49 protein-coding genes and 1 tRNA gene (1 of these 50 only partly in view) are annotated in these 56,971 nt (G+C 72.8%); 31 read left to right on the top strand and 19 right to left on the bottom strand.

Annotation, left to right across the window (positions count from 1 at the left end; genetic code table 11):
- From BLU82_RS09180 to trpC, 4 genes are all read left to right on the top strand, one after another.
- A protein-coding gene (locus BLU82_RS09180; RefSeq protein WP_157740744.1) for a TIGR02234 family membrane protein crosses the window boundary here: on the top strand, positions 1-458 show its 3' portion. It extends 133 nt beyond the left edge of the window; only the last 458 of its 591 coding nucleotides appear in the window; the start codon falls outside the window, past its left edge; its stop codon occupies positions 456-458.
- 249 nt (positions 459-707) lie between these two features.
- Positions 708-959 (top strand): HGxxPAAW family protein, encoded by a 252-nt coding sequence (locus BLU82_RS09185; RefSeq protein WP_092618812.1) that lies wholly within the window; start codon positions 708-710, stop codon positions 957-959.
- A 2-nt stretch (positions 960-961) separates the two neighbouring features.
- Positions 962-1,312 (top strand): winged helix-turn-helix domain-containing protein, encoded by a 351-nt coding sequence (locus BLU82_RS09190; protein ID WP_092618815.1) that lies wholly within the window; start codon positions 962-964, stop codon positions 1,310-1,312.
- Between the two features lie 117 nt (positions 1,313-1,429).
- On the top strand, positions 1,430-2,245 hold the full coding sequence (trpC, locus tag BLU82_RS09195) for an indole-3-glycerol phosphate synthase TrpC (RefSeq protein ID WP_069114200.1): 816 nt from the start codon (positions 1,430-1,432) through the stop codon (positions 2,243-2,245).
- A 460-nt stretch (positions 2,246-2,705) separates the two neighbouring features.
- On the opposite strand, the gene BLU82_RS09200 is transcribed toward trpC, so the two are convergent.
- Together BLU82_RS09200 and BLU82_RS09205 are read right to left on the bottom strand one after the other, a co-directional pair.
- Positions 2,706-4,490 carry a GMC family oxidoreductase N-terminal domain-containing protein gene (locus tag BLU82_RS09200; protein WP_092618818.1) on the bottom strand — a complete coding sequence of 595 codons (1,785 nt, stop codon included), beginning with the start codon at positions 4,488-4,490 and terminating at the stop codon, positions 2,706-2,708.
- Positions 4,490-5,356 carry a hypothetical protein gene (locus BLU82_RS09205; RefSeq protein ID WP_092618821.1) on the bottom strand — a complete coding sequence of 289 codons (867 nt, stop codon included), beginning with the start codon at positions 5,354-5,356 and terminating at the stop codon, positions 4,490-4,492. The genes BLU82_RS09200 and BLU82_RS09205 overlap by 1 nt, the downstream gene beginning before the upstream one ends.
- 192 nt (positions 5,357-5,548) lie before the next feature.
- Here BLU82_RS09205 and trpB point away from each other — a divergent pair, with 192 nt between their 5' ends.
- The 8 genes from trpB to pyk all read left to right on the top strand — a co-directional run bounded on the left by trpB (position 5,549) and on the right by pyk (position 19,041).
- Positions 5,549-6,790: a tryptophan synthase subunit beta gene (gene trpB, locus BLU82_RS09210; protein ID WP_092618824.1), complete on the top strand. Its 1,242-nt coding sequence runs from the start codon at positions 5,549-5,551 to the stop codon at positions 6,788-6,790.
- Positions 6,787-7,581, top strand: a complete 795-nt coding sequence (trpA, locus tag BLU82_RS09215) for a tryptophan synthase subunit alpha (protein WP_092618828.1) — start codon at positions 6,787-6,789, stop codon at positions 7,579-7,581. Before trpB ends, trpA begins: the two co-directional genes overlap by 4 nt.
- Positions 7,581-8,321 carry a thioredoxin domain-containing protein gene (locus tag BLU82_RS09220; protein WP_092618831.1) on the top strand — a complete coding sequence of 247 codons (741 nt, stop codon included), beginning with the start codon at positions 7,581-7,583 and terminating at the stop codon, positions 8,319-8,321. The genes trpA and BLU82_RS09220 overlap by 1 nt, the downstream gene beginning before the upstream one ends.
- 88 nt (positions 8,322-8,409) lie before the next feature.
- The gene (locus BLU82_RS09225; RefSeq protein WP_092618834.1) at positions 8,410-9,213 is read left to right on the top strand and encodes a thioredoxin domain-containing protein; all 804 of its coding nucleotides are present in this window, start codon (positions 8,410-8,412) and stop codon (positions 9,211-9,213) included.
- A 54-nt stretch (positions 9,214-9,267) separates the two neighbouring features.
- Positions 9,268-10,779 carry a prolipoprotein diacylglyceryl transferase gene (gene lgt / locus BLU82_RS35565; RefSeq protein WP_231947743.1) on the top strand — a complete coding sequence of 504 codons (1,512 nt, stop codon included), beginning with the start codon at positions 9,268-9,270 and terminating at the stop codon, positions 10,777-10,779.
- 803 nt (positions 10,780-11,582) lie between these two features.
- Positions 11,583-16,115, top strand: a complete 4,533-nt coding sequence (gene gltB, locus BLU82_RS09235) for a glutamate synthase large subunit (protein ID WP_092618837.1) — start codon at positions 11,583-11,585, stop codon at positions 16,113-16,115.
- Entirely contained in the window at positions 16,108-17,574 is a 1,467-nt protein-coding gene (locus tag BLU82_RS09240; protein ID WP_092618840.1) for a glutamate synthase subunit beta, read from the top strand. Before gltB ends, BLU82_RS09240 begins: the two co-directional genes overlap by 8 nt.
- Before the next feature lie 27 nt (positions 17,575-17,601).
- Positions 17,602-19,041 (top strand): pyruvate kinase, encoded by a 1,440-nt coding sequence (gene pyk, locus BLU82_RS09245; RefSeq protein ID WP_092625637.1) that lies wholly within the window; start codon positions 17,602-17,604, stop codon positions 19,039-19,041.
- A gap of 24 nt (positions 19,042-19,065) precedes the next feature.
- Here pyk and BLU82_RS09250 read toward each other — a convergent pair whose 3' ends face one another.
- Positions 19,066-19,281: a hypothetical protein gene (locus BLU82_RS09250; RefSeq protein WP_069114189.1), complete on the bottom strand. Its 216-nt coding sequence runs from the start codon at positions 19,279-19,281 to the stop codon at positions 19,066-19,068.
- A 151-nt stretch (positions 19,282-19,432) separates the two neighbouring features.
- Here BLU82_RS09250 and BLU82_RS09255 point away from each other — a divergent pair, with 151 nt between their 5' ends.
- A complete protein-coding gene (locus BLU82_RS09255) occupies positions 19,433-20,065 on the top strand; it encodes a LysE family translocator (protein ID WP_092618843.1) in 633 nt (210 codons plus the stop codon).
- 13 nt (positions 20,066-20,078) lie between these two features.
- Here the strand turns inward: BLU82_RS09255 and BLU82_RS09260 are convergent, their stop codons facing one another.
- Entirely contained in the window at positions 20,079-20,957 is an 879-nt protein-coding gene (locus BLU82_RS09260; RefSeq protein ID WP_157740746.1) for a hypothetical protein, read from the bottom strand.
- 103 nt (positions 20,958-21,060) lie between these two features.
- On the opposite strand from BLU82_RS09260, the gene BLU82_RS09265 reads away from it, so the two are divergent.
- Positions 21,061-21,924 (top strand): exodeoxyribonuclease III, encoded by an 864-nt coding sequence (locus BLU82_RS09265; RefSeq protein ID WP_092618849.1) that lies wholly within the window; start codon positions 21,061-21,063, stop codon positions 21,922-21,924.
- A gap of 162 nt (positions 21,925-22,086) precedes the next feature.
- Positions 22,087-22,953: a sigma-70 family RNA polymerase sigma factor gene (locus tag BLU82_RS09270; RefSeq protein WP_157740748.1), complete on the top strand. Its 867-nt coding sequence runs from the start codon at positions 22,087-22,089 to the stop codon at positions 22,951-22,953.
- A gap of 130 nt (positions 22,954-23,083) precedes the next feature.
- Here the strand turns inward: BLU82_RS09270 and BLU82_RS09275 are convergent, their stop codons facing one another.
- Positions 23,084-24,523, bottom strand: a complete 1,440-nt coding sequence (locus BLU82_RS09275) for an MFS transporter (protein WP_092618855.1) — start codon at positions 24,521-24,523, stop codon at positions 23,084-23,086.
- An 85-nt stretch (positions 24,524-24,608) separates the two neighbouring features.
- On the opposite strand from BLU82_RS09275, the gene BLU82_RS09280 reads away from it, so the two are divergent.
- Positions 24,609-25,199 (top strand): TetR/AcrR family transcriptional regulator, encoded by a 591-nt coding sequence (locus BLU82_RS09280; RefSeq protein WP_092618858.1) that lies wholly within the window; start codon positions 24,609-24,611, stop codon positions 25,197-25,199.
- 510 nt (positions 25,200-25,709) lie between these two features.
- Here the strand turns inward: BLU82_RS09280 and thrS are convergent.
- Positions 25,710-26,921 (bottom strand): threonine--tRNA ligase, encoded by a 1,212-nt coding sequence (gene thrS / locus BLU82_RS09285; RefSeq protein WP_092618861.1) that lies wholly within the window; start codon positions 26,919-26,921, stop codon positions 25,710-25,712.
- A 239-nt stretch (positions 26,922-27,160) separates the two neighbouring features.
- Between thrS and BLU82_RS09290 the strand changes: the two genes are divergently transcribed.
- Complete coding sequence (locus tag BLU82_RS09290) at positions 27,161-27,754, top strand: NADPH-dependent FMN reductase (RefSeq protein ID WP_092618864.1); 594 nt, start codon at positions 27,161-27,163, stop codon at positions 27,752-27,754.
- On the opposite strand, the gene BLU82_RS09295 is transcribed toward BLU82_RS09290, so the two are convergent.
- Entirely contained in the window at positions 27,696-28,619 is a 924-nt protein-coding gene (locus tag BLU82_RS09295) for an AraC family transcriptional regulator (RefSeq protein WP_092618867.1), read from the bottom strand. The two genes, BLU82_RS09290 and BLU82_RS09295, sit on opposite strands and share 59 nt — an antisense overlap.
- Positions 28,620-28,733: 114 nt before the next feature.
- On the opposite strand from BLU82_RS09295, the gene BLU82_RS09300 reads away from it, so the two are divergent.
- The 3 genes from BLU82_RS09300 to BLU82_RS09310 all read left to right on the top strand — a co-directional run bounded on the left by BLU82_RS09300 (position 28,734) and on the right by BLU82_RS09310 (position 31,131).
- On the top strand, positions 28,734-29,294 hold the full coding sequence (locus BLU82_RS09300) for an NADPH-dependent FMN reductase (protein WP_092618870.1): 561 nt from the start codon (positions 28,734-28,736) through the stop codon (positions 29,292-29,294).
- Between the two features lie 86 nt (positions 29,295-29,380).
- Positions 29,381-29,740: a hypothetical protein gene (locus tag BLU82_RS09305; RefSeq protein ID WP_092618873.1), complete on the top strand. Its 360-nt coding sequence runs from the start codon at positions 29,381-29,383 to the stop codon at positions 29,738-29,740.
- A 5-nt stretch (positions 29,741-29,745) separates the two neighbouring features.
- Complete coding sequence (locus BLU82_RS09310) at positions 29,746-31,131, top strand: asparagine synthetase B (RefSeq protein WP_172885562.1); 1,386 nt, start codon at positions 29,746-29,748, stop codon at positions 31,129-31,131.
- On the opposite strand, the gene BLU82_RS09315 is transcribed toward BLU82_RS09310, so the two are convergent.
- A complete protein-coding gene (locus tag BLU82_RS09315; RefSeq protein WP_157740750.1) occupies positions 31,104-32,510 on the bottom strand; it encodes a PKD domain-containing protein in 1,407 nt (468 codons plus the stop codon). The two genes, BLU82_RS09310 and BLU82_RS09315, sit on opposite strands and share 28 nt — an antisense overlap.
- A gap of 229 nt (positions 32,511-32,739) precedes the next feature.
- On the opposite strand from BLU82_RS09315, the gene ykgO reads away from it, so the two are divergent.
- The 5 genes from ykgO to BLU82_RS35060 all read left to right on the top strand — a co-directional run bounded on the left by ykgO (position 32,740) and on the right by BLU82_RS35060 (position 35,576).
- A complete protein-coding gene (ykgO, locus tag BLU82_RS09320; protein WP_092618882.1) occupies positions 32,740-32,862 on the top strand; it encodes a type B 50S ribosomal protein L36 in 123 nt (40 codons plus the stop codon).
- Between the two features lie 31 nt (positions 32,863-32,893).
- A complete protein-coding gene (gene rpmG, locus BLU82_RS09325) occupies positions 32,894-33,058 on the top strand; it encodes a 50S ribosomal protein L33 (protein WP_092618885.1) in 165 nt (54 codons plus the stop codon).
- A 26-nt stretch (positions 33,059-33,084) separates the two neighbouring features.
- Entirely contained in the window at positions 33,085-33,681 is a 597-nt protein-coding gene (locus tag BLU82_RS09330) for a DUF1707 domain-containing protein (RefSeq protein ID WP_092618888.1), read from the top strand.
- A gap of 55 nt (positions 33,682-33,736) precedes the next feature.
- Entirely contained in the window at positions 33,737-34,144 is a 408-nt protein-coding gene (locus BLU82_RS09335; protein WP_197682833.1) for a DUF6153 family protein, read from the top strand.
- Between the two features lie 61 nt (positions 34,145-34,205).
- A complete protein-coding gene (locus tag BLU82_RS35060) occupies positions 34,206-35,576 on the top strand; it encodes a F510_1955 family glycosylhydrolase (RefSeq protein ID WP_197682834.1) in 1,371 nt (456 codons plus the stop codon).
- A 235-nt stretch (positions 35,577-35,811) separates the two neighbouring features.
- On the opposite strand, the gene BLU82_RS09345 is transcribed toward BLU82_RS35060, so the two are convergent.
- From BLU82_RS09345 to BLU82_RS34065, 3 genes are all read right to left on the bottom strand, one after another.
- A complete protein-coding gene (locus BLU82_RS09345; protein WP_092618891.1) occupies positions 35,812-37,020 on the bottom strand; it encodes an MFS transporter in 1,209 nt (402 codons plus the stop codon).
- A gap of 76 nt (positions 37,021-37,096) precedes the next feature.
- The gene (locus BLU82_RS09350) at positions 37,097-38,521 is read right to left on the bottom strand and encodes an MFS transporter (RefSeq protein WP_092618894.1); all 1,425 of its coding nucleotides are present in this window, start codon (positions 38,519-38,521) and stop codon (positions 37,097-37,099) included.
- A gap of 101 nt (positions 38,522-38,622) precedes the next feature.
- The gene (locus tag BLU82_RS34065; RefSeq protein WP_157740752.1) at positions 38,623-39,063 is read right to left on the bottom strand and encodes a hypothetical protein; all 441 of its coding nucleotides are present in this window, start codon (positions 39,061-39,063) and stop codon (positions 38,623-38,625) included.
- A 132-nt stretch (positions 39,064-39,195) separates the two neighbouring features.
- Between BLU82_RS34065 and BLU82_RS09360 the strand changes: the two genes are divergently transcribed.
- Entirely contained in the window at positions 39,196-42,003 is a 2,808-nt protein-coding gene (locus BLU82_RS09360; protein ID WP_092618900.1) for a BTAD domain-containing putative transcriptional regulator, read from the top strand.
- Positions 42,004-42,007: 4 nt separating this feature from the next.
- Here BLU82_RS09360 and BLU82_RS09365 read toward each other — a convergent pair whose 3' ends face one another.
- Both BLU82_RS09365 and BLU82_RS09370 read right to left on the bottom strand, forming a co-directional pair.
- Positions 42,008-42,538 carry a hypothetical protein gene (locus BLU82_RS09365; RefSeq protein WP_157740754.1) on the bottom strand — a complete coding sequence of 177 codons (531 nt, stop codon included), beginning with the start codon at positions 42,536-42,538 and terminating at the stop codon, positions 42,008-42,010.
- Positions 42,539-42,606: 68 nt separating this feature from the next.
- Positions 42,607-42,680 (bottom strand) — tRNA-Leu (locus BLU82_RS09370).
- A gap of 66 nt (positions 42,681-42,746) precedes the next feature.
- On the opposite strand from BLU82_RS09370, the gene BLU82_RS09375 reads away from it, so the two are divergent.
- From BLU82_RS09375 to BLU82_RS09390, 4 genes are all read left to right on the top strand, one after another.
- Positions 42,747-43,358, top strand: a complete 612-nt coding sequence (locus tag BLU82_RS09375; RefSeq protein ID WP_069114171.1) for an ANTAR domain-containing response regulator — start codon at positions 42,747-42,749, stop codon at positions 43,356-43,358.
- A 1-nt stretch (position 43,359) separates the two neighbouring features.
- The gene (locus BLU82_RS09380) at positions 43,360-44,502 is read left to right on the top strand and encodes an ABC transporter substrate-binding protein (protein ID WP_092618906.1); all 1,143 of its coding nucleotides are present in this window, start codon (positions 43,360-43,362) and stop codon (positions 44,500-44,502) included.
- Positions 44,503-44,648: 146 nt separating this feature from the next.
- On the top strand, positions 44,649-45,932 hold the full coding sequence (locus BLU82_RS09385) for an ABC transporter substrate-binding protein (protein WP_092618909.1): 1,284 nt from the start codon (positions 44,649-44,651) through the stop codon (positions 45,930-45,932).
- A gap of 288 nt (positions 45,933-46,220) precedes the next feature.
- Positions 46,221-47,951, top strand: coding sequence for an amidohydrolase (locus BLU82_RS09390; protein WP_092618912.1), 1,731 nt, complete (start codon positions 46,221-46,223; stop codon positions 47,949-47,951).
- 433 nt (positions 47,952-48,384) lie between these two features.
- Here the strand turns inward: BLU82_RS09390 and BLU82_RS09395 are convergent, their stop codons facing one another.
- From BLU82_RS09395 to BLU82_RS09420, 6 genes are all read right to left on the bottom strand, one after another.
- The gene (locus tag BLU82_RS09395; RefSeq protein ID WP_092618915.1) at positions 48,385-49,164 is read right to left on the bottom strand and encodes an ABC transporter ATP-binding protein; all 780 of its coding nucleotides are present in this window, start codon (positions 49,162-49,164) and stop codon (positions 48,385-48,387) included.
- Positions 49,161-50,162 carry an ABC transporter ATP-binding protein gene (locus BLU82_RS09400; RefSeq protein WP_092618918.1) on the bottom strand — a complete coding sequence of 334 codons (1,002 nt, stop codon included), beginning with the start codon at positions 50,160-50,162 and terminating at the stop codon, positions 49,161-49,163. The genes BLU82_RS09395 and BLU82_RS09400 overlap by 4 nt, the downstream gene beginning before the upstream one ends.
- Positions 50,152-51,141 (bottom strand): branched-chain amino acid ABC transporter permease, encoded by a 990-nt coding sequence (locus BLU82_RS09405; RefSeq protein ID WP_092618921.1) that lies wholly within the window; start codon positions 51,139-51,141, stop codon positions 50,152-50,154. The genes BLU82_RS09400 and BLU82_RS09405 overlap by 11 nt, the downstream gene beginning before the upstream one ends.
- Before the next feature lie 19 nt (positions 51,142-51,160).
- Positions 51,161-52,519, bottom strand: a complete 1,359-nt coding sequence (locus tag BLU82_RS09410; RefSeq protein WP_197682835.1) for a branched-chain amino acid ABC transporter permease — start codon at positions 52,517-52,519, stop codon at positions 51,161-51,163.
- A 179-nt stretch (positions 52,520-52,698) separates the two neighbouring features.
- Positions 52,699-53,448, bottom strand: coding sequence for a DUF554 domain-containing protein (locus tag BLU82_RS09415; RefSeq protein WP_092618924.1), 750 nt, complete (start codon positions 53,446-53,448; stop codon positions 52,699-52,701).
- Between the two features lie 6 nt (positions 53,449-53,454).
- Positions 53,455-53,889, bottom strand: coding sequence for a PaaI family thioesterase (locus tag BLU82_RS09420; protein WP_092618927.1), 435 nt, complete (start codon positions 53,887-53,889; stop codon positions 53,455-53,457).
- Positions 53,890-53,971: 82 nt separating this feature from the next.
- Here BLU82_RS09420 and polA point away from each other — a divergent pair, with 82 nt between their 5' ends.
- Complete coding sequence (gene polA, locus BLU82_RS09425; RefSeq protein WP_092618930.1) at positions 53,972-56,662, top strand: DNA polymerase I; 2,691 nt, start codon at positions 53,972-53,974, stop codon at positions 56,660-56,662.
- The last annotated feature ends 309 nt before the right edge of the window (positions 56,663-56,971 follow it).

Here is a 56,971-nt window from a genome sequence, read left to right on the forward strand (position 1 = left end):
ACACCGTGTCCGGGTCTGACCTGCTGCCGCTCGCCCCGGCCGCCGCGCTGGTGGCGCTGGCGGCCGTGGTGGCGGTCCCGGCGCTGCGGCGGGCCGGGCGGCGCGTGGTCGGTGGCGTGCTGGCCGTGCTGGGCGTCGTGCAGGCCGTCATGGCGGTCCTGGTGCTGCCCGACCTCGCCGGGCGGGTGTCCGACTGGCTGGCCACCGGGCCGGAGTCCGCCGGGCCGGTCGACTCCGTGTCGACGTCGCCTGCGTGGGCCGTCGCGGTTGTCGTCGCCGGGCTGCTGGTGGCGCTGGCGGGGCTGCTGGTGGCCGTGCGCGGGCCGTCCTGGCCGTCGATGGGCTCGCGGTACGAGCGGACCGGCGGACGCGCCCCGCGGCGCGCCGCGGCGAAGCCCGCCGAGGGCAACCGCGCCACCTGGGACGCCCTCGACCGCGGCGACGACCCCACCGGCTGAGCCCGGTAGGGGGTGTCTGACGGATATCGGTGGATGCGGGCGGCGTCCAGGGACCGGTCCAGCAAGGCGGAGGAGAAGGTCGATGCGGTGCCATCGAGCGCCGACGACAACGCAGCTGGCCGGTTCCTGGGCGTCGATCCGCGCCGCCGAAGATCCGTCAGACACTCCCTAGGGAGGTCGCCCGACGCGCGGTCGCGGTCATCGGGCACAATGGCGGTGAGGCCACGACGAACAGGAGACGTGACACTGATGGCGCACAACGAGCACGGCCACACCCCGGCCGCCTGGACCACGGTCATCCTGATCCTCGCCGGTTTCGTGGTCGGCGCCATCGCCGTCATCCTGCTCAACTGGCCACTGTTCTGGATCGGCGGCGTCGGCCTGATCGTGGTCGCCGGCATCGTCGGCAAGGTCATGCAGATGATGGGCCTCGGGCAGCGAGACACCCAGAGCGGCCCCAGCCAGCCCGCCGTGGCGACGGGCGAGGACAGCATCGGGTAGCCATGCCCAGTGCCGGCAGGACGACGTCGGAACGGGCCCGGTCGGGTCCGCCGGTCGTCTCGGTCGGCCCCGTCTCGCTGGACGTCGATCAACGGCTGCTGGCGACCCCCGGCGGGCGCGAGGTCGCGCTGACGCCGTTGCAGGCCGCGCTGCTGGCCCATCTCATGGACCGGCCCGGCCTCGTGTGCACGCGCGAGGAGCTCATGTGCCAGGCGCTGGGCTACCCCGTCCCCGTCGGCACGCGCACCGTCGACGTGCACGTCGCGACGCTGCGCGGCAAGCTCGACGGCGCCCTGACCATCCGCTCCGTCCGTGGCGTCGGCTACGCCCTCGACCCCGTTCCGGAGGGGTGAGCACATGCCGGTCGGGCGCCCGTCACCGGGGGTATGTCGAGAGCACCCATCACTCGCCGTTACTCTGGACCCGCCGGGTCGACCGATCCGGTGGGGCGGCACCGGCGAGGGGCGGAGATGAGCGTTCTCGAAGAGATCATCGACGGGGTGCGCGCCGACCTGGCCGAACGTGAGGGCCGGTGTCCTCTCGATCAGCTGAAGGAGATGGCGGCCAAGCAGCCGCCGGCTCGTGATCCGCTGCCGTTGCTCCGTTCGCCGGGCGTGTCGGTCATCGCTGAGGTGAAACGGTCGAGCCCGTCGCGGGGTTCCCTGGCCGAGATCGCCGACCCCGCCGCCCTCGCCGTCGACTACGAGTCCGGCGGCGCAGCGGCCATCAGCGTGCTCACCGAGCGGCGCCGGTTCGGCGGCACCCTCGACGACCTCAAGACGGTCCGGGCCGCCGTCGACGCGCCGGTGCTGCGCAAGGACTTCATCGTCACCAGCTACCAGCTGTGGGAGGCGCGCGCCTACGGCGCCGACCTCGCGCTGCTCATCGTGGCGGCGCTCGAGCAGATCGCGCTGGTGAGCCTCATCGAGCGGGCCGAGTCCATCGGGCTGACGCCGCTGGTCGAGGCGCACACCGCCGACGAGGTGGCGCGGGCGGCCGACGCGGGCGCGAAGCTGATCGGCATCAACGCCCGCGACCTCAAGACCCTCGACGTCGACACCACCACGTTCGAGCGGCTGGCGCCTGTGGTGCCCGACGGCATCGTGAAGATCGCCGAATCCGGCGTGAAGTCCCCCCGCGACGTCATCGACCTCGCCCGCGCCGGCGCCGACGCTGTTCTCGTCGGCGAGACCCTGGTCACCGGCAAGGACCCCCGCGCCGCCGTCGCCGACCTCGTCGCCGCCGGCGCCCACCCCGCGCTCAACCGGGGCAGCCGCCAGGGCTGAGGCCGGGCCGGCTGGAGGGCCGGCGTCGGCTCGGCGAGCGAGGGGCGAGGGCGAGGCGGAGAGCTGCCCCCAGCGCCAGTAGCGGTCGTCCGCGCGGGGTGCGTTCCCCTCCCGGCCGGGAGGGCACCCACCCTACGGGCGGGCGCCGTGAACCAGGCGTGAACGAGGGCTGCCCAGGGTCACCCAAGCGCAGGTGTACGCGGCCAGCCCGCCCGCTCAGGCGCATGAACGCGGCCACCGTGGTCGCTGCGGCGGGCGAACGCGAGGTGGCGAGCCGCTGCCCCAGTGCCGGTCACTGTCGTCAGCGCGGGGGTGCGGTGCCCTCCCGGCCGGGAGGGCACCCACCCTACGGGCGGGCGCCGTGAACCGGGCGTGAACGCGGGCTGCCCCGGCCGCCCAAGGCCGGCGAGCGGGTCAGCTCCGGCCGCTCAGGCCAGTGAGCGGGTCCCGCCTCGGCCGCTCACGCCAGCGACCGCTCGCGCAACCCGTCCGTCACCCGCGCGTCCGTCGACTCGACGGGGGACTCCGAGTGCACCCAGGGGTCGCCGCCGAAGTAGGTCTGGAAGATCTTCTCGGCGGTGCGGGTGGCCAGGGCCTGCGACGTCAGCGTGGGGTTCGGCCCGCCCAGCGAGTTGGCCAGCGCCGAGTTGTCGGCCACGAACAGCCGCTTCACCCAGCGCGCCTCGGCGTGGGCGTCCAGCACGGAGTCGTCCGGCGACGCGCCCATCCGCATCGACGACTGCACGTGCAGCAGCAGCGGCGGCCAGTCGACCCGGACGACCTTGCGGGCGCCGGCCGCGCGCAGGGTCTCCGCCGCCCGCCGCGCCACGAACTCGCGGTTGCGCAGCGTCCGCGCCGACCGCTTCCGCTGGTGGAACGCCACCTTCGGCACCGGGCCGTGCTCGTCGGCCGGCAGGGCGGAGAGCGTGACGCGGTTCTGCGCCTCGACGTCGTCGTCGGTGATGACGAGGATGTTGAGCAGCCGGTCGACGCCGTTCATGAGGGCGTCCTTGAGCTCCGGGCCGATCATCCGGCCGGCCGCGCCGTCCCACGGACCGGCGGGGCCGCGCCCGTTCGAGTAGTGGCCGCGGATCCCGCTGTCGGAGAAGACGGCGGCGAACTGCTGCAGGCCGGGCGTCAGGCCGACGTTCTCCATGCCGCCGCGGCCGGGGAACTCGGCCCGCGCCGCCGACGCCGCGCCGCGGGTGGAGCCGGTGTCCTCGTCGAACAGCCCGATCACCCAGTCGAAGAAGTGGTCGGTGTAGCCGCGGCCGACCCAGTCGTTCGGGTTCGGCAGCCGGCTGTTCAGCCACAGCCGCGGGCTCTCCGTGCAGCCGGCGGCCAGGACGACGACGCGGGCGTCCTCGCGGTGGGTTTCGCCGGTCGCGCCGACGCGCCAGGTCACCCCGGACGCCTCCTCGACGCCGCCCCGCGACGACGTGTGGATGCGGGTCACGACGGCGTCCGCGATCAGCTCCGCGGCCCGCCCGCCCGCCGCCCACGACGGCGCCGTCAGCGCCATCGGCACGTAGCTGTTGTCGGTGGACCGCTTGGCCGCCAGGTTCCGCGGCGCGCCGGCCGGTTTGCTGCAGCCCTGCATGCAGTAGCCGCAGAACGTGCACCCCGTGGCCGACGGATACCGCAGCCGCGGGTCGTCCCGCCCCGTGACGCGGCCCGCGAACCCGCCGGGCTGCAGGATCGCGTTCTCCTGCGGCCGGAACGAGTCCTCCGTCGTCGTCTTCGTGGTCTGCACCGGCAGCCCGATGCCCTCGCAGCCGCGGAAGAACACCTGCTCCTTCGTGCCCATCGCTGCGGTCTGCACGGGCAGCGTCGCCTCGACCCACTCGAAGTACGGCACCAGCTCCTCGTACGCGAACGGGAACAGGTGCGCGGTGTCGTACGCGTCCCGGTCCGCGCCGTCGTAGCCCGCGAACACGCCGGGGTAGGCGCGCGGGCAGTTGCCGAAGTAGTGCTGCGTCGTGCCGCCGACGCCGGACAGCTGCCAGATGAACGAGTTCTGCGGCGTCTCGCGGTACCACGCCGGCGCCTCGCGGTCGGCCGGGCCGAACCGCAGGAACCCGGTGAGCGGGTTGTTCGCGTCGTTCTCGTAGTGCGTCCAGTCGCGGTCAGGGTCGGCGTGCCGCGGCCCGGCCTCCAGGATCAGCACGTCCAGGCCGCGCGCGGCCAGCTCCTTCGCGACGACGGGCCCGCCGCCGCCCGCGCCGATGACGATGACGTCGCGCATCAGGCCTCCACCTCGGTCCGGTCCTGGTAGTAGCCGATGAAGTCGGCCCAGCCGTCGACGACGCCGTCGGGCTGGTAGCCGGACAGCTCCCAGCCGACCGGCCGCTCCGTCAGTCGCCGGGACGAGCCGTCGTACACGCCCCACTCGTTGTAGGAGCCGAACGCCGAGAACTCCAGCAGCGCCCCGGCCAGGAACCGCAGCAGCCCGCTGATCGACGAGCGCAGCGGTTCCGGCAGCCCGGCGTCCAGCAGCGCGACGAGGTCGGCGTCCGGACCCTCCAGCAGCTCGAACGCGGCGGCCTTCTCGGCCAGCGTGAGCCGCGCGAACGGCGAGAGGAACGGCCCGTTCACCGCCAGCGGGTTCACCTGGGTCGCGACGACGTTCAGCAGCAACGCCACGACCAGCGACAACGGCAGCGTCTCGTCGTTCTCCAGCAGCTCCAGCAGCACCCGGTCCAGCGTCCAGACGGACGGGAACAGCGGCAGCGTCGGCAGCGGCAGCCCGATGTCGTCGACGGCTGTCGCCAGCGCGGCGGCCAGCGGCGTGGCCAGCTGGTCCGGGAACGGCACGAAGCCGTCCAGCGCGGCGATCATGAAGTCGTCGCCGCGGGCCTCCAGCGCGCCCGCCTCGTCACGCGGCGTGCCCTGGGCGCGCGAGTACGCGTCCGGCCCGGGGCAGACCATGACGACCAGCCCGCGCAGCGTGTCGCGGGACAGCTCGGCGAGCACCGGCCGGAGCAGGCCCACGAGCGGGGACAGCGCGGACGGCGCCGCGGTGGCGGGTGGCGCCGCCAGAGCGGGGATCGCCGCGGCCGCGCCGAGCACCCCCATCCGGGCGAGGAACGCGCGACGGCCGAGCTCCGACATGGGGCGGCTCTCCTTACTCGTGGGTAACAGCGGTGGAACGTAACGACGGCGCTGACGCAGCGTCAAGCGATTCGGCAAAACCCGAGGCGATTGGGGCCGTGGCCACCGGCTGCGATACCGTCGCGGGTGACGGCGCGTGTCGCGCTCTCGTCACCTGTCAGCCATCTCTGCCACGCATCGAGGAGCACTCGGGTGGACACCAGGCCCGACCCTGGGCACGTCCTTTCCGCCGACCGGCCCGGCCGGTTCGGCCCGTACGGCGGCCGCTACGTCCCGGAGGCGCTGATCGCGGCGCTCGACGAGCTCGACCGCGAGTACACCGCCGCCAAGCAGGACCCCGCCTTCGCCGCTGAGCTCAACCACCTGCTGACCACTTACACCGGCCGGCCCACGCCGGTCACCGAGGCGGCCCGGTTCGGCGCCGAGGCGGCCGGCGGCGCGCGCGTCCTGCTCAAGCGCGAGGACCTCAACCACACCGGCTCGCACAAGATCAACAACGTGCTGGGCCAGGCGCTGCTCACCAAGCGCATCGGCAAGCCGCGGGTCATCGCCGAGACCGGCGCCGGCCAGCACGGCGTCGCCACCGCCACCGCGGCCGCGCTGATGGGCCTCGAGTGCGTCATCTACATGGGCGAGGAGGACACCCGCCGGCAGGCGCTCAACGTCGCCCGCATGCGGCTGCTCGGCGCCACCGTCGTCCCGGTCACCACCGGCTCGCGCACGCTCAAGGACGCCATCAACGAGGCGCTGCGCGACTGGGTCACCAACGTCGCCACCACCAACTACGTGTTCGGCACGGTGGCCGGGCCGCACCCGTTCCCGACGCTCGTGCGCGACCTCCAGCGCATCATCGGCGTCGAGGCGCGCCAGCAGGTGCTCGACCTCACCGGCACGCTGCCCGACGCGGTCGCGGCCTGCGTCGGCGGCGGGTCCAACGCCATCGGCATCTTCCACGCGTTCGTCGACGACCCCGAGGTCGCCCTGTACGGCTTCGAGGCCGGCGGCGACGGCGTCGCGACCGGCCGGCACGCGGCCACCATCACGGCCGGGTCGCCGGGCGTGCTGCACGGCGCGCGCTCGTACCTGCTGCAGGACGAGATGGGGCAGACGATCGAGTCCCACTCCATCTCGGCCGGCCTCGACTACCCGGGCGTCGGACCCGAGCACGCCTGGCTGAAGGACTCCGGCCGGGCGGCCTACGAGCCGGTCGACGACGCCGACGCCATGGAGGCGTTCCGGCTGCTCTGCCGCACCGAGGGCATCATCCCGGCCATCGAGAGCTCGCACGCGCTGGCCGGCGCGCGGCGCCTGGGCGAGCGGCTCGGCCCCGACGCCACCATCCTGGTGAACCTGTCCGGGCGCGGCGACAAGGACGTCGACACCGCCGCGAAGTGGTTCGGTCTCATGGACGAGTCCGGGGAGGTCCAGCCGTGAGCACGACGGTCGCGTTCGAGAAGGCGCGCGCCGAGGGCCGCGCCGCGCTGATCGGCTACCTGCCGGCCGGCTACCCCAGCGTCGACGGCTCAGTCACGGCGCTCAAGGCCATGGTCGAGGCCGGCGTCGACGCCGTCGAGATCGGGCTGCCCTACAGCGACCCCGTCATCGACGGCCCGACCGTCCAGGCCGCGGTCGAGGGCGCGTTGAAGGCCGGCACCACCACGGCCGACGTGCTGCGCGTCGTCGAGGCGGTGGCCGCCGCCGGCGCGCCCGCCGTCGTCATGTCGTACTGGAACCCGCTGCAGCGCTACGGCGCGGCGGCGTTCGCCCGCGACCTCGCGGCGGCCGGCGGGTCCGGCGTCATCACGCCCGACCTCACGCCCGACGCCGACGACACCTGGATTCCGGCGGCCCGCGAGCACGGCCTCGACACCGTCTTCCTCGTGGCGCCGTCGTCCACCGACGACCGCATCGCCATGACGACGGCGGCCTGCCGCGGCTTCGTCTACGCCACCTCCGTCATGGGCGTCACCGGCACCCGCGACCAGGTCGGCGACGCCGCGGCCGGGCTGGTCGCGCGGACGAAGGCCACGACGGACCTCCCGGTCGCGGTCGGGCTGGGCGTCTCCAACGGCGCGCAGGCGGCCGAGATCGCCGCGTACGCCGACGGCGTCGTCGTCGGGTCCGCGTTCGTCCGCCGGCTGCTCGAGGCGCCCGATCCCGCCGCCGGGCTCGCGTCCGTCGCCGAACTGGCCGCCGACCTCGCCGGGGGAGTGCGCACGCGCTGATGGCCAGCAAGAAGGAACAGGCGCGGCAGCGGGCCGCGCAGCTGCGCGCCGAGGCCGAGGCCAAGGCGCTGGCCGACCGCCGGCGCGAGCGGTTCCTGCGTGCCGCCATCTCCGTCGGCGTCCTGGCGGTCATCGCCGTCGTCGCGATCGTGCTGGTCAATCGCGCGAACGAGGGGCCCGAGGGCACCGGCGCCATCCCGTCGGGCGCCGTCGACGGCGGCACCGGCGTGGCCGTGGGCGAGGCGAACGCGCCGGTCACCATCGACTACTGGTTCGACTTCCAGTGCCCGTTCTGCGGCGAGTTCGAGCGCGAGAGCGGGCCGGTGCTGGAGGAGCTGACGGCCGACGGCACCGCCCGCGTCGTCTACCACCCGGCCGCGTTCCTCGGTGACGAGTCCGATCGCGCCTCGAACGCCTTCGGCTGCGCCGTCGACGCCGGCCGCCCGGTGGAGTACCTCACCGAGCTGTTCGCGAACCAGCCGCAGGAGGGCTCCGGCGGCTACACGACGGACGACCTGCTGGCCGCCGGTCAGACCGTCGGCCTCGACGACGCGGTGTTCGAATCGTGCGTCCGCGACGGCACCTACGCCGACTGGGGCCGGCACGTCCTCGACGCCTTCCGCGACGAGGGCCTCGAGGCGACCCCGGCGGTGCTGCTGAACGGCGAACTGCTCGACAACCCGGCGGCGATGAGCGCCGACGAGTTCCGGGCCGCCGTCGAGGCCGTGACGACATCGTGATCGTCGCGTCCGGAACTCACGTCAGGGTCAATGAAGTTGTACCCTCGTCAATCCCCGTGAACTCACTCGTGTCGAAGGAAGCCCATCGATGAGCAGCAAGAAGGCCGAGGCCCGCGAGCGCATCAAGGCGATGCGCGAGGAGCAGCAGCGCCAGGAGAAGCGGCGCGAGCGCATGATGCGCTATGGCGTGGCGGTGGCCATCGTGGCGGCGGTCGCGATCATCGCGGTGGCCGTCGCGGCCAGCCGTGGCGGCGACGACGGCCCGGTCGCGGTGCCCGACGCCGTCGGCTCCGGCAACGGCCAGGCCATCGAGGGCGACGGCGGCGGCATCCTCGTCGGCGACGCCAGCGCGCCGGTCACCATCGACTACTGGATGGACTTCCTCTGCCCGCACTGCGCGGAGTTCGAGACGGCCAACGGTCAGGCCATTCAGACGCTGGTCGACTCCGGCCAGGCGAACATCGTCTACCACCCGCTCGACTACACCGGGGCCGTCTACTCCCGCCGCGCCAACAACGCCTTCGCCTGCGCCGCGCAGGAGGACAAGGCGCTCGAGTTCAAGAGCGCCGCGTTCGCCGCGGCCGGCACCCAGTGGTCCACCAGCACGCTGGTCGACCTCGGTGAGCAGGTCGGCATCGGCGGCGACTACGAGGGCTGCGTCCGCGACGACGAGTTCGAGGACTGGGCGGCCGCGGTGCCCGAGTCGGCCCGCGACCACCAGGTCGAGGGCACGCCGACGGTGTTCGTCAACGGCGAGCTGCTCGACTCCACCCAGTGGACGCCCGAGGGCATCAACGCCGCCGTCGAGACCGTCGCCGCCGGCGGCAGCCTCGCCTCGCCCCCGGCCACCCCGCCCGCGGGCGAGACGCCGGCCCCGTCGGCCACTCAGTGATCTGGAGCACACCGCGATGACGACCCGGTTCGGCCGGTCCGGTACGGTTCGCCTGTGATCGCGACGCCGGCCGTGGTGCCCACTTTCATCCCCAGCCCGAGCAGCAATTCGATCGACGTCTTCGGGTTCGAGCTGAGGGCCTACGCACTGTGCATCATGGCCGGCATCGTCGTGGCGATCTGGCTCACCAACCGGCGCTGGCTGGCCCGCGGCGGCGAGGCCGGCGTCGTCGCCGACATCGCGGTGTGGGCGGTGCCGTTCGGCATCATCGGCGGGCGCATCTACCACGTCATCACCGACAACCAGCTCTACTTCCGCGAGGGCAAGGACCCCTGGCAGGCGCTGGAGATCTGGAAGGGCGGCCTGGGCATCTGGGGCGCCATCGCCATGGGCGCCCTCGGCGTCTGGATCGCCTGCCGTCGCCGCGGCGTCCCGTTCGCCGCCATGGCCGACGCCGCAGCGCCCGGCATCCTGTTCGCCCAGGCGCTGGGGCGCGTGGGCAACTGGTTCAACCAGGAGCTGTTCGGCAAGCCGACGGACCTGCCGTGGGGGCTGGAGATCGCTCCCGCGCACCGCCCCGACGGCTACGCCGACATCGAGACCTTCCACCCCACGTTCCTCTACGAGGCGCTGTGGGCGGTCGCGGTGGCGTTCCTGCTGCTGTGGCTCGACAAGCGGTACACCATCGGCCACGGCCGGCTGTTCGCGCTGTACGTGGCCGGTTACACGCTGGGCCGTGGGTTCTGGGAGTACCTGCGCATCGACCCCGCCAACCACATCTTCGGCGTCCGGGTGAACCTGTGGGTGTCCGGGCTGATCTTCGTGGCGGCGATGGCCTACTTCTTCTGGTCGCTCAAGCGCCACCCCGGCCGCGAGGACCCCGAGGAACTGCGCGGCTACTACGACCAGCCCGACCCCTTCGACGACAAGGGCAAGGCCGAGGACGAGACGCCGATCACGCTCCCGGACGACGAGCCGGAGAACGACAAGCCGGCCGACGAGAAGAAGGCCGACGAGAAGAAACCCGCGGCCGAGAAGTCGAAGTCGGCGGACGAGTCGAAGCCGGCCGAGGAGCCGAAGCCGGCGGACGAGGCGAAGCCGGCGGGTGAGGCGAAGCCGGCCGAGGAGTCGAAGTCGTCCGAGCCCGAGGAGAAGGCGGCCGCCGGCGAGAAGCCGGGGTCGGCGGCGAAGAAGACGAGCGCCGCCACCGTCACGGCCCTCGCCACGACGACGGCCAGCACGACCGCGGCGAAGAAGGCCACGGCCAAGAAGGCGACGCCGGCCAAGAAGACGCCGGCCAAGAAGACCACGGCGGCCGCGAAGAAGACGTCAGCGGCGAAGAAGGCAGCGCCCGAGAACGCCGCCGACGTCGCTACGCCGGACGCCCCCGCCGCGGCGAAGAAGGCTCCGGACGCCAGGAAGACCACGACCAAGAAGTCCGCCGCGAAGAAGGCCACGACGGCGACGACGGAGGCTACGACGGGGGCGCCGCAGCAGGCATCGGCGCAGGTACCGTCGGAGGCGTCGGCCGCCGACTCGGCAGGTTCGCCCGCCGACGGGAACTGACGCGGCCGCTGGTTCTCGGTTCGCCGGGGTCGCCGTTCGCCGGGTGCTCGGTTGGCCGGGCTCTCGTTGGCTTGGGCTGCCGCGTGGGCCTGCCCCTGCTGCTCTCGATTGTCGGGGGCGCGGGTGGCCGCCTCAAGCGGACCGTTTGGCGCTTCGCGCGACGCGTGACCGCTTGACCCGGCCGCCCGCGCCCCCGTTCAAGCAGCGACAGGGGGCCGGCCGGACAATGGGCCCGGCTTCCCTGCTCGCTGTGCTCTTGGTCCGCTGGCCGCTCACTGGCCGCAGGCGGCGTTACGGCTACCGACTCCACTGGGATGACAGGTTCGCTGGCCGCTGCCGGGTCGGCTTGTGGGTCGGCTACCGGCTCCGCCGTTGGTCCAGGTCCGCTGGCCGCGTACTGCCGCTCACTGGGCGCTTCGGGATGTGGCCACCGGTTCTGCTCGACTCGTCGTTGGCTGGCCTCCTCTGCTCGTCGGTGGCGTGTCGCGGTGCGGGACGTTACGAAACGGCCACGAACCGCCCTCGCCACGCCGGGGGCGGTGCCGTTCGCACTACATGGACGTCAATGTACTTGTGCGGTCCGACAGTCCGCTGGCCTCACGATCTGCGGCGACGACCGGGCATCGGTGGAGAATCCGATGATCAACAGCGGGTTCTCGCCTAGGTGTGCGGCCCCGGTCGCCGATATCATGGAGAGACGCGACAACACACGAGCGCCGAAGTGTTGTAATGTCCACGAAACTTCACGCACGGGCCAGAGCCGTCCCTGCACCCGCCGCCAGTCTCACGACGACGGGAGTGCCATGCGCCTCACGCCTCACCCCCAGGGCTTCGACCGCCAGGGTCTCTACGACCCGCGGTTCGAGCACGACGCCTGCGGCGTCGCCTTCGTGGCGACGCTCGACGGCGTGGCCAGCCGCGCGATCGTCGACCGCGGGCTGACCGCCCTGAGCAACCTCGACCACCGGGGAGCCTCGGGCGCCGAGCCCGACTCCGGCGACGGTGCCGGCATCCTCATCCAGATCCCCGACGCGTTCTGCCGGGCGGTCGCGGGCGTCGAGCTGCCCGCCGCCGGCCACTACGCCACGGGGCTGGCCTTCATCCCCGACGACGACGCGCAGGACGCCGAGATCGTCGCGGCCACCGACCGCATCGCCGCCGACGAGGGCCTGACGGTGCTCGCCTGGCGCGAGGTGCCCACCACGCCGGGGCTGCTGGGCAAGACGGCCCGCTCGACGCTGCCGCGCGTCCGCCAGCTGTTCGTCGCCTCCGACGACGGCGCGGCGAGCGGCATCGAGCTCGACCGCAAGGCGTTCGCCCTGCGCAAGCGGCTCGAGCGCACCACCGGCGCCTACTTCCCGAGCCTGTCGTCGCGCACCATGGTCTACAAGGGCATGCTGACGACCGGCCAGCTGGAGCCGTTCTTCCCCGACCTCTCCGACGAGCGCCTGGCCTCGGCCATCGCCGTCGTGCACTCGCGGTTCTCGACGAACACGTTCCCGAGCTGGCCGCTGGCGCACCCGTATCGCTTCGTCGCGCACAACGGCGAGATCAACACCGTCCAGGGCAACCGCAACTGGATGCGCGCCCGCGAGTCGCAGCTGGCCAGCGACGTCATCGGCGGCGACCTCGCCCGGCTGTTCCCGGTCATCGCGCCCGACGGCAGCGACTCCGCCAGCTTCGACGAGGTGCTCGAGCTGCTGCACCTGGGCGGGCGCAGCCTGCCGCACGCGGTGCGCATGATGATCCCCGAGGCGTGGGAGAACCACCAGGGCATCTCGAAGGCGCGGCGCGACTTCTTCGAGTTCCACAGCACCATCATGGAGCCGTGGGACGGCCCGGCCGCGGTCGTCTTCACCGACGGCGACCTCGTCGGCGCCGTGCTCGACCGCAACGGCCTGCGCCCGGGCCGGTACTGGATCACCGACGACGGCCTGGTCGTGCTCGCGTCCGAGGCCGGCGTCCTCGACCTCGACCCGTCGACGGTCGTGCGCAAGGGCCGGCTCGAGCCGGGCCGCATGTTCCTCGTCGACGTCGCCGGCCACAAGGTCATGGACGACGACGAGGTCATGGACAAGCTGGCCGCGCAAGAGCCGTACGGCGAGTGGCTGCACGCCGGCCTGGTCCGCCTCGGCGACCTCCCCGAGCGCGAGCACGTCGTGCACACCCACGCCAGCGTCACGCGGCGCCAGCAGACCTTCGGCTACACCGAGGAAGAGCTGCGGCTGCTGCTCGCGCCCATGGCGAAGGCCGGCGCCGAGCCGATCGGATCGATGGGCACCGATACCCCCATCGCGGCGCTGTCGAACCGGCCGCGGCTGCTGTTCGACTACTTCTCGCAGCTGTTCGCGCAGGTCACGAACCCGCCGCTGGACGCCATCCGGGAAGAGCTGGTCACGTCGCTCAACGGCACCGTCGGTCCCGAGGGCAACCTGCTCGACCCCGGCCCGGCGTCGTGCCGCCAGCTGGTGCTGCCGTTCCCGGTCATCGACAACGATCAACTCGCGAAGATCATCCACGTCAACCGCGACGGCGACCTCCCGGGCTACGCCACCCACATCATCCGCGGCCTGTACGACGTCGCCGGCGGGGGAGCGGAGCTGGGCCGGCGGCTGGCCGAGATCTGCGCCGAGGCGTCGAAGGCCATCGAGTCCGGCGCGCGCATCATCGTGCTGTCCGACCGCAACTCCGACACCACGCTGGCGCCCATCCCGTCGCTGCTGCTCACCGCCGCGGTGCACCACCACCTCATCCGCGAGAAGAGCCGCACCAAGGTCGGCCTGGTCATCGAGGCCGGCGACGTCCGCGAGGTGCACCACGTCGCGCTGCTGATCGGCTACGGCGCCGGCGCGGTCAACCCGTACCTCGCCATGGAGAGCGTCGAGGACCTCGTCCGCCAGGGCACCCTGCTGCCCGGCGTCAGCCCGCAGAAGGCGGTCGCCAACCTCATCAAGGCGCTCGGCAAGGGCGTGCTCAAGGTCATGAGCAAGATGGGCGTCTCGACGGTCGCCTCCTACACCGGCGCGCAGATCTTCGAGGCGGTCGGCCTGGCCCAGGAGGTCGTCGACAAGTACTTCACCGGCACCACCTCCCGGCTCGGCGGCATCGGCCTCGACGTCGTCGCCGAAGAGGTGCGGCGCCGCCACGCCCAGGCCTACCCGCGCGGCGGCAGCGCCACCCGGCACCGCAAGCTCGAGGTCGGCGGCGAGTACCAGTGGCGGCGCGAGGGCGAGCCGCACCTGTTCGACCCCGAGACGGTGTTCCGGCTGCAGCACTCCACCCGGGCCGGGCGCTACGACGTCTTCAAGCAGTACACCGAGCAGGTGAACGAGCAGTCCAAGCGGCTGATGACGCTGCGCGGGCTGTTCCGGCTCAAGACCGGGCAGCTCCCGCCGGTGCCGATCGACGAGGTCGAGAGCATCGAGAGCATCGTCAAGCGGTTCTCCACCGGTGCCATGTCGTACGGCTCCATCAGCCGCGAGGCGCACGAGACCCTCGCCATCGCGATGAACCGCCTCGGCGGCAAGTCCAACACCGGCGAGGGCGGCGAAGACGCCGACCGGCTGTACGACCCCGAGCGGCGCAGCGCCATCAAGCAGGTGGCCAGCGGCCGGTTCGGCGTGACGTCGGACTACCTGAGCAACGCCGACGACATCCAGATCAAGATGGCGCAGGGCGCGAAGCCCGGCGAGGGCGGCCAGCTGCCCGGGCACAAGGTGTACCCGTGGGTGGCGCGCACCCGCCACTCCACGCCGGGCGTCGGACTCATCTCGCCGCCGCCGCACCACGACATCTACTCCATCGAGGACCTCAAGCAGCTCATCCACGACCTCAAGAACGCCAACCCGGCCGCCCGCATCCACGTCAAGCTGGTCGCCGAGGTCGGCGTCGGCACGGTCGCCGCGGGCGTCTCCAAGGCGCACGCCGACGTCGTGCTGATCTCCGGCCACGACGGCGGCACCGGCGCCGCGCCGCTGACCAGCCTCAAGCACGCCGGCGGCCCGTGGGAGCTCGGCCTGGCCGAGACGCAGCAGACGCTGCTGCTCAACGGCCTGCGCGACCGCATCGTCGTGCAGACCGACGGCCAGCTCAAGACCGGCCGCGACGTCGTCGTCGCGGCCCTGCTGGGCGCCGAGGAGTACGGCTTCGCCACCGCGCCGCTGGTGGTGTCGGGCTGCATCATGATGCGGGTCTGCCACCTCGACACCTGCCCGGTGGGCGTCGCCACGCAGAACCCGGAGCTGCGCAAGAAGTTCACCGGCCGGCCCGAGTTCGTCGTCACGTTCTTCGAGTACATCGCGCAGGAGGTGCGCGAGTACCTCGCCGAGCTGGGGCTGCGCAGCCTCGACGACGCCATCGGCCGGGCCGACCTCCTCGACACCGAGGCCGCCGTCGGCCACTGGAAGGCCGCCGGGCTCGACCTCTCGCCCGTCCTGCACGTGCCCGAGCTGCCCGACGGCGCCGCCCGGCGCCAGGTGGTCGGCCAGGACCACGGGCTCGAGAAGGCGCTCGACAACCAGCTCATCGCGCTGGCCACCGACGCGCTCGAGCACGGCGAGCCGGTGCGCGTCCAGCTCGAGGTGCGCAACGTCAACCGCACCGTCGGCACCATGCTCGGCCACGAGGTCACCAAGCGCACCTCCGGCGCCGGCCTGCCCCCCGACACCATCGACGTCACGTTCACCGGCTCGGCCGGGCAGTCGTTCGGCGCGTTCCTGCCGTCCGGCGTCACGCTGCGGCTCGAGGGCGACGTCAACGACTACCTCGCCAAGGGGCTGTCGGGCGGCCGCGTCATCGTCCGCCCCGACCGCGCCGCGCCGTTCGCAGCCGAAGAGAACATCATCGCCGGCAACGTCGCCGCCTACGGCGCCACCGGCGGCGAGCTGTACGTCCGCGGGCTCGTGGGCGAGCGGTTCTGCGTGCGCAACTCCGGCGTCACCGCCGTCGTCGAGGGTGTCGGCGACCACGCGCTCGAGTACATGACCGGCGGCACCGCCGTCATCCTCGGCCGCACCGGCCGCAACATCGCCGCCGGCATGTCCGGCGGCACGGCGTTCGTGCTCGACCTCGACACCAGCCGGGTCAACCCCGACATGGTCGAGATCGAGACGCCCGACGCCGGCGAGCTGGCCCGGCTGCACGGCATCATCTCGACGTACCACCACGAGACCGGCTCGGCCGTCGCCGAGGCGCTGCTGGCCGACTGGCCGGCGTCGATGGCCCGGTTCTCCCTCATCATGCCCACGGACTACAAGCGAGTGCTCGCCGCCAAGGCCGCCGCCGAGCGCGATGGACGCGATGTCGACGTCGCGATCATGGAGGCGGCGCATGGCTGACCCACGAGGCTTCCTGAAGACGCAGCGCCAGGGCGCCACACCGCGCCCGGTCGAGGAGCGGCTGCGCGACTGGAACGAGGTCTATCCCGCACCGGGCATCGGCCGCACGCTGCTGCCGATCATCGTCGAGCAGGCCGGGCGTTGCATGGACTGCGGCATCCCGTTCTGCCACCACGGCTGCCCGCTGGGCAACCTCATCCCCGAGTGGAACGACCTCGTCTGGCGCGACGACTGGAAGGTGGCGGCCGAGCGGCTGCACGCCACGAACAACTTCCCCGAGTTCACCGGGCGGCTGTGCCCGGCGCCGTGCGAGGCGGCCTGCGTGGTCGCCATCGCCGACGACGCCGTCACCATCAAGAACGTCGAGGTGTCGATCATCGACAAGGCGTTCGACGAGGGCTGGGTGGTGCCGCTGCCGCCGGAGCGGCTGACCGACCGCACCGTGGCCGTCATCGGCTCCGGGCCGGCCGGGCTCGCCGTCGCCCAGCAGCTGACCCGCGCCGGGCACACCGTCGCCGTCTACGAGCGGGCCGACCGCGCCGGCGGGCTGCTGCGCTACGGCATCCCCGAGTTCAAGATGGAGAAGCGCCATCTCGATCGCCGGCTCGACCAGATGCGCGCCGAGGGCACCATCTTCCGTACCGGCGTCGAGGTCGGCGCCGCCATCACCGGCAAGGAGCTGCGGGCCCGCTACGACGCCGTCGTGCTGGCCGTGGGCGCCACCGACTGGCGCGACCTCCCCATCCCGGGCCGCGAGCTGGCCGGCGTCCACCAGGCCATGGAGTACCTGCCGCAGGCCAACCGCAGCTCGCTCGGCGAGACCGTCCCCGGCCAGATCAGCGCCGAGGGCAAGCACGTCGTCATCATCGGCGGCGGCGACACCGGCGCCGACTGCCTGGGCACCGCCCACCGGCAGGGCGCGGCGTCGGTCACGCAGCTCGAGATCATGCCCGAGCCGCCCGGCACCCGGCACCCGGCCACGCCGTGGCCCACCTGGCCGCTCATGCTGCGCACGTCCAGCGCCCACGAGGAGGGCGGCGAGCGCGTCTACGCCGTCTCCACCCTGGAGTTCACCGGCCAGGACGGCCGCGTCACGGCGCTGCGGGTGGTCGAGGTCGAGCGCACGGCGTCGGGCTTCGAGCCGGTGCCCGGCACCGAGCGCGACCTCCCGGCCGACCTCGTCCTGCTGGCCATGGGGTTCGTCGGGCCGGAGAAGTCGGCGCTGGTCGAGCAGCTCGGCGTCGACCTCGACGCCCGCGGCAACATCGTCCGCGACGACTCCTTCGAGACGACCATCCCGGGCGTCTTCGTGGCCGGCGACGCCGGGCGCGGCCAGTCGCTGATCGTGTGGGCCATCGCGGAGGGCCGTTCGGTCGCCGCGGCGGTCGACCGGAAGCTGACCGGGGTCGACCGCCTGCCGTCCCCGGTCTCGCCCACCGACCGTCCGCTCGCAGTGTGAGCCCGAGAATGAGTAGTGTTGGCGGACGTGCGTAGAGCGAAGATTGTTTGCACTCTTGGTCCAGCGACCGACTCGCCTGAGCGGCTGCGGGAACTGATCGACGTCGGCATGGACGTCGCGCGGTTCAACCTCAGCCACGGGAGCCACGCGGAGCACGAGGAACGGTACCTGCGAGTGCGCAAGGCGGCCACCGAGGCCGAGCGCAACGTGGGCGTCCTCGTCGACCTCCAGGGCCCGAAGATCCGGCTCGGCGAGTTCGCCGGCGGCTCGGCCGAACTGGAGGTCGGCCAGACGTTCGTCATCACGGTCGAGGACGTCGACGGCACCGCCGAGCGGGCGTCCACGACGTACAAGGGGCTGCCCGGCGACGTCAGGGCCGGCGACACCGTGCTGATCGACGACGGCCGGCTCTCGCTCGAGGTCACCGAGGTCACCGACACCGACGTCGTCACCACCGTGGTCATCGGCGGCAAGGTCTCCAACCACAAGGGTCTCAACCTCCCCGGCACCGCCGTCAGCGTGCCGGCGCTGTCCGAGAAGGACATCGACGACCTGCGGTGGGGTCTGCGCATCGGCGCCGACATGATCGCGCTGTCGTTCGTCCGGTCCGCGGCCGACGTCGACGACGTCCACCGCATCATGGCCGAAGAGGGCGTCCGGCTGCCGGTCATCGCGAAGGTCGAGAAGCCGCAGGCGGTCGAGAACCTCGCCGAGATCGTCGACGCGTTCGACGGCGTCATGGTCGCCCGCGGCGACCTCGGCGTCGAGCTGCCGCTGTGGGACGTCCCGCTGGTGCAGAAGACCGCCGTCGAGCTGTGCCGGCGACGGGCCAAGCCGGTCATCGTCGCCACCCAGATGCTCGACTCCATGATCACCAACCCGCGGCCCACCCGCGCCGAGACCTCCGACGTCGCCAACGCCGTGCTCGACGGCGCCGACGCCGTCATGCTGTCCGGCGAGACCAGCGTCGGCGCCTATCCCATCGAGACCGTCACCACCATGGCGAGGATCGTCGAGACCGTCGAGGAACACGGCCTCGAGCGCATCCCGCCGCTGGGCACCAAGCCGCGCACCAAGGGCGGCGCCATCACGAAGGCCGCGGTCGAGACCGGCGCGCTGCTGGGCGCGAAGTACCTGGTCGCGTTCACGCAGAGCGGCGACTCCGCCCGCCGCATGGCCCGGCTGCGCCCCGGCATCCCGCTGCTGGCGTTCAGCCCGCTGAGCGCCACCCGGCACCAGTTGGCGCTGTCGTGGGGCATCGAGGCGTTCACCGCCGAGCACGTCGACCACACCGACGAGATGGTCAAGCAGGTCGACCGCATGCTGCTCGAGCAGGAGCGGTGCCGTCGCGGCGACCTCGTCATCATCGTCGCGGGGTCCCCGCCCGGCATCCCCGGCTCCACCAACGCCATGCGGGTGCACCGCATCGGCGACGCCGTGGGCAAGGTCGCCCCGGCCTACCACTGAGTGGTCGCTGCCGCCGGCCGGCGCTCAGGCGTTGGCCGGCTGCAGCACCTCGTCGAGCTGTCCGTCCTTGGCCGACTCGACGATGAGCCGGAACTGCGCGAGGCTCATCTGCACCCGCTGGCCGAAATCGTCGGTGATGACGACGCGGCGTTCGGGCGGGGCGTTCTGGTCGAGGAACAGCTCGGGGCAGCCGCAGTCGCAGTTGCCGCAGAACGTCGCGATGTGCTGGAGACGGTCCATGGGCGGCCTCGTTTCTCGCGTTCGGAAAGTGCAGCTGCTCCTTTTGGACGATAACCGAACGGGCCGTTCGACGCACCTCTTGTTCGCCATTGTGGGCACGAGTAAAATCACGCGGGATTCCGTCCGGGTTCGGCCCGGGTTAGGGTGATCCGTGACCATCGGACAGTCCCTGGCGTCGTTCGCCGTCGTCGCCGCACTGCTCACCGTCATTCCCGGACTCGACACCGCGCTGGTGCTGCGGGCCGCCGTCAGCCGCGGCCGCGGGCACGCCGTCGCGGCCGCGCTGGGCATCGGCGCCGGCTGCCTGGCGTGGGGGGTCGCGGCGGCCGTTGGCGCGTCGGCGCTGCTGGTGGCATCGGAGACGGCGTACCGGGTGCTGACGCTGGCCGGCGCGGTCTACCTCGTCGGGCTGGGTGCGCACCTGCTGTGGACGAGCCTGCGCCGGCGTGGCGACGCGTTGCCCGCGGCGGCGCCGGCGCCGGGGTCGCTGTGGGCGTCGTGGCTGACCGGACTCGGGACGAACATCCTGAATCCGAAGATCGGCGTCTTCTATGTGGCGACCATTCCGCAGTTCATTCCCGACGGCACGTCGCCGCTGCTGATGGGAATTGCGCTGGCGATCGTGCACAACCTCATCGGAATGCTCTGGTTCGCGTGCGTCATCGGCGGCGCCGGATTCATGGTGCGGGCACTGGGCCGGTCCCGGTTCGCCCGCGTCGCCGACCGCGTGACGGGCGTCGTGCTGGTCGGTTTCGGGCTGCGGCTGGCGCTGCAGCACCGCTGAGTCGTCGCCCGGCCTACTCGGACGGCGTGTAGCGCTGCTCCGGCTCGAAGACGGGCTCGGCGTCGTGGTCGAGCTCGAGGTGGACGGCGCCCTGCAGGTCGGTCAGGACGACGACGCCGCTGCCGTCCGCCGGCACGCGGTCGGGTGACGTACGCATGCGGGCCTGCACCTCGTGGCGGCCGGTCGGCGAGTCGTAGCTGACGGTGACGTCGAGCTCAGGGTCGTTGTGCAGCCAGAAGCGCACGCCGCCGAGCTGGAGCCGGCCCGCATACCGGTGGCCGTCCCGCCGAAGCCGCTCGATGCGCTGCTGACGTTCACGGGCATGGCGCAGGGCGGACGGGAGCCGCGCCACCACCGTCAGACCCCAGAGGGCGGCCAGCACCGCGACGGCCGCCGAGACGAGGGTGGCCTCGGTGCCGGGCACGCCGTCGAGCGCCTGGCGCACACCCTCGGCCCGGTCGGGCCCGGCCGCGACGGCGGCACCGGCGCCCGCACCCACGGTGACGCCGGCCAGCACCGGGACCAGGCGGAACAACGAGGCGGCCCGGCGCTGCCCGAAGCGCTCACGTGCGTGTTCGGCGAGGCCGACCGTGACGAGGAGGGCCAGGTAGCCGAGGACGAGCAGGCCGCCGACCAGCCAGCCCGCACCGACGTCCGCGCCACAGCCGGCGGACGTCGTGCAGCCCAGTGCCGCCGAGCCGAGCAGCGCCACCGCGGCCCAGGCCGTGAATGTCAGCAGGGCCGGGACCAGCAGGCGCGGGGTGAGGCGCCCTGGCGCCCGGCCCGGGGCGAGCCCGGTGATCCGGGACCCCTTGTCGGTGACGGAGAACACCGGCCGGTGGTCCCACCAGTCGGTGGAGTCGACGTTCCGGGGCGCCACAGCGTCGGTCATGACCACCTCTTTCGGGTCGGTGCGGACCCATCCTCGCCGGAGCCACGTCGCGGCGCCAGAGCCCGTCTGACACGGGCCCGCGGGCGCGGCTACGGTAGGTCCGGTGAGAGTCGCCACCTGGAACGTCAACTCCGTCAAGCAGCGGCTGCCGCGGCTGCTGCCCTGGCTCGACCAACGCCGCCCCGACGTCGTCTGCCTGCAGGAGACCAAGCTCGCCGACGACCTCATCGAGGACCTCCTCGGCGCCGAGCTCGACAAACGCGGCTACCAGGCGGCCTACCACGGTGAGGCGCGCTGGAACGGCGTCGCGCTGTTCTCCCGTGTGGGCCTCGACGACGTCGTCACCGGGCTGCCGGGCGGGCCGGGCTTCCCGCACCAGGAGGCCCGCGCCGTCTCCGCGACCTGCGGGGGAGTGCGGGTGCACTCGGTGTACGTGCCCAACGGCCGCGAGCCCGGCTCCGAGCACTACGCGTACAAGCTGGAGTGGCTGGCGGCGCTGCGCGCGCAGGTCGCGGCCGGCCCCGACGCCGTCATGGTGTGCGGCGACATGAACATCGCGCCCGCCGACGCCGACGTCTTCGACCCCGACGCCTACGTCGGGCAGACGCACGTCACCGAGCCCGAGCGGGCCGCCCTGGACGAGCTCCAGTCGGCCGGCCTGCACGACGTCGTCCGCGACCGCTGGCCGTCCGAGCGGGTGTTCACCTACTGGGACTACCGCGCCGGCATGTTCCACAAGGACCTCGGCATGCGCATCGACCTCGTGCTGGCCGGTGCGCCGGTCGCGGAGCGGGTGGCGGCCGCCTGGGTCGACCGGCACGCCCGCAAGGGCACCGGCCCCAGCGACCACGCGCCGGTCATCGTCGACCTCGACGACGCACCCGACGGCGACATCGGACCGGTCGTCCCGCCGCCGTCGGCCGCCGCTCCCCGCCGCGGGTCGGTGCGGCTGCCGCAGTCGAAGTGACCGCATCGCCCGGCCCGGGCCGATCTCGTCAGATCGGTTGACATCGGCCGGGAAATGCGAGGAGATGGAATTCTCACAACGGCCGGGTCCGTCTCGTCGCCCGGCCCGGGAGCCCGTGGTCAAACAGCGTGCCACCTGCTTCGTCAGCGAAGGGGTGTGCGCATGCCGACTCGAACCTCGTCCAATCCGTCCCCCGGCCACGCGCGGCTGCGTCCCGACCGGCAAGACCGATTGCGGGCGCGACGCGAGCACGACGACCTCACCAACGACCTCCTCCGCCGGGCCGCCCGGCTGTCCGGCCGCGCTCGCCAGCGCGCCCTCGACGACGTCGTCGTCCGGAACCTCGGGCTGGCCGAGGCGATCAGCCGCCGCTACGCGGGGCGCGGCATCGACGCCGAGGACCTGCACCAGGTCGCCAGCGCCGGACTCGTCGCCGCCGCCCAGCGCTTCGACGCCGACCGCGGCGACGACTTCCTCTCCTTCGCCGTCCCCACCATCGTCGGCGAGGTGAAGCGGTACTTCCGCGACCACGGCTGGTCCGTCCGCCCGCCCCGCCGCGTCCAGGAACTCCGCGCGTCGATGGCCGCGGCGGCCGACGAGCTGTCGCAGTCGCGCGGCACCCTCCCGACGCCCGCCGAGCTGGCCGCCCACCTCGGCGCCGACCTCCCCGACGTGCTCGAGGCGGGCCGCGCCGCCGAGTGCTACGCCGCCGTCTCCCTCGACCACCCCACCACCGACCCCGGCAGCGACGGCGCCACCCTCGGCGACCTCCTCGGCGAGCCCGAGGGCGGCTACGCCCGCACCGAGGCCGTCGCCACCCTCGCCGCCGCCTGCCGCAGCCTCTCGCCGCGCGACGGGCGCGTGCTCTACCTGCGCTACTTCCGCGGCCTCACCCAGCAGGAGATCGGCGACGAGCTCGGCGTCACGCAGATGCAGGTGTCGCGGCTGCTGATCCGCATCCTGCGGCGGCTGCGCACGACCATCGGTGAACTGGAGCCCGAGCCGGTCGGCGCCGGACCCGGCCACTAGGTCGCGCGCGGCTCCGGACTCCGCCCGGGTCGCCGGCCGCGCTTGCTCTGGGCGGGCCGTGGCCGGCTGTTCCCGGCGGGCCGTGGCCCGGCCGTTCCCGGCGGGTCGTGGCCCGGCCGTTCCCGGCGGGTCAGTGCACCGGCATGCCAGTCATCGCCGGCTTGCCGGCCGGTACCAGCAGCCACGCGACCACGCCCGCCACCACGGCGGCGCCGGCGCCGGCCGCGAACGCGCCCGTGAACCCGTCGGTGCCGGTCGCGCCGGGCGCGAGGTCGGCCGCGGCGATGCTCGACGCCAGCGCCACACCCAGCGCGCCGCCGAACTCGTGGAACGTGTTCACCAGCCCGGACGTGAGCCCGGCCTCGTGGTGGTCGACGTGCGCGAGCGCGGTCGTGGTGGCAGTGACGAACCCGCCGCCGAGGCCGGCCGTGGCGATGCTCATGCCGGTCACCAGCAGCGCCGTGTCCACGCTCCCGCCGTCGCGCGTCGTGGCGACGGACGCCAGCGCGAGCCCGCCGGCGGCGATCGTCAGCGCCATCACCGCCACCAGCCGCGGCCCCACCCGGCCGACCGCCTGCCCGCCGAGGTGCGCTCCCGCCGCGACCGCTACCGCCACCGGGAGGAACAGCAACCCCGTGATCAGCGCGCCGTGGCCGCGCACGTGCTGCAGGTAGAACGAGCCGAGGAAGAACGACGAGATCAGCAGCCCGGTCGCCACCAGCATGAGCACCACGCCGGTCAGCACCGGCCGCCGGGTCAGGATCCGCGGGTCGACGAGCGGAGCCTTCAGCCGGCGCTGCAGCAGCACGAAGACGACGTACAGCACCACCGCCGCCACCACCGGCACCACCGCCGACGACCCCGTCCACCCGTCGTCGCCCGCGTTGACCAGGCCGTAGATCAGCGCCGCCGTCGCCGACGTCACCAGCACCGCTCCCGGCACGTCCAGCCGCCGCTGCCGCGCGTCGTCGTGCGCGGGGTGGGCGCTGCCGTGGGCACCCACCGTGGCGAGCAGCCGCGTCAGCAGCACGACCAGCACGATGCCGACCGGCACGTTCACATAGAAGATCCACGACCAGCCGGGTCCGGCCGTCAACAGTCCGCCGACCAGCACGCCGGCCGCCGACCCCGCGCCGCCGAGGGCGGCCCAGACGCCGAGGGCGCGGTTGCGCTCCGCCCCGTGGAACGTCGTCGCGACGATGGACAGCGCGGCCGGCGAGAGCAGCGCGGCGCCGACGCCCTGGACGATGCGGCCGCCGATCAGCGACTCCGCGTTCCACGCCAGCCCGCTGACCAGCGACGCCGCCGTGAACAGCGTCAGGCCGGCGAGCACGGTGCGGTGTGCGCCGAAGAGGTCGGCGAGCCGGCCGCCGAGCAGCAGCAACCCGCCGAACATCAGCGTGTACGCCGAGACGACCCAGGTCAGCGCGGTGCGCGACAGCGACAGCTCGGCGCCGATGTCGGGCAGCGCCACCGCCACCACCGTCACGTCGAGCACCAGCATGAACTGGGCCACGCCGAGCAGCGCCAACAGCCGCCACCGACCGGCGGCGGACGGATTCGCGGTCATCCCTACCCCTAACATGAACACAGCTGTTTGACTTGTGCACCGTACACTAACTCGAACAGAGGTGTTCGACAAGACGGGAGTACGGATGCCGGTCACGACGGGCAAGCGCGCCGACGCCCAGCGCAACGTCGCCGCGATCCTGGATGCCGCGGCGGCCTGTCTGGCCCGCGATCCGGACGCGAGCGTCTCGGACATCGCCGCGGCCGCCGGGGTGGGGCGGGTGACGCTCTACGGCCATTTCGGGTCGCGCACCGAACTGCTCGACGCGGCGTTCGTCCGGGCGGTGACCCGCGCGCACGAAGCCCTCGACGCCGTCGACCTCACCGGCGACGCGCGCGAGGCGCTGGCCCGGCTGGTGGCGTCGAGCTGGAAGGTGATCGACGAGTCGCGGATGCTGCTGGTCGCGGCGCAGCGGGCGTTGCCGCCGGAGCGGATCCGCGAACTGCACGAGAACCCGATGCGCCGCGTGCGGTCGCTGCTCGAGCGTGGCCGGGCCGCCGGTGTGTTCCGGTTCGACCTGACGGCGGACTGGCTGGTGGCGGTCTTCTACACGGTCGTCCACGGCGCGGCCGACGAGATCGGCGCCGGCCGGCTGGCTCCTGAGGCCGCGGCCGACGCGATCACCGCCACGTTGCTGGCCGCCTTCACCCCGCCCGGCCGCCCCGTCCCCGGCTGACGGTCGTCGTCAGCGCGCCGGGGGATCGGCGAGGCCCCTACGGCCTGGTCGGGTACCGCCTGCCGCGCCTCGAGTGTGCGTCGGCGGCGTGGTGTCTCGGTTGCGTGTCGTGCGTGCGTGGCGGGGTGGCTGGACCCCTCCCGGCCCGGGTGGGGCCCACCCTATGGGCGGGCGCCGACAACGTCGCTGCGAACCAGCCGCGTGCCCGGCGTCGAGTGTGCGTCGGCGGCCTGGTGTCTCGGCGGCGTGTCGTGTCGTGCGGGCGTGGCGGGGTGGCTGGACCCCTCCCGGCCCGGGTGGGGCCCACCCTATGGGCGGGCACCGACAACGTCGCGGCGAACCACCGGCCACCTGCCGGCTCGCCGCCGGCGACGCGCAGGCCCGCCACTGGGCCGCGCAGGCCCGCGACCGGGGCCACGCGCAGGCCCGTCACCGGGCGATACGCCGGCACGTGACCGGGCGATACGCCGGCCCGCTACCGGCGCATCGCCCGGTCGCCAGCCCTCGCCGTCACCAGAGGTCGGGCACGTAGGCCGACGCGCGGGCGGAGAGGCGGCTGACGGCCTCGGCGGAGGGCATCGGCTCGAGCTGACGGCCGTCCCGAAGGCGCAGCGCCACCGCGTCCGCCGCGACCTCCCGTGCGCCGGCCACCACGACGTACGGGGCGAGGCGGGCGGCGTGGATGCGTGCGCCGACGCTGCCCTCGTCCGCCCCGGCGACCGACACGCGCAGCCCGGCGTCCAAGCACCGGGCGGCTAGGCCGCGCGCGAACGCGTCCTGCTCCGGCCCGACCGGCACCAGCACCACCTGCACGGGTGCCAGCCACGGCGGGAACGCGCCGCCGTGCACCTCGATCAGCTGCGCGACCGCCCGTTCCAGGCTGCCGATGATGCTCCGGTGCACCATGACCGGCCGGTGCCGGCCACCGTCGGCGCCGACGTAGCCGAGGTCGAAGCGGGCCGGCTGGTGGAAGTCGATCTGGACGGTCGACAGGGTCGACTCGCGCCCGGCGGCGTCGGCGATCTGCACGTCGACCTTGGGGCCGTAGAACGCCGCCTCGCCCTCCTCGGCCTCGTGCGACAGGCCGGCCGCGGACAGCGCCTCGACCAGCAGCGCCGCCGACCGCTCCCAGTCAGGCGGCGCGCCCGCGTACTTGCCGCCGGCGTCGGGCAGCGAGAGTCGCACCCGCACGGGCTCGATCCCCATCGCCGCGTGGGCGGAGCGGATCAGTGCCAGCGCGGCGGCCGCCTCCTCCGCGGCCGACGAGACCGGGCAGAAGACGTGCGCGTCGTTGAGCTGGATGGACCGCACCCGGGTCATGCCGCCGAGCACGCCGGACGGCTCGGAGCGGTACATGCCGCCGAGCTCGGCCAGCCGCAATGGCAGCTCCCGATAGGACCGCCCGCGGGAGCGGTAGATGAGCGCGTGGTGCGGGCAGAGGCTCGGCCGCAGCACGAGTTCCTCCCCGCCGACGGGCATCGGCGGGAACATGTCGTCGCGGTAGTGCGACCAGTGGCCGGAGAGCTCGTACAGCTCGCGCTTGCCGAGGGCGGGGGAGTGGACGTGCTGGTAGCCGGCTCGCCGCTCGATGGCGTGGACGTACTCCTCGAGCGCGTGGCGGACGGCGGCGCCGGCGGGCAGCCAGTACGGCAGGCCGGCGCCGATGAGCGGGTCGGAGCCGAACAGCTCCAGCTCGCGGCCGAGTTTGCGGTGGTCGGGCATGTGGTCTCCCTGGGAAGGGGGACGAGTGACCGCGGCGGCGCGCCCGGGGCACTCGCCCCGGGCGGTCGAACAGGAGTCAGCGCGCCGGGACGGTGTCCGGCGTCGTCGTCGCGTAGGCGCGCTGCATGCCGCCGAAGGTAGCATCCGGCGGACGGCGTCCGCGCCTGGATTTCCGCCCCTCCACCGAATCCTACTGAATTGGTAGGATAATCGAGCCGACCCCGACCGAGGAGGCCACCATGCCGGCTGAGCAGCACGATCGCCCCGTCGACCTGGTGGTGCTGACGGCGGGGACGGCGCCGTCGTCGCGCATCCGGGCGGTCGCGGCGGCGTTCGCCGTCGAGCTGGCCGGCCGGCTGCCGCGGCCGCCGGTCTGGCGCGACGTCGTCGACCTGACGGCGCACGTGCCCGACCTCGCCGGCGTGCCGTCGGCCGGGGTCGCGGAGCTGGTCGACGCCGTCCTGACGGCCGACGTCGTGGTGCTGGCGACGCCGGTCAGTCGCGCGTCGTTCACCGGGGTGCTCAAGTTGTTCCTCGACCGCCTGCCCGACGCCGCGCTCGCCGGCACCGTCGTCGTCCCGGTGACGCTGTCGCGCGACCCGGCCGAGCGGCACGCCGCCGACCGTCAGCTGCGCCCCGTCCTCGACAGCCTCGGCGCCGCGCTGCCCGTCGCGTCGTTCGTCGTCGACGAGACCGAGCTGGCCGACGTCGCGGCGCTGGCCGACGCGTGGACGCGGCGGCACGCCGGGCTGGTGGCGGCCGCGGTGACCGAGCTCAGGCGGCCGTCCGCTCGCTGCGATACCGGCCCGGCGGCCGGGCGTACTCGCGCTTGAACGCGGCCGCGAACGCGAACTCCGACGTGTAGCCGACCCGCCGGGCGACGGCGCCGACGGGGAGGTCGGTCTCGGCCAGCAGCCGCGCCGCCGTCGTCATGCGCCACCACGTCAGGTACGTCAGCGGGGCGCTGCCGACCAGCGCGCTGAACCGGCGGGCGAACGCGGCCCGGGACAGTCCGGCCACCGCGCCCAGCGACTCGACCGTCCACGGCCGCTCCGGGCTCTCGTGCATGGCGGCCAGCGCGGCCGCGACCGAACCGTCGGTCAGCGCCGTGCCCCACCCGCCGTCGTGCGCCCCGGCGCAGGTCTCGTCGCTGAACCAGGCCCGCAGCACGTACAGCAGCAGCGCGTCGAGCAGCGCCGGCACGACGGCGTCGGATCCGGCGGCCGGCGCGTCGACCTCACGACCGAGCAGGTCGACGGCCGCGCGCAGCGACGGGTGCCGGCCCAGCCGGTTCGGCAGCAGGACGACGTCGGGCAGCGAGGTCAGCATGGGGTGCGGGCGGTCGTGGTCGACGAGGTACTGGCCGCACAGCACGACGAGCTCAGGCGTCGCCGTCGTGACCCCCGCCGTGAGCACCCGGTGCCCGGGATCGCCCTCGCACAGCTCCACCAGCGGTGTCGACGGCGACGCGGCCAGCCCGTGGCCGGTGCCGTGCGGGAACAGGACGACGTCGCCGGCGCTCAGCGCGACCGGGTCGCCGGACTCCGGCCGCAGCCAGCCCGACCCCTGCAGCACGACGTGGAAGGCCGCGCCGCGCACCTGCGGGTACCGCCAGCCCCACGTGCCGGCCGCGCGCAGCAGGAACGACCGCGGCCGTCCGGTGCGCATGACGGCGACGACCTGGCTCAACGGGTCCACGTCACTCACCCTACGGCGATCGTCTCGCTCACAGGCCGGCCGCGAGACGATCGCGCAGGACGGCGAGACGACCACCCATGGCCGCGGCCGGCTGCCGTCCCTAGCGTCGTAGCCATGACACGCATCGCGATCATCATCGGCAGCACCCGGCCGGACCGCGTCGGCCCCGCCGTCGCCCAGTGGCTGCTCGACCTCGCAAAACAGCGCGGCGACGCCGAGTACGAACTGGTCGACCTCGCCGACTTCGACCTCCCGCACCTCGACGAGCCGCTGCCCGCGTCGACCGGGCAGTACACGCGTCCGCACACCCATCGGCTGGCCGAGACGGTCGCGTCGTTCGACGGGTTCGTCTTCGTGACGCCCGAGTACAACCGGTCCTACCCGGGCGTGCTCAAGACCGCCATCGACCTCGTCTACGCCGAGTGGCACGACAAGGCGGCCGGGTTCGTCGGCTACGGCGCCGACGGCGGCGTGCGCGCGGTCGAGCACCTGCGCGGCGTCATGGCCATGCTGCGCATCGCCGACGTCCGCGGCCAGGTGACGCTGTCGTTGTACGACGACTTCGCCGACTTCGTGCGGCCGGTGCCGCGGGAGCGGCAGGTGGCGCTGGCGGCGACGATGCTCGACGAACTCCTCGCCTGGGCTGACGCGCTCGCACCGCTGCGCGCCGCCTGACCGCGCCGGCGGGCCGTTCTCCGTCGTTCCGTCCGGCGTAATCGTCCTCCTCCTGCCAGGTGAGTGGCGACTGGACGATGTGGGCCATGGGCAGCATCGTGGGGTGGTTGTCGTACGGAACCGACCTGACCGAGGAGCCGGCCGCGATCATGCGCCTGGCCGGCGAAGACACCGATTCCTGGGTGACGCCGCGGCTGGCGCTCGCGGCGCGCCCGCGGTCGATCCGTTCGCTCCGGACCCCTGGCGGCGTCGTCGCGGTGGGGCTGAGCGGCCAGCTGCAGAACCGTGGACCTCTGGGCGAGACATTGCGGCAGCGCAGCCGTTCGGTGACCGATGACGACGCCGATCTGGTCCTGCACAACCACCTGGCGTGGGGCGAGTCGATGCCGGAGCGGCTCGACGGCATCTTCGCATCGCCATCTGGGACGAGCGGGACCAACGGCTGACCCTGGTGCGAGACCGGTTCGGCGTGGAGGCGCTGTACTACTACCCGCTCGACGACGGCGTCGTGTTCGGCTCTGACCCGTCGGCGCTGTTCTCCCACGACCGGGTCCGGCGCCAGGTCGACCTGAAGTCGATGCGCGACATCTTCACCTTCACGACGCCGCGGCACACGTCACCGTGGCGGAACCTCTTCCAGGTCGAGCCGGGCGGCACAGTCACGGTCACCGCGGACGGCGTCCGGTCACGCCCGTACTGGCGGCTGGCCACCCGCACCCACACCGACGACCGGCAGGCCACCGTCGCGCACGTCCGCGAGCGACTCACCACCGTCCTGCGCCAGCAGCTGTCGGACATGGCGCCCTGCATCATGCTGTCCGGCGGGCTGGACTCCAGCGCGATGGTCGGCATCGCAGCCACCCAGCTGGACGGCGCCGAGACGCTGCACACCTTCTCGGTCGACTTCGCCGACCCCGCCGGCGGAGCCATGGACGCGCCGTTCGCGCGCGATGTCGCCCGGCTGGTCGGCTCGGACCATCGCCGGCTGGAGTTCGGCTGGCGCCAATTGGCCGCGCCGGACCTGCGGCGCAAGATGATCGTCGCCCGCGGCGGCCCGATGAGCTGGGGCGACGGCGACATCTCGCTCTACCTGGCGTTCACTGAGATCCACCGGTCGTTCGACGCGGTGCTGACCGGTGACTGCGCCGACGCCGTGTTCGGCTTCCCCCCGTCGTTGCAGCAACGAGCCCTCGAGGCGCGGACGATCGCATGGCAGGAGACGAATGCGTGCGAGTTCTGGGCCGCGTCGCTGCGTCCTGACGTGCGCAAGGCGCTGGACCTCCCGCAGCATCGGCGCGAGGAGTACGAGCGGGCCGTCGCGGAGGTCGAGCACCTCCCCGGCGCCGATGCGCTCGAACGGCGCATGCGTGAGGTCAACTACCTCGACCTGTGCTGGCACACCCGGGTGGTGCTGGACCGCCGCGACCGGATCGCCCGCCTGACCGGGCTGAACGTCCGCGTCCCGTACTGCGATCGCGAACTGGTCGAGTACATGTACAACGTACCGTGGTCGTTGAAGACCTTCGACGGCCGGGAGAAGAGCGTGTTGCGGCACGCGGTCCTCGACGTGATCCCCGAGTCGGTGGCGCAGCGCTCCAAGCGCGGCTACCCGCTCACGATGGACGCGCGCTACGCGGCGGCGTTGCAGGATCAGGGCAAGGAGATCCTGGCCGACCCGTACAGTCCCGTGTTCGCGATCGTCGACCAGGGCTGGCTCGAGTGGGCCGTCCAGGCGCCGATCCCCGAGGAGTCTCCGAGCCTGCGGTTCGGGCTGGATCGTGCTCTTGACCTCTACCACTGGCTGGATCTCTACGAGCCCGAGCTGCTGCTCGACTGAGCCGCGGCGAGCGGCTGGACCCGGATCCGCACCTTCACGCTGACGTGCTCGCCGCGGACGCCGGCGCCCGTGACGGTCGCGACGTAGAGGCCGGGAGCGTCGTATGCGTGGGTCACCTCGTCATCGGGGCCGATGTCGGCCGACGTCCCGTCGCCGAAGTCGATGGCGGTGTCGTGCACGTCGCGGAAGCGGCTCCAGAACTCCACCGGCGTGCCCGGGCGGACGTCGCGTGCCGGGCTGTAGTGCACCCAGCCACGGGCGACGTCGGCTCGCCGCACCGGCTCGTAGACGACGACGGAGATCGCGTCGCGGTCCTCGGAACCGTCCGCGGCGCGCACGACCAGCTCCTCGGCGTAGAGCCCGGGTGCGTCATAGACGACGTCGGCGAGCGGGCCGTCGACGACCCGGCCGTCGTGCAGTCGCCACTCGTGGCCGACGATCTTCTCGCCCGGCCGCGCGGTGGAGCGCGTCGCGTCCAGACGGTGTGGCCGGCCCGGCACGGTGTAGCCGTACCCGCCGGCCATGGCCAGCACGGGGTCGGGATAGCTGCGGAAGTACGACTCCACGTACATCGGGTACGGGCTGATCGGTGCGCCGTCGCGGTACAGGTCGACGTGCAGGTGCGGGTCGTCGTGCTGGAACCGGCGGCCGAAGTGTGTCTCTCCGGTCAGCCCGACGGGCGCCCCGCGATCAAGCCGCCGGCCCGGCCGGACGCCGGGCCGGATCGAGTCGACGTTCATGTGCGCGTACCGCACGACGACCCCGTCGCCGACGTCCAGGAAGACGGGGTTGCTCTCGGCCGGCCGCCCGGGCTCGGGTGCCTTCAGCACGGTTGCGTCGGCGACTGCGAGGACCGGCAGCCGGTCGGGTACGGCGCCGAGGTCCTCGCCGCGGTGGTAGTAGTACGCGTTGAACGGGACGAGCGATCCCCAGGTGTTCTGGTAGCTGCTGCTGCGCCAGCGGTAGTTCCCGATCGGGAACACGAGGTCGTCCGGTCCCCAGGTCCGGCCGGCCGGCACGGCGGAGAACCGCACCGCGCGGTCGACGCCGGCGATCGGCCGGGCCTGGGTCGGCGACGTGGCCCAGTCGCGGGTGGTCTCGACGTAGAGCCGGACCGGGCCGGCAGTCGTAGGCAGCTGTCCCGGCCGGCAGGTGAGGACGACCGGCTCGCCGTCGAGCTCCACTGACACGCGAGCGGCGACCCGGATCGCCTGGTCCGGCGACTCACCCGTCCAGAAGTCCGGTGCGGTGTCGTGATCGACGGCTCGGAGAACGACGCGCACGGAACCGTTCGGTGCGTCCAGGCGCACGGTCTCGTCGAGGTCCAGGTCGAATTGAACCGGCCAGGCTCCATGGACGGTGACGTGGCGAGTGCTCACGAGGGCGCTCCGTTCTGGTGGGCTGCGGGCCCGGCATCGAGCGATCACCGTAGCTCAAACGAAACGAAGGTTTCAATGTGCGCAACATTTATGAAATGTCGCCGCGTGGTGGGGAGTGCCCGACGACGAGGGGGGTCGGGTGCTGGAATCGTCGTAATGGTGTGCCGGCCGGAACATCGGGGCGACCTCCTGCGTTATGAAAATCGTTCTCGTCAGGAAGGGTGTCGCGATGAAGGTCCGCAACTCGCTCAGGTCGCTGAAGAACCAGCCCGGCTCGCAGGTCGTCCGGCGGCGCGGGCGGCTGTTCGTCATCAACCGGCAGGACCCGAGGCTGAAGGCCCGCCAGGGCTGACGCCGTCCACCGACTCTCGGAAAGGATCCCGATGGCCCGCACCGAACTGCGCCCCGTCGTCAAGCTCCGCTCGACGGCGGGCACCGGGTTCACGTACGTGACCCGAAAGAACCGCCGCAACCACCCCGACCGCATGGTGCTGCGCAAGTACGACCCGGTCGCGAAGCGGCACGTGGAGTTCCGCGAGGAGCGCTGACCGCCGGCCGGTCGTAGGATCGCGGCATGGCCGATGACGACGCCGCCCGCCGCGCGTTGCAGCGCGTCTCCGACGCCGAGCGCGAGCAGGTGGCCGAGCGCATCCGGGCGGCCGCCGCCGACGGCCGGCTGGGCCTCGACGAGCTGGACGACCGCCTCGGCTCGGCCCTGGCCGCGCGCACACGGAGCGACCTCGACGCCGTCGTCGACGATCTCGGCGACGGCGTCGCCGCACGTCCGGCCGCCGAGCCGATGGTCATCCGGGCGCAGGGCTCGCCCGTGCAGCGCACCGGCCACTGGGTGGTGCCCGAGCGCATCACCGTCAACGCGTCGATGTCGTCGGTGCTGCTCGACTTCACCGAGGCCACGTTCGCCGGCGGCGGCTGCCAGGTCGACGTCGAGCTGTCGGCGTCGTCGCTGCTGCTCGTCGTGCCCGAGGACATCGCCGCCGACGTCGACGTCGAGACCCGGTTCTGCGGCGTCGACGTCAAGGTGGCGGCGCCGGCCGACCCGCGTGCCGTCGTCCGGGTGGGCGGCACGGTGAGCATGGGCAGCGTCAGCGTGCGGCGGCCGGGCTGGCGCCGCCGCCGTCAGCTGCGCAAGGCGCTCCAGACACGCGGCTGAGATACAGGGGAGGGGTATCCGCACGGCGCCGCCGGCACGTGTTTATCGTGGGGGCGTGAGGACCCGACGGCGGACACCGCGGCAGCTGGCGCTGCGGCTGCTGCTCGTCGCCGTCCTGGCCCTCGGCCTCGTCGCGATGCACCATCTCGCCGGCGCGGGCGACGGGCGCGCGGAAGCGCAGGTCACGGCCGTGGACGCGGCCGCACCGGCCGGCCACGCCGCGCCGAGCGATCACGGCGCGGCGTCCGGCGACGACGGCGCCGGGCATGGGCTGTTCCACCTGTGCCTGGCTGTGCTGACCGCCGCCGCATTGATGCTGGCCGGCTGGCTGCTGCTCGGCCCGCGACGGTGGACGTCGCTGCTGCGGCCCGGCGCGCTGCTGACGCCACCGGCTCCGGCCCGGCCGCCGCCCCGGCCGCACGGCTCCGCGCTCCTGGTGTCCCTGTGCGTGTTGCGGACATAGCAGGTCTGGCCCAGCCCGACCTGCACGTTCGCATGCTCACGCACAGTTCTGAGAGGACACGATGGTTCGCACGCGCTTCACCCTGCCCGCCGCCGGAATCGCGGTGGCCGGCCTGTTGCTCGCCGGTTGCGGCGGCGACTCCGACGACCCGGGCGCTGAGGCCTCGGCGACCGCGCCGGCGTCCGCCAACGGGGCCGACGCCGACTTCGCCCGGCAGATGATCGAGCACCACGCCCAGGCCATCGAGATGGCCCGGCTGGTCCCGTCCGACGGCGTCAGCGCCGAGCTGACCGACCTGGCTGCCGCCGTCGAGGCCGTCCAGCAGCCCGAGATCGACCAGCTCACAGCCATGCTGGAGCGCTGGGGCGAGGACCCCTCGCCGAGCTCCGGCGGCGGACACGACGGCCACGGCGGCGGCTCCGCCGACGGCATGATGTCGGCCGAGGACATGGACGCGCTCGGCGCCGCCACCGGCGCGGAGTTCGAGCGCCTGTGGCTGGAGATGATGATCGAGCACCACCGCGGCGCCATCGCGATGGCCGAGGCCGAGCTGGCCGAGGGCGCCGACGCCGAGGCGCTGGCGCTGGCCCAGGCCGTCGTCGACGCCCAGGAGGCCGAGATCGCGCAGATGGAGACGATGCTCGGTGGCGGTGCGGGTGCGGCCGGTGCCGCGGACGGTGCTGCCGCGGCGCCCGCGTTCAGCCACATCCACGGCCTCGGCGCGGACGCCGGGCTGCTCTACGTCGCCACCCACGAGGGCCTGTACGAGATCAGCGCGGCCGGCGCCGCGGCGCTCGCCGGGCCGGACGACCACGACTTCATGGGCTTCACCATGACCGGCGCCGGGGAGTTCCTCGCCAGCGGCCACCCGAACAGCCGCACCGACCTGCCCGGCGACCTCGGCCTGCTGGAGAGCGCCGACGGCGGGGCGAGCTGGGTCGGCCGGTCGCTGTCCGGCGAGGTCGACTTCCACGCTCTCGACGCCAAGGGGTCGATGGTCTACGGCTGGAGCAGCGGCACCGGCGAGCTGCTGTCGAGCACGGACCGGACGACGTGGGAGCGGCTCGGGCAGGTCGGGCTGGCCGACCTCACCGTCCACCCCGACGACGACCAGACGCTGCTCATCACCACCGAGGACGGGCCGCGGATCAGCGCCGACGGCGGCCGGACGTTCGGCCCGCTCGACGGCGCGCCGGTGCTGTTCCTGGCCGACTGGCCGCGCACGGCCGAGCTGTACGGCGTCACGCCCGACGGCACCGTGCAGCACAGCCCCGACGGCGGGACGACGTGGCACCAGCGTAGCGCGCTGGGGGAGCGGCCGCAGGCGATCACCGTCGGGGCCGACGGCGCGGTGTACGCGGCGCTCGAGGACTCGATCGTGGTCTCCGCCGACGGCGGCGACACGTTCACCGAGCTGTACACCTGGGCCTGACCGGCCGCCGGGGTCCGGAGGGTGCGTCCCTCCGGGCCCCGGGCGGTCCCGGGCGCCGGGTGGACGTCGGGCGGGCGCCGGCGCGGGCGGACGTTCGCCGCGCGCGAGTCTGTCGGTGCCCGCCCGTAGGGTGGGACTCCCTCCCAGCCGGGCGGGGACCATACCCGGCGACGAAGCGAAAGCGGCGCACTGTGGGACGGCGAACGGCGGGCGAGCAGACGGCGGCAGGCGGACGCTAGGCGATCAGCGGGCCACGGCCACGTCCGGCCGACCACCACAGCGCCACGGCCACCACGCCCAGGACGGCGCTCAGCACGAACGGCGCCTGCAGGCCCTGCCACGACGCCACCGCGCCGCCGCCCAGCGCGCCGACCGCGCCGGCGCCGAACACCACCGTCCGCCAGGCCGCGGTCACCCGTCCGAGCAGCCCCGGCGGCGTCAGCCGCTGCCGCACCGACACGGCCGCGACGTTGAGCACGCCGAACCCGCCGCTGGTCGCGACCACGACGATGACCGCCGCCCAGGTCGACGGCGCGGCCAGCAACAGGACCGGTGTCACGGCGGTGACGGCGATGCTGCCCAGCAGGACGGCCCGGTGCCGCCGCCCCGCGATGAACCGGTCGGCGAGCAGCGCACCGGCCAGCCCGCCGGCCGCCCCGATCGCGAGGAACGCGCCGAACCCGAGCGCGCCCGCACTCAGCCGCGCGTCGACGTAGAGCACGAACACCGCGAACCAGGCGGCGTCGGCGAGCATCACCAGCGCGGCCGCGCCCAGCAGCCCGCGCAGCACCGGCTGCCGGGCCAGCCAGCCGAGCCCGGCCCGCACCCCGTCGGCCACCGCGGGGGCGCCGGCCTCGTCGCGCCGGGCGGTCGCGGACAGCACCGACGCGGGCAGCGACAGCACCAGCAGGACGGCGATCGCCAGCGTCGCGCTGTTGGCCGCGAACGGCAGCGCGACCCCGGTCGCGAACAGCGCGGCCCCGATCAGCGGCCCGGCGAACTCGTTGCCGGCCACCTCGCCCGCGACCAGCCGCCCGTTGGCCCGCTCCAGCAGTTCCGACGGCACCAGGCGCGGCACGACGGTCTGGGCGGCGGTGTCGCGGACGGTCTCGGCGACGCCCAGCGCGAACGCGGCGACGGCGACCAGCGGCAGCGTCGCGGTGTCCGTCAGCAGCGCCGCCACCAGCCCGAGCAACACCACGATGCGGCCCAGGTCGGCCGCGGCGAGCAGCGTGCGGGGGCTGCGACGGTCCGCCAGCGACCCGGCGGCCAGCCCGGTGACCAGCCACGGCAGCGCCGCCGCCGCGCCCACCGCCGCCACGGCGAAGGCGTCGTCCGTCAGCGACGCGGCCAGCAGCGGGAACGCCGCCATCCGGATGCCGTCGCCGAGATTCGCCAGGGTCGCCGCCGCCCAGAAGCGCCAGAACCGGTCACCAAGACGCATCGGCTCAGCGTACGGGGACGGCGCACGGCCGGGCGCCGCCCACGTCAATGGAGGGGCGACGCCCGGCCGATACCCGTCAGCCGGCCTGGCCGGCCGGGGCGGGCTGCCGCGACCGCAACGTCACGGCGGCGAGCAGCGCACCCGCGAGCGCGATGCCGGCGGCGCCGAGGAACGCGGCCGAGAAGCCGTCCGTCAGCGCGTCCAGGTCGCCCAGCCGGTCCGCGCCGAAGGCCGACGCGACCGCCGTCATCGCGGCCAGGCCGAGCGCTGAGCCGATCTGGTAGCTGGTGTTGACGATGCCCGAGGCCAGGCCGCTCTCCTCCGGCCGAGCCGACGAGATCGCCGTGCCCAGCGACGGGATGAAGGCCAGCGACATGCCGAGCGCGGCGAGCAGCGACGCCGGCAGCACGTCCACCCAGAACGAGCCGTCCGGGCGGATCAGCGACAGCCACGCCATGCCCGCGGCGAGGATCGCGAGCCCCGTCACGATCATCGCCTTCGGCCCGAACCGGCCGATCGCGCGCGGCGCGAGCCCGATCATCCCGATCATGATCAGCGCGGTCATCGGGATCAGCGCCGCGCCGCTGGGGAACGCGCTGTAGCCGAGGACCTGTTGCAGGTACAGGTTCAGGAAGAACCACATCGGGATCCACGCGCCGCCGAGCAGCACCTGGGCGAGGTTCGCGGCGCCCAGGTTCGGCGTCCGGAAGATCGACAACCGCATCAGCGGCTCACGGCGGGCCGCCTGGATCGCGACGAACACGCCGAGCAGGACGACCGCTCCCGTCAGCCACAGCCACGTCGACGCCGCGGCCCAGCCCACCTCTGGCGCGCGGACGATCGCGTACACCGCGGCACCGAGGCCCGCGGTCACCGTCAGCGCACCCAGCAGGTCGACGCCGCCGCGGGCGCCGGCACCGCCGGACGGCATCAGCGCGGGCGCCGCCACCAGCGCGATGATCGCGATCGGCACATTGACGTAGAACACCCAGGGCCAGCTGACGTACTCGGTGATGACGCCGCCGAGGAACACCCCCGCGGTGCCGCCCGCCGGCGCCGCCGCGCCGTAGATGGCCAGCGCCTTCGTCAGCTCGCGCGGCTCCGCGCCGAACAGCATCATGAGCAGCGTCAACGCGGCCGGCGCGATCAGCGCGGCGCCCGCGCCCTGCACCGCCCGCCCGGTCAGCTCGACGGCGACGGAGTCCGCCGCCCCGGCCACGACCGATCCGGCCAGCAGCACGGCCCAGCCGATCCCGAACAGCCGCCGTGCGCCGAACAGGTCCGACAGGCGGCCGCCCAGCAGCAACAACCCCCCGAACGCGACCACGTACGCGTTGAACACCCACGACAGGTCGCCCTGGCTGAAGCCCAGATCGGCCTGGATCTCGGGCAGCGCGACGCCGATGATCGACGTGTCCATGATCACCACGAACTGCGCCGTGGCGATCAGCGCGAGAGCGAGCCAGCGACGCGAGGTCGCTGGTGGAGACATGGAGGACATCAGGTACTCCTTACCGGTAGGGGGTATCCAAGGAATCGGAGTCTATACCCTAGGGGGGTACCTGATGGTGTGAGGGTCGCCACGCGCCCCGGCGATGGCGGTCACCGCTCCTCGACGAGCACGCCGGTCGCGTACCTGCCCGCTGACGACCCGTGCCGCGGCCAGCAGGTCGTCAGCGTGATGCGCAGCTCGGCCGGCTCGGTGTCGTCAGGCTCGCCCGGCAAGGGGTCGACGACCCAGGTGTCGGAGATCGCGATCTTGTTGCCGTCGGCGTGCCGTCCGGCGCGTCGTCCAGCTCGTCGACGTAGACGGCGTCGGCGCTGCCGCTGTGGTGGCCCGGGCCGTTCTTCAGGTCGGAGTCCTCGACCTACCATGCCCCACTCCCAGCCGGCGCCGAATGCCGTGAAGGCGACCGGAGTGCCGGTCTCCGCGATCTGCCAGCGGGCGCTCGAGCAGTCCGTGCGCCGGATGAACGCGATCCGGGCCGCCACGCTGGGCGACATGGCGAGCGGCGACCCCGCGGTCCAGTTCGCGCAGTTCACCGACCGCCCACCTCGGCCGCGCCCTGGCCGCCGAGGCGCTCACCGGCTACGGCCACGTCCGCGCCCAGACCGCTACCAAGCCCGCCGACGCCGCCGGCGACGTTCCAGGTGGCGCCCTGCTAGAACATCCGGATGGAGGCGATGCGAGCGCGCGACGGTGTGGTCTTCAGGGTCCTCGGGCCGCTGTCGATCGCGCCGGGACCGGTGACCTCCGCGAAGCGGCGGCTGCTCCTGGCGACGCTGCTGTGTCACCGCAACACCCGGGTGTCCGTCGATCGCCTCATCGAGGAGCTCTGGGGCGCCGAACCGCCTGCGTCGGCCAGGGCGAACCTGCAGGGCTACGTGCACTACCTGCGGCGGCTCCTCGGCGCGGAGCTGATCCTGCATCGTCATGACGGGTACCAGCTCGTCGTCGAGGGCGCGGCGTCGGACGACCAGCTCTTCGAGGAGGCGGCCGGCCGCGGCGAGTCGGCGCTGGCCGACGGCGACGCCGAGGCGGCGCTGGGGCTGTTCAGCGACGCGCTGGCCTACTGGCGGGGGCCCGATGCCTACGCCGACGTCGCCGACACCGCGACGATCCGGACCGAGGCGGACCGGCTGGGCGAGCGCCGTCAGGCCGTCGTCGAGCACCGCATCGACACCCTGCTGCGGCTCGGCCGCCCGGCCGAGGCGGCGGCCGACGCGCGCGCGGTGATCGCCCGCGATCCGCTGCGGCAGCGGCCCTGGGCGCAGCTGATGCTCGCCCTGCATCACAGCGGCCGGACGGCCGAAGCCCTGGAGACCTACGGGCGGGCCCGGTCGGTCCTGATCGCCGAGGCCGGCCTCGAGCCCGGGCCGGAGCTGCGCGACCTCCAGGCCGCGATCCTCGGCGGCGACCCCGTCGAGGTGACGGGCGGGGACGGCCGCGTGCCCGTGCCGGAGGAACTGCCGCCATTGGACCCCGCCTTCACCGCCCGGGTCCAGGAGCTCGATCAGCTGAGCATGTGGCTACGGCCGGCCGGCGGGGCACGGGTGATCGCGATCAGCGGCCCGGGCGGCATCGGGAAGTCCGCGCTCGCCGTCCGCGCCGCCTACGCCTGCTCGGGCGACTTCCCGGACGGGCGGCTCTATCTCGACCTGCACGGCGCGACGCCCGGGGCGGTTCCGGTGCCGCCCGACGACGCGGTCATCCGGCTGCTCCGCGGCCTGGGGGTGCGGGAACGCGAGATCCCGGACGACCTCGGACGGTCCGCCGCGTTGCTCCGGACGATGCTGGCCGGACGCCGGGCGTTGATCCTCCTCGACAACGCGGCCGCGGCCGACCAGGTCCGCCCGTTGCTGCCCGGCAGCGCGTCGCCCGCCGCCGTGATCATCACCAGCCGCAGGCCGCTCGCCGTGCTGCACGCGCGGCAGCTGCCGCTCGGCACGCTGTCTCCGGCCGAGTCGCTGACGGTGCTGTCCGAGCTGGCCGGGGCCGGCCGGATCGGCGCCGACGCCGCGGCCGGCGCGGCCATCGCCGCGGCCTGCGGGGGATTGCCGCTGGCGCTGCGCATCGCCGGCGCGCGGCTGGTCTCCCGGGCCGACTGGTCCCTGACGGATCTCCGCAGCCGCCTCGCCGACCAGCACCGCCGGCTGGACGAGTTGCAGCACGACGATCTCGCCGTCCGGAGCAGCTGCCTGGTGTCCGTGCAGTCGCTGCCGCCGGAGCCGGCCCGGGTCTTCGCCCTCCTCGGGCTGGTCGAGGCGGACGTCACCGTCGCCATGGCCGCGGCGCTGTCCGGGCTGCCGGCCGAGGATGCCCGCGCGGCGCTCGACCACCTGGTCGACGTCCAGCTGGTCCGGGCCGGCGGCGACGGGCGCTGTTCGGTGCACGACCTCGTCCGGCTCGTCGCCGCCGAACAGGCCGGACAGCTGCTCGAGCCCGAGGACACCGCCGCGGCGCTACGCCGGCTGCTGCACCACTACCTCGGGACGGCGCGCCGGGCCGCCCGTCTGGTCGGGGCGTGGCCGGAGTCGCGCTACACCGCGGGGGTCGCGGAGACCGCGTCCTGGCCGCCGGCCGAGCTGGACACCCCCGAGGCGGCCGCCGCCTGGGTGCGGGGGGAGTCGCGCGGCATCCTGGCCGCCGCCCGGCGCGGGCTCGGCCTCGACGACGGCCCGGCGCTGGTCGCGGGCCTGTCGGTCGCGCTGGCCCACCCGCTCGGCGGGGCCGGCCGCATCCGCGACAGCATCGAGCTCGGCCGCCTGGTGCTGGACGGCGCGGACGGGCGTCTGGCTGCGGTCCTGGCGGCGCAGGTGCGGCACGACGTCAACGAGGGCCTCGGGGTGCTCGGCGACAGCGAGATCGTGTCGGAGCGGCTGCGCGCCTGGCAGGCGGCCCGGGAGTTGTCCGACCCGGAGGAAGAGGGGCGCGCGCTGCTGGCCGTCGCCGGAGCGATGGGGCGGCACGGCCGGGCGGCCGACGCGGTCGACTACGCACGGCAGGCGGTCGATCGGCTGACGGCCACCGGCGACCCCGATCTGCCGGCACTCGCCTGGAGCGTCCTCGGTGGTTGTCTCCGGCTGGACCGACGGTTCCAGGAGGCCGAGGCGGCGCTGGAGCGTGCGTTGTCGCTGCGGCCGGGGCGCCGCGTCCACGCGATCGCCCTCGGCCGGCTCGCCGAGGTGCTGCGCGATGCCGGCCGGCCACAGGACGCCCTCGACCTCATCGAGCAGGCCATCGTGCTGTTCCGCGCCGACGAGCAGCGCTCCGACGAGGCACTGGCCGGCTGGGTCGCCGGCGACCTGCTGCAGCGGCTGGGGCGTCCGGACGACGCCCGGGCGCGGTGGTCCGGTTCGGCCGAGGTGCTCGTCGGCATCGGGCTGCTGGATCGCGCGGAGGCGACCGAGCTGATGCGCCAGCTGAGGCCGGAGATGCCGCGGGTGCTGCGGCAGCTCCGGCCCCGCGAGGTGGGTCAGTGAGCCGTCAGGGCGTCGTCCACCAGCTGGTCGCGTAGGACGAGCTGCAGGTCTGCGTGGGGTCCTTCGCGACGCAGGCCCGCATGTAACTGCCCGCGTAGATGCCCCAGTGGGCGACCTTCATCGTCCACGCCGATTCGGAGATCTTCTCGTAGAACCGGCGGTTGGCGACCCGGTCGCCCTCGTAGTCGATCTCGAGGACGATGTACATGCTGCCGGGTCCGTCGGTCACGGCGGCCCAGGTCGAGGCCCAGCGGGTGGTGCAGCCCGGCATGGTCACGTAACCGTGCCGCAGCATGATGCGGCCGCGGCTGGTGTACACGTTGTAGCCGGTCTTCTTGTTGGTCGCCGGCTTGTGGGTGATGTACGGCATGTGGCACCAGTAGTCGCCGGCGGTCACCGCCGACCTGACCGGCGCGGCGTCCGGTACGGCCGCGGCCGTACCGATCAGCCCGCTGACGAGAAAGAGACCGGCGACGAGGCCGGCCGCCAGCCGGGGGATCGCGCCTGGCGTCCGATGCTTCATTCTGAATCTCATGGACCGGGACCGTAGAGGCGACGACTTCAGCGCCACTTCATTCGGCTGAAGCCACAGGTCAGAAGGGGTAGCCCGGGCGGGACTCGAACCCGCAAACAACGCATTTTGAGTGCGCCGGCTTTGCCAATTTGCCTACCGGGCCGCGCTCCGGCGGCGACAGGGGCCCAGCCTACCCTTATCCGTAACATGCGCCGAGTAGGCTTCCCGGGTGACCGAAACGCCTACGCCAGCCGCGCCCGCCCGACGTGTTCTCGTCGCCGAGGACGAGTCGCTCATCCGCCTCGACCTCATCGAGATGCTGGGTGAAGAAGGCTACGAGGTGGTGGGAGAGGCCGCCGACGGCGCCAGCGCCGTGCGGCTGGCCGAGGAGCACCGCCCCGACCTCGTCGTCATGGACGTGAAGATGCCGGTGCTCGACGGCATCTCGGCCGCGGCCCGCATCGTCGAGCAGCGCATCGCCCCCGTGCTCATCCTCACCGCGTTCTCCCAGCGCGATCTCGTCGAACGTGCCCGCGAGGCCGGCGCCATGGCGTATCTCGTCAAGCCGTTCAGCAAGGCCGACCTCGTGCCGGCCATCGAGATGGCGCTGTCGCGGCACGAAGAGATCACCCTGCTCGAGAACGAGGTCGCCGACCTCAACGACCGCCTCGAGACGCGCAAGCTGGTCGACCGCGCGAAGGGCGTCCTGCAGACGAGGTACGGGCTGAGCGAGCCCGACGCGTTCCGCTGGATCCAGAAGGCGGCCATGGACAAGCGCACGTCCATGCGCGAGGTGGCGAAGGTCGTCCTGTCCGAGTCCGAGGGCGAGTCGAAGAGCTGACATGTCGTTGCGTCGTAGCGCGGGGTGGGCCGCGCTGACGGCGGCTGCCGCGCTGCTCTCGTCCTGCGGCATGCTGGGAGCGCTGGGCGACGACGACGCCGGCGCGCAGACGGCGACCGTCGGCGTGCTGGTGCCGGAGACCGGCTGGCAGCAGGCCGACGGCGAGGCGGTGCTGGCGGCGGTCCGCGCTGCCGTCGAGGAGACCGCGGGCGATATCGGCGGCTGGACGGTCGAGGTCGTCGCCGTCGACGAGGGCGAGAAGGGCGAGGCCGCGGCCGACGCCGTCACCGAACTGGTGGACGGTGACGCGGTCGCGGTGGTCGGCGGACTGAACACGGCGGCGGTGCGGGCTGCGCAGCCGATCCTCGACGGCGACGACGTGCTGTTCGTGTCGCCCGCGGACGTCGTGCCGGCGCACACCCTGGGCGCCGATCCGAGTGCGCCGCTGCGCCCGTACCGCTCCTACTTCCGGACCGCCGTGGGCGCGGAGGCGCCGGCCGCGGCGCTGGCCCGGTACGCCGTCAGCGGGCTGGGCGCGCAGAACGTCGCCGTCGTCGACGGGGGAGACGCGGCCGAGGCGCAGGCGTTCGCCGCGGCCGTCGACGAGCTCGGCGGCAAGGTCGTGGCCAGCGGCGCGGACGTCGCCGCCGTCGTCGCCAAGGCGAAGGCCGACGGCGCGACCGCGGTGTTCGTGGCCGGCGACCGCGAGGTCGCGGTGCAGACGGACCGTCAGGTCCGCGCGTCCGGGCTGGAGGCGACGCTGCTCGGCGCCACGGCGTTCGGCGGCGACTTCGCCGACGACGCGGCCGACGGCGCCGTCCGGGCCCAGCCGGCGGAGCTGGACGCGACGGCCGGGGTGCGGTCGGGCCGGCTGGCCGAGGATCTCGGCGTGCCGCTGGGGGAGTTCGGCGCGGCCGCCTACGACGCCGGGACGGCGGTCGGCACGGTCCTCGCGCGCTGCCTGCCGCCCGCCAGCTCGGCGTCGTCGGCCCGCCGCGGCTGCCTCGGCGAGATGCGCCAGCTGGACTTCGCAGGGGCCACCGGAGAGGTCTCGTTCGACGAGTACGGCGACCGCTCCGGAGGCGGCGTGCGGTTCAGCGTCCTGCGGGAAGAAGCCTGGGAAGTCGTGGGTGTTGACGGATGATGTCCAAGGTCACAGTGTTCTAACAAGATGATCCTGGTTGGCCACCACTACTACGCATGCGCCTCCGCACGGCATAGGTTTCGGAAATCATCGCAGACCCAACCGGCGGCTGGTGACGGCGGCCGGCTCGGCGAAGGAGACATCTCATGACCCGCACATCGCGACTGTGGCGGTCTCTTGCCGTCGCCGGAGCGGCCTCGCTCGTGCTGGCTGCTTGTGGTGGCGACGACGACGGCGGTTCGGACGACGAGTCGCCCGGCGCCGGCGGCGACGGCGGCACCGCGACCAGCGACGAGCCCCTGACGCTCGGCACGCTGCTCCCCGAGACCGGCAACCTCGCCTTCCTCGGCCCGCCCGAGTTCGCCGGCGTCGACCTCGCGATCAAGGAGATCAACGAGGCCGGCGGCGTGCTCGGCCACGACGTCGAGGTCACGCACACCGACTCCAGCGACGCCAGCAACTCGGCCGTCACCCAGCAGTCCACGGAGACACTGCTCTCGGCGGGGGTCGCGGCCATCATCGGCGCCGCGTCGTCGGGTGTGTCGTTCACGGTGCTCGACCGCATCGTGCAGGACGAGACCATCATGTTCTCGCCGGCCAACACCTCGCCCGACTTCACCACGTATGAGGACGACGGCCTGTACTTCCGCACCGCGCCGTCCGACGTGCTGCAGGGCCAGGTGCTCGGCGACACCATCCTCAACGACGGCCACGCCAACGTCGCGATCATGAACCTCGACGACGCGTACGGCAACGGCCTCGCGCAGTACCTCACCGAGACCCTCGAGAGCGGTGGCGGCACGGTCGTCGACCAGATCGTCTACGACCCGCAGGCGTCGAACTACACGTCCGAGGTCACGCAGCTCGCGGCGGCGGCGCCCGACGCCATCGCGCTGATCGGCTTCGAGGAGACCGTCACGATCATCCCCGAGCTGGTCACGCAGGGCGTCGGCCCGCAGGAGATCCCGCTGTACTTCGTCGACGGCAACATCTCGAACTGGGGCGACCAGCTGCCGGCGGGGCTGCTCGAAGGCAACAAGGGCACCCAGCCGGGCGCGGAGATCGGTGACGAGTTCCGGAACCGGCTGCTCGAGGTCGACCCCGAGCTGGTCGATTTCAACTACGGCCCCGAGTCGTACGACGCGGCCATGTTGCTGGCGCTGGCCTCGGTCCAGGCCGGTTCGGTCGAGAGCCGCGACATCGCCGACAACCTCGTCGAGGTCTCGCGCGGTGGCACCAAGTGCACCGCATTCCAGGAGTGCGCCGACCTGCTCGCCGACGGCGAGGACATCGACTACGACGGTGTCTCCGGCCCGATCGAGTTCACCGACGCCGGCGATCCCGAGACGGCGACCATCGGCGTGTACCAGTACGACGCCACGAACAACACGGCGCCCATCGACTTCGTCGAGCGGACGATGTCGCAGTGACCTGACGTCAGCACCGCGAAGGCCCCGCCGGGCGTGCCCGGCGGGGCCTTTTCGCGTGCCCACGCCGGACCGTGATACGACCGTTGACATTTTATACAGTGCTCTTGTACCTTCCGGTTCAAGGCGCCGAAATCAGCTCCAGCCGACCAATTCGACATCCGTCATGCCTCGACGCGACCACTCTGGTCGCGTCCTGGCAAGCGGTCCCGGCGACGGCGCCACGCCGCTCATCCCCGCAGCTCAGCCGCCTGCCCGGCCCTTCGCGGGCCGCAGTGAGGAGCGATTGCGATGTGCGACACCGACCACAACGAACCCGTCAGCAGCCCGCAATTCAGCAGACGCCACGCGATCGGCATGGGCGCCGCCGCGGCGGCCGCCGCGACCGTCGTCCCAGGGCTCACCGGGCGGCAGGCCGCGTACGCCGCCGCGGAGGTCAGCCCGGACAACTACGAGGCGCCCACCGGCCTCGCGCTGGACAGCAACGCCAAGGACACCGCGCTCGGCGTCATCGACCGGACCGCCGACGCGATCACCGGCCTCAACGACACCATCTGGGAGTATGCCGAGCCGTCGCTGGCCGAATGGAACTCGGCGCTCGCGGAGGCGGACTTCCTGCGCCGGGCCGGTTTCCGCATCCAGTGGGCGGTCGGCGGCCTGCCGTCGACGTTCGTCGCGACGTTCAGCAACGGCACCGGCAGCCCCGTCATCGGGTTCAGCGGCGAGTACGACGCGCTGCCCGGCGTCTCGCAGAAGAAGGGGTCCACCGAGCACGACCCGCTGGTGTACCACGACGACCCCTACTCGCCGAACTACGGGTACGGGCACGGCTGCGGCCACTCGGCGCTGGGCGCGGCGGCGGCCGGAGCGGCCGTGGCGGTGGCGAACGCCCTGCGCAGGCACCGGCTCGACGGCACCGTCAAGTTCTTCGGGTCGACGGCCGAGGAGCAGTTGGTCGGCAAGTCCTACGACGTCATGAAGGGCGTCTACGACGGCTGCGACGTGTTCGTCGACTGGCATCCCGGCCGCAACACCAGCACCGGGTTCGGCTCGAACAACGCGCTCAAGGCCATCGCGTTCAACTTCAGCGGCACGCACGGCCATGGCGGCAGCCCGCTGGGCAACAAGAACGCGCAGAACGCCGTCCGGGCCCTGACAATGCTCACCGACATGATCCGCGAGCACCACGTGGCGCCGTCGGGCCGCATCCACCACGCGATCCGGCACTCCGCCGAGGCGCCCAACGTGCACGCCGCGCTGGCCGGCGCCTGGTACTTCGTCCGCGAGGCGACGCCCGAGCGGGTGGCGATCCTGGCGCAGAAGGTCAGCGACTGTGCCCAGGCGGCGGGCCTGGCCATGCAGATGGACGTGCACGAGCGCGTCGTCGCGAACATCTGGAACAAGCTCCCGAACAAGCGCGGCGCCGAGCTCGTCCACGACAACATGGTGCAGATCGGCGCGCCGGAGTTCACCGAGGAGGACCAGGCGTACGGGAAGGGGCTGCAGGCCGCGGCCGGCATCGCCCAGAACGGCTACAGCACCGGCGTCGCCGACCTGCGCCCGCCCGAGTCGACGTTCCTCGGCGGCGGCTCCACCGACGTCTCCGACATCAGCTGGATCATCCCGACGCTGAGCCTCGGCACCCCGGTCAGCCCGTCCGGGACGGCCAACCACAGCTGGCTGACCACCGGGTCGACGGTGTCGCACGCGGGCCACACGGCCCTCATCGCCGCCGCCCGCTACCTGGCCGCCATCGCCGTCGACCTGTTCACGCAGCCGGCGCTGGTGGCCGAGATCAAGGCCGAGCACGCCGCCCGCACCGCGAACGTCGAGTGGGCCAGCCTCCTCCCGGCCGACTTCCAGCCGCCGGCCATCGCGCCGCCGGACTGGTTCCTCAAGCGGACCGGGCAGAAGTGGCCCAACGGGCAGGTCGCCTGGCCGCCCGAGCGGATCGTCGGGCACACCAAGTGGGACAGCCTCGGCCCGCCCGTACCGCCGGGCAACGTCCAGCCCTACGAATGAGACGTGGGCGGGGGTTCGCGCACCGGCGAGCCCCCGCCCGCCACGTCGCCCGCGTTCACGCCTGGTTCACGGCGCCCGCCCGTAGGGTGGGTGCCCTCCCGGCCGGGAGGGGGCCGTACCCCGCGCTGACGACAGGGGCAGGGCGGGCGCCGCACCTCGAGCTGACGACGACAGCGGCCGGGCGGGCGCCGCACCCGGCGCTTGGCGTGCGAAGCGACGTCGGTGGCCCGCGTTCACGCCTGGTTCACGCGGCCCGCCCGTAGGGTGGGTGCCCTCCCGGCCGGGAGGGGGCCGTACCCCGCGCTGACGACAGCCGCCGGGCGGGCACCGCACTCGGCGCTGACGACGGCTGCCGGCGCGCCGGGTTCGAGCTGGCGCCAGACGTGCCGAGGCCGCCGGCCCGACAAGGCGGGACCGGCGGCCGAAACGACCGTCAGGCGCGGGCCAGCGACCCGAGGTAGAGCTCGATCACCTTGGGGTCGTTGATCAGCTCGCGCCCGGTGCCGGTGTAGGCGTTGCGGCCCTGGTCGAGCACGTAGCCGCGGTGGCAGATCTGCAGGCAGCGCCGGGCGTTCTGCTCGACGATGACGACGGAGACGCCGGCCTTGTTGATCTCGCGGGTGCGGATGAACACCTCGTCCTGGAGGACGGGGGAGAGGCCGGCGGAGGGCTCGTCGAGCAGGATGACGCTGGGGTCGGCCATGAGGGCGCGGCCCATCGCCACCATCTGCCGCTCGCCGCCGGACAGCGAGCCGGCCCGCTGCTTGCGGCGGTCGCCGAGGGCGGGGAAGAGGTCGGTGACGAACGCGAACCGGTCGGCGAACGTCTTCGGCGCCTGGTAGACGCCCATCTCGAGATTCTCCTCGACGGTGAGGCCGGGGAAGACGTTGTTCGTCTGCGGGACGAAGCTGACGCCGCGCGACACCAGCTGGTTGGCCTGCAGGTTGGTGATGTCCTCGCCCTTGAGCTGCACCTCGCCCGAACGCACCCGCACCAGCCCGAACAGCGCCTTGAGCAGCGTCGACTTGCCGGCGCCGTTGGGGCCGATGATGCCGACGATCTCCCCCTGCTGGCAGTAGAGGTCGCAGCCGGTGAGGATGTTGACGCCCTCGACGTACCCGGCGACGACCTCGTCGGCGCGCAGCACGGCGCCCTCGGCGCCGGCCAGGCGGGCCGAGCGGTCGGCGACGGTGCTGCTCTCGCGCTGGCTCATCGTCCGTCCTTCGTCTCGGCGGCGCCTTCGGGCACCACGGTCTCGGCCGCCGGTTCCTGACCGAGCTCGACGGCCACCTGCTCGGCCAGCGCGCCGGTCTCGAGCTGCTCCTCCAGCTCGGCCAGCGACTGGTCGTGGTGGGCGCCGAGGTAGGCGTCGATGACCTTGTGGTCGGACATGACGGCGTCGGGCGGGCCCTCGGCGAGGATCTTGCCCTGGCCCATGACGACCACCCAGTCGGCGATGTCGCGGACCATGTCCATGTCGTGCTCGACGAACAGGACGGTCATGCCCTGCTCGCGCAGGTTGGAGACGTGTTCGAGCAGCGACTGGGTGAGCGCCGGGTTGACGCCCGCCATCGGCTCGTCGAGCATGACGAGCTCCGGCCCGACCATGAGCGCGCGGGCCATCTCGAGCAGCTTGCGCTGGCCGCCGGAGAGCGAGCCGGCGAAGTCGTCGCGCTTGGTGTCGAGCTTGAACCGGGCCAGCAGGTCGTCGGCGCGGCCGGTGATCTCCTGCTCCTGGGAGCGCCAGGTGAACGGCAGCAGCGCCCGCCAGAACGTCTCGCCGCGCTGCCCGGTGGCGCCCAACCGCATGTTCTCGATGACCGTCAGCTTCGACAGCGCCTTGGTCAGCTGGAACGTGCGCACCATGCCGGCGCGCGCCACCTTGAACGGCGGCGTGCCGTGCAGCGACCGGCCGTTGAACGACCACGTGCCGGCGTTGGGGCGGTCGAACCCGGTGAGCAGGTTGAAGAACGTCGTCTTGCCGGCGCCGTTGGGCCCGATCAGGGCGGTGATGGAGCCGCGCTGCACCTCGACGTGGTCGACGTCGACGGCGAGCAGGCCGCCGAAGTGCCGCTTGACGCCGTCGGCGATGAGGATCGGGTCGGGCTTCTTGGCACCGGGCTCGCGGGCCACGTCGGCGAGGGCGGCGACCGCCGCCTCGCGCTTGGCCGTCAGGGACGTCGGGGTCCTCTGGTCATCGTCAGCGGGCATCGAGCGCGATCTCCCTCCGGTCGCCGAGAATGCCTTGCGGGCGGAACACCAGCAGGAGCACCAGGACGACGCCGGTCAACATGAATCGTACGGCTCCGGTGTCGTTGGAATCCATCAGCCAGTCAGGGATGTACCCCTCCTGGATGGCTCCGCGCAGGGCGAGGTCGATGAACTGGAACGCGAACCAGACGATCGCGGCGCCCAGCACCGGGCCGAACACCGTCGCCGCGCCGCCCAGGATGAGGATGGCGTAGGCGAAGAAGGTGAAGTTGGTGGCGTACACGTCGGGCTGCATCGCACCCTGGAACAGCGAGTACACGACGCCGGCCAGCGACCCCATGACACCGCCGATGACCAGCGACTGCATCTTGTAGGCGTAGACGTTCTTGCCGAGGCTGCGCACGGCGTCCTCGTCCTCGCGGATGCCCTTGAGCACGCGGCCCCACGGGCTGCGCATGAGCAGCCAGACGGCCAGCGTGCAGATGGCCACCAGGATCCAGCCGACGGTGAGCACCCACAGCACCCGCTCGCGGAACTCGAACGGGCCGAACGACACCGGCTCGGTGAACGGGTTGAGGTCGTAGAACGTGTTGCTGAAGCCGGTGATGCCGTCGGAGCCGCCGAAGACGTCGCGGCCCGACGCCGAGCGTCCGACCAGGCGGACGATCTCGGAGGCGGCGATGGTGACGATGGCGAGGTAGTCGGCGCGCAACCGCAGTGTCGGGATGCCCAGCAGCAGCGCCAGGACGATCGCGCCGCCGATGGCGACCACCAGGCCGAGCCAGAACGACATCTCGTAGGTGGTGACGATGACGGCGATGCCGTAGCCGCCGACGGCGGCGAACGCGGCCTGGCCGAAGTTCAGCAGGCCGGTGTAGCCGAACTGCACGTTGATGCCGATGGCGGCGAGGGCGAACACGATCGCCTGGACGCCGATCAGCTCGCGCAGCGACAGCTCGAGGATGTTTCCCCAGTCCATGGTCGTTGCTCCTTCCGCCTCAGCCGACCCGCTCGCGGCGGCCGAGGATGCCCTGCGGCCGGACCAGGAGGATCAGGATGAGCACGACCAGCACACCGGCCGTCTTGAGTTCCGATGGGACCACGTACGCCGAGACCTCGATGAAGATGCCCACGATCAGCGCGCCGACCATGGCGCCCCAGGCGGTGCCGAGCCCACCGAGGATGGTCGCGGCGAACACCAGCAGCAGGATGCGCATGCCCATGAGGTAGTCGACGCCCTGGATCATGCCGAAGAAGACGCCGGACAGGCCGGCCAGCGCAGTGCCGACCGTCCACACCACGGTGATGACGCGGTCGACGTTGATGCCGGACGCGGCGGCCAGGGCCGGGTTGTCGGCGACCGCGCGGGTGGCCTTGCCCATGCGGGTGCGGGTCAACGCCAGCGCGACGGCGGCGAGCAGCACCACGCAGATGCCCATGATGATGAGGTCGCGTGGCGTGATGAAGACGGGCCCGATCTCGATGGGGCGCTGGTAGGTGTACTGGTCGTACGTCTCGCGGCCGCCGCCGATGATGAACTGCGTCAGGTAGCGCAGGATCAGCGACACGCCGATCGAGATGATCATCAGCGCGATCAACCCGGTGGGTTTCTTCCGCAGCGGTCTCCAGAACCCGCGGTCCTGGCCCCAGCCGAAGATCGCGCTGAGGAGGGTGGCCAGCAGCGCCGCCGCCAGCACGGGCACGCCGGCCTGGTTGAGCAGCAGCGCCGCGACGGCGCCGAAGACGATCAGCTCGCCGTGCGCGAAGTTGGTGAGGCCGGTGGTGCCGAAGACCAGCGACAGCCCCAACCCGGCGAGGCCGAGGATGAGACCGAAGCGCAGGCCGCTGACGAACAGCTGCAGCAGCTGGTTGTTGCCGGTGGTGGCGGTGACGTCCTCGCCGGCCTCGGACTCCGCGCTGCCGCCGCCGGGCGCCTCGTCCTCCTCGCCCGCGGGCGGCTCGGACTCCGATGGTGACGGCTGTTCGCCGCCGTCCTCGGGCGCGCCGACGCGGAACAGTACGACCTTGCGCTGCTGCGGGTTGACGGTGGTCTCGATGGTGTCGCGGGCGACGCCGGGCGCCGTCGACGGCAGTGTGGCCGCGTCGAGCGTCACCGAGTAGTCGCCGGGTCCGGGGACCGGGACCTCCCAGGTGCCGTCTGCGGCGGTCTGCGCGGTGCCGATCTCGTCGCCGTCGGCCGAGGCGACGGTGATGGTGACGCCGGCGACCGGCGCGTCCTGATACGTGAGCGTGCCGTGGATCGTCTCGCCGCTGCCCTGGGCCACCGCCGGGGTGGCGAGCAGGACGGCGGCCAGGACAGCGAGCAGCGCTCCCAGACATCTGGCCAGCTTCTGCACGTGTGGTGTACCTCCTGCTCCCAGGACCGGCCGCACGTGTGGCAGGCACACGTCAGATCGGTCGTCCGATCGTCAGACGTTCGTGCCGGAGCATAACTCGCTTCTGGGACGTCTCCGTGGCTGCGGGCGCCCCGAGTCCGGACCGATACCAGTTGGTGACGTTCGGGCATTCCTGCACGTCAGGTGCGAATGACAGCGACAATACTGACAAGTAGTGGTGCCACCAGTAGAGCGGGCAGCAGATCGCCTACGGGAAGCGGCTTCATCCGCAGCAGCCGCAGCGCGACGCCGACGAGCAGCAGACCGCCGGTCGCCGTGATCGCCGCGACGTACGCGTCGCCGAGCAGGCTCCCGGCGATGACGCCGACCAGCGTCAGCAGCCCCTGCACCACGGCGACGGCGATGGCCGACGCCATGACGCCCCACCCGAGCGAGGCCGCGAACGCGACCGCCGCGAACCCGTCCATCGTCGCCTTGAGCGCCAGCTGGTCGTAGCCCAGCCCCATGCCGTCGGAGAGCGAGCCGAGGATCGTCAGCGGGCCGACGCAGAACAGCAGCGACGTGCTGACGAAACCCTCGACGAAGCGCCGCCGGGCCTCGCCGTCGCCGTCACGCGACAGCCGCCGCTGCAGGCCGGACCCGACGTCCTCCAGCCGCGCCTCGATCCGCAGCAGCGAGCCGGCGATGCCGCCGATCAGCAGCGCGCCCAGCACGATCAGCACCGTCGCGGAGTCGCCCACCTCCGCGGCGAACCCCGCGTCCAGGACCGCGGCCGCGGAGACCGCCGCGATGAGCAGCGTGACCAGCCCCAGCGCGTCGGTGACGACATCGCGGGTGCGCTGCGGCAGCCGGTGGCCGACGAGCAGCCCGGCGGCGGAGCCGGCGACGACGGTGACGACGTTGAGGACGGTGCCGAACCCCGGGAACATCCGGCGTCAGTCGCCGGGTTCGATCGGGATCAGGAAGCAGGTGAGCCGCGCGGTGCAGACCCGCCGGCCGTCGTCGTCGCTGATGACGATCTCGAAGCTGGCCGAGCTGCGGCCCAGGTGCGCCGGCGTGGCCACCGCGGTGACGTGTCCGGACCGGACGCCGCGGTGGTGGGTGGCGTTGATGTCGACGCCGACGGCGTACCTGTCGGGCGCGCCGTGCAGGTTGGCCGCGACCGAGCCGACGCTCTCGGCCAGCACGCACGACGCGCCGCCGTGCAGCAGCCCGAACGGCTGGGTGTTGCCCTCGACCGGCATCCGCGCGACCACCCGCTCGGCGCTGGCCTCGACGTACTCGATGCCCATGCGGGTGTCGAGCGGGGCGTGCGGGACGCCGGGCTGGCGGGTGTACGCGTCGACGGAGTCACGGGCCGGTTCGGTCATGGCCGGACGATATCGCGGCCGGGAACGGGGTCGTCCGGGCAGACCCTGCGACAATGTCGGTACCGGCTACTAGGGTTGCCGCGTGGTCGCTGCATCCGATTCTCCCCGCCTCCTGCTCCTCGACGGTCACTCGCTGGCCTACCGGGCGTTCTACGCGCTCAAGGACGCCAACCTCGTCACGACGACGGGCCAGCACACCGAGGGCGTGTACGGCTTCACGTCCATGCTCATCAACGTGCTGCGCGACGAAGCGCCCACGCACGTCGCGGTGGCCTTCGACGTGTCCCGCAAGACGTTCCGCAGCGAGGCGTTCCCGGAGTACAAGGCCAACCGCAGCAAGTCGCCCGAGGAGTTCAGCGGCCAGCTCGACCTCGTCAAAGAGGTGCTCACGGCGCTGAACATCCCCTACGTCGAGAAGGACGGCTTCGAGGCCGACGACCTCATCGCCACGCTGGCCACCATGGCCGAGAAGGACGGCATCGACGTCTCCATCTGCACCGGCGACCGCGACGCCTTCCAGCTGGTCAGCGACCGCGTCACCGTGCTCTACCCGCGCCGCGGCGTGTCCGACCTCTCCCGCATGACGCCCGAGTCCGTGCAGGAGAAGTACGGCCTCACCCCGGCGCAGTACCCCGACTTCGCGGCGCTGCGCGGCGACCCGTCCGACAACCTGCCGAACATCCCGAGCGTGGGGGAGAAGACGGCGGTGAAGTGGGTGGTCGAGTTCGGCGACCTCGAGCAGCTCGTGGCCCGGGCCGACGAGGTCAAGGGCAAGGCCGGCGACGCGCTGCGCGCCCACCTCGGCCAGGTCATGACCAACCGCCAGCTCACCGAGCTGGTCCGCGACGTCCCGCTCGACGTCCGCATCGACGACCTCCTCCGGCAGACGTGGGACCGCGAGGCCGTCCACCAGCTCTTCGACACCCTGCAGTTCCGGGTGCTGCGCGATCGCCTGTACGAGTACCTCGAGCCCGACACCGCGCCCGAGGCCGAAGAGGGCTTCGACATCGACGCCGTGCACCTGCAGCCCGGCGAGGTGGCCGGCTGGCTGGCCGAGCACGTCGGCCAGAGCAGGGCCGGATTGTCGGTGCGTGGCCACTGGGCCCGCGGCACCGGCGAGATCACCGAGGTGGCGGTGGCCACGTCCGACGGCACCGGCGCGTGGTTCGAGCCGGCCGGGCTGACCCCCGACGACGACGCCGCGGTCGCCGCCTGGCTGGCCGACCCCGCCCGCGGCAAGGTCATGCACGACGCCAAGGGCCCCATGCACGCGTTGGCCGCCCGCGGCTGGCCGCTGCAGGGCCTGGCCGCCGACACCGAGCTCACGGCGTTCCTCGCGCTGCCCGGCCAGCGTTCCTACAACCTCGCCGACCTCGTGCTGCGCTTCCTCAGCCGCGAGCTGCGCGCCGAGGACTCCGGCGGCGCCGTCCAGCTGTCCCTCGACGGCGGCGACGAAGAGCAGCTGGGCGCCGACGAGACCGTCCGCGCCCGCGCCGTCCTCGACCTCGCCGAGGCGCTCGAGGCCGAGCTCGACAAGAAGGGCGGCCACACCCTGCTCGAGCAGGTCGAGCTGCCGCTGGTCGGTGTGCTGGCCGGCATGGAGCGGGCCGGCATCGCCGTCGACCTCGACCATCTGCACGCGCTCGAGTCCGAGTTCGCCGGCAACGTCACGAAGGCCGCCGACGACGCCTACGACGCCATCGGCCGCCGCGACGTCAACCTCGGCTCGCCGAAGCAGCTGCAGGCCATCCTCTTCGACGACCTCGGCATGCCGAAGACGAAGCGCACCAAGACGGGCTACACCACCGACGCCGACTCCCTGGCCGAGCTGTACGCGAAGACCGAGCACCCGTTCCTCGCGGCGCTGCTGCGGCACCGCGACGCGTCCAAGCTGCGGGTCACCGTCGAGGGGCTGCTCGCCTCGGTCTCCGACGACGGCCGCATCCACACCACGTTCGTGCAGACCATCGCGGCCACCGGGCGGCTGTCGTCCACCGACCCCAACCTGCAGAACATCCCCATCCGCACCGACGAGGGGCGGCGCATCCGCGAGGCGTTCGTCGTCGGTCCCGAGTGCGAGGCGCTGCTCAGCGCCGACTACAGCCAGATCGAGATGCGCATCATGGCGCACCTCTCCGACGACCAAGCGCTCATCGAGGCGTTCGCGTCGGGCATGGACTTCCACTCCGTCACCGCGTCGCGGGTGTTCGACGTGCCGGCCGAGGAGGTCAGCCCGGCGCAGCGGGCCAAGATCAAGGCGATGAACTACGGCCTGGCCTACGGGTTGTCGTCGTACGGGCTGTCGCGGCAGCTGAACATCCCGAACGCCGAGGCGCAGGGCCTCATGGACGAGTACTTCGAGACCTTCGGCGGGGTGCGCGACTACCTCAGCGAGGTGGTCGAGCGGGCCCGCATGGTCGGCTGGACCGAGACCATGCTCGGCCGCCGCCGCTACCTGCCCGACCTCACCAGCGAGAACCGGCAGCGCCGCGAGATGGCCGAGCGCATGGCGCTCAACGCTCCCATCCAGGGGTCGGCGGCAGACATCGTCAAGGTGGCCATGCTGAAGGTCGAGCAGGCGCTGGCCACCGAGAAGCTGGCGTCGCGCATGCTGCTGCAGGTGCACGACGAGCTCGTGCTCGAGGTGGCCGAGGGCGAGCGCACCCAGGTCGAGGAGCTGGTCCGGCGCGAGATGGGCGCGGCCTACCCGCTGCGGGTGCCGCTCGACGTCTCGGTCGGAATCGGGCGTACGTGGCACGAAGCGGGCCACTGAGTCCTCCGTGTAAACCACACGTTGGTCGGCTGTTTGCATTGTGGGGTAGACCGAACGGACGATCACATGCGAGGCTCGTGGGGACGTCGTGAGAACGGGAGTCCGCATTGCGACCTGTGTTCCGAGCCGCTGGGGCCGTCGTGGCGACCTCGGGGGTTCTCTGCCTAGGCGGAGCGGCAGGTCTCCCGGGACCGACCGCCCTGGTCTCCTCGTCCGACTATCCCGGCGACGACGGCTCCGAGGGGATATACCAGGGCCGCGGCGACGCCATCGTCTCCAGCGATCCGACTGACGGTCAGGCCTCGGTCA

Source organism: Jiangella sp. DSM 45060 (assembly GCF_900105175.1).
GTDB lineage: Bacteria > Actinomycetota > Actinomycetes > Jiangellales > Jiangellaceae > Jiangella.

What these genes read in the sequence shown, in the direction of transcription:
- BLU82_RS09385 (WP_092618909.1), top strand. Translation starts at nt 44,649, where the DNA reads ATGACCCGCACATCGCGACTGTGGCGGTCTCTTGCCGTCGCCGGAGCG.
- BLU82_RS09350 (WP_092618894.1), bottom strand. Translation starts at nt 38,521, where the DNA reads ATGTCCTCCATGTCTCCACCAGCGACCTCGCGTCGCTGGCTCGCTCTC.
- BLU82_RS09275 (WP_092618855.1), bottom strand. Translation starts at nt 24,523, where the DNA reads ATGACCGCGAATCCGTCCGCCGCCGGTCGGTGGCGGCTGTTGGCGCTG.
- BLU82_RS09330 (WP_092618888.1), top strand. Translation starts at nt 33,085, where the DNA reads ATGGCCGATGACGACGCCGCCCGCCGCGCGTTGCAGCGCGTCTCCGAC.
- BLU82_RS09390 (WP_092618912.1), top strand. Translation starts at nt 46,221, where the DNA reads ATGTGCGACACCGACCACAACGAACCCGTCAGCAGCCCGCAATTCAGC.
- BLU82_RS09280 (WP_092618858.1), top strand. Translation starts at nt 24,609, where the DNA reads ATGCCGGTCACGACGGGCAAGCGCGCCGACGCCCAGCGCAACGTCGCC.
- thrS (WP_092618861.1), bottom strand. Translation starts at nt 26,921, where the DNA reads ATGCCCGACCACCGCAAACTCGGCCGCGAGCTGGAGCTGTTCGGCTCC.
- BLU82_RS09300 (WP_092618870.1), top strand. Translation starts at nt 28,734, where the DNA reads ATGACACGCATCGCGATCATCATCGGCAGCACCCGGCCGGACCGCGTC.
- BLU82_RS09260 (WP_157740746.1), bottom strand. Translation starts at nt 20,957, where the DNA reads ATGACCGACGCTGTGGCGCCCCGGAACGTCGACTCCACCGACTGGTGG.
- BLU82_RS09185 (WP_092618812.1), top strand. Translation starts at nt 708, where the DNA reads ATGGCGCACAACGAGCACGGCCACACCCCGGCCGCCTGGACCACGGTC.
- BLU82_RS09240 (WP_092618840.1), top strand. Translation starts at nt 16,108, where the DNA reads ATGGCTGACCCACGAGGCTTCCTGAAGACGCAGCGCCAGGGCGCCACA.
- ykgO (WP_092618882.1), top strand. Translation starts at nt 32,740, where the DNA reads ATGAAGGTCCGCAACTCGCTCAGGTCGCTGAAGAACCAGCCCGGCTCG.
- BLU82_RS35060 (WP_197682834.1), top strand. Translation starts at nt 34,206, where the DNA reads ATGGTTCGCACGCGCTTCACCCTGCCCGCCGCCGGAATCGCGGTGGCC.
- BLU82_RS09395 (WP_092618915.1), bottom strand. Translation starts at nt 49,164, where the DNA reads ATGAGCCAGCGCGAGAGCAGCACCGTCGCCGACCGCTCGGCCCGCCTG.
- gltB (WP_092618837.1), top strand. Translation starts at nt 11,583, where the DNA reads ATGCGCCTCACGCCTCACCCCCAGGGCTTCGACCGCCAGGGTCTCTAC.
- BLU82_RS09205 (WP_092618821.1), bottom strand. Translation starts at nt 5,356, where the DNA reads ATGTCGGAGCTCGGCCGTCGCGCGTTCCTCGCCCGGATGGGGGTGCTC.
- trpC (WP_069114200.1), top strand. Translation starts at nt 1,430, where the DNA reads ATGAGCGTTCTCGAAGAGATCATCGACGGGGTGCGCGCCGACCTGGCC.
- BLU82_RS09220 (WP_092618831.1), top strand. Translation starts at nt 7,581, where the DNA reads ATGGCCAGCAAGAAGGAACAGGCGCGGCAGCGGGCCGCGCAGCTGCGC.
- BLU82_RS09200 (WP_092618818.1), bottom strand. Translation starts at nt 4,490, where the DNA reads ATGCGCGACGTCATCGTCATCGGCGCGGGCGGCGGCGGGCCCGTCGTC.
- BLU82_RS09360 (WP_092618900.1), top strand. Translation starts at nt 39,196, where the DNA reads ATGGAGGCGATGCGAGCGCGCGACGGTGTGGTCTTCAGGGTCCTCGGG.
- BLU82_RS09380 (WP_092618906.1), top strand. Translation starts at nt 43,360, where the DNA reads ATGTCGTTGCGTCGTAGCGCGGGGTGGGCCGCGCTGACGGCGGCTGCC.
- BLU82_RS09305 (WP_092618873.1), top strand. Translation starts at nt 29,381, where the DNA reads ATGGGCAGCATCGTGGGGTGGTTGTCGTACGGAACCGACCTGACCGAG.
- BLU82_RS09405 (WP_092618921.1), bottom strand. Translation starts at nt 51,141, where the DNA reads ATGGACTGGGGAAACATCCTCGAGCTGTCGCTGCGCGAGCTGATCGGC.
- BLU82_RS09365 (WP_157740754.1), bottom strand. Translation starts at nt 42,538, where the DNA reads ATGAGATTCAGAATGAAGCATCGGACGCCAGGCGCGATCCCCCGGCTG.
- BLU82_RS09250 (WP_069114189.1), bottom strand. Translation starts at nt 19,281, where the DNA reads ATGGACCGTCTCCAGCACATCGCGACGTTCTGCGGCAACTGCGACTGC.
- BLU82_RS09345 (WP_092618891.1), bottom strand. Translation starts at nt 37,020, where the DNA reads ATGCGTCTTGGTGACCGGTTCTGGCGCTTCTGGGCGGCGGCGACCCTG.
- BLU82_RS09290 (WP_092618864.1), top strand. Translation starts at nt 27,161, where the DNA reads ATGCCGGCTGAGCAGCACGATCGCCCCGTCGACCTGGTGGTGCTGACG.
- BLU82_RS09225 (WP_092618834.1), top strand. Translation starts at nt 8,410, where the DNA reads ATGAGCAGCAAGAAGGCCGAGGCCCGCGAGCGCATCAAGGCGATGCGC.
- BLU82_RS09400 (WP_092618918.1), bottom strand. Translation starts at nt 50,162, where the DNA reads ATGCCCGCTGACGATGACCAGAGGACCCCGACGTCCCTGACGGCCAAG.
- rpmG (WP_092618885.1), top strand. Translation starts at nt 32,894, where the DNA reads ATGGCCCGCACCGAACTGCGCCCCGTCGTCAAGCTCCGCTCGACGGCG.
- BLU82_RS09420 (WP_092618927.1), bottom strand. Translation starts at nt 53,889, where the DNA reads ATGACCGAACCGGCCCGTGACTCCGTCGACGCGTACACCCGCCAGCCC.
- BLU82_RS09415 (WP_092618924.1), bottom strand. Translation starts at nt 53,448, where the DNA reads ATGTTCCCGGGGTTCGGCACCGTCCTCAACGTCGTCACCGTCGTCGCC.
- BLU82_RS09190 (WP_092618815.1), top strand. Translation starts at nt 962, where the DNA reads ATGCCCAGTGCCGGCAGGACGACGTCGGAACGGGCCCGGTCGGGTCCG.
- BLU82_RS09270 (WP_157740748.1), top strand. Translation starts at nt 22,087, where the DNA reads ATGCCGACTCGAACCTCGTCCAATCCGTCCCCCGGCCACGCGCGGCTG.